This is a genomic window from Nonomuraea sp. CA-141351 (assembly GCF_050944675.1).
Taxonomy (GTDB): Bacteria; Actinomycetota; Actinomycetes; order Streptosporangiales; family Streptosporangiaceae; genus Nonomuraea.
The window spans coordinates 1,446,140-1,503,073 of record NZ_CP191982.1 but is presented as its reverse complement, the minus strand read 5'-3'; the positions used below and the strand labels follow the sequence as shown (position 1 = coordinate 1,503,073).

Annotated in this window: 50 protein-coding genes and 1 pseudogene (2 of these 51 only partly in view); 18 read left to right on the top strand and 33 right to left on the bottom strand. The window is 69.5% G+C overall.

The genetic code is table 11. The features are described 5' to 3' along the window. A protein-coding gene (locus ACQPWU_RS07650; protein WP_433437961.1) for a sugar ABC transporter ATP-binding protein crosses the window boundary here: on the bottom strand, window positions 1-688 show its 5' end (the start). Its footprint begins 809 nt before the window's first position; 688 of the gene's 1,497 nt are visible here — the first part of the coding sequence; it begins with the start codon at window positions 686-688; its stop codon lies beyond the left edge, outside the window. 119 nt (window positions 689-807) lie between these two features. Beyond that, the gene (locus ACQPWU_RS07645; protein ID WP_433437959.1) at window positions 808-1,761 is read right to left on the bottom strand and encodes an AraC family transcriptional regulator; all 954 of its coding nucleotides are present in this window, start codon (window positions 1,759-1,761) and stop codon (window positions 808-810) included. Between the two features lie 88 nt (window positions 1,762-1,849). Here ACQPWU_RS07645 and ACQPWU_RS07640 point away from each other — a divergent pair, with 88 nt between their 5' ends. Continuing rightward, window positions 1,850-3,511 (top strand): alcohol dehydrogenase catalytic domain-containing protein, encoded by a 1,662-nt coding sequence (locus ACQPWU_RS07640; protein WP_433437957.1) that lies wholly within the window; start codon window positions 1,850-1,852, stop codon window positions 3,509-3,511. Here the strand turns inward: ACQPWU_RS07640 and ACQPWU_RS07635 are convergent. Genes ACQPWU_RS07635 through ACQPWU_RS07625 form a run of 3 tightly spaced genes read right to left on the bottom strand, consistent with a single transcriptional unit; the run spans window position 3,501 to window position 7,298 of the window. Beyond that, window positions 3,501-5,468 (bottom strand): acetoacetate--CoA ligase, encoded by a 1,968-nt coding sequence (locus ACQPWU_RS07635; protein WP_433437956.1) that lies wholly within the window; start codon window positions 5,466-5,468, stop codon window positions 3,501-3,503. The genes ACQPWU_RS07640 and ACQPWU_RS07635 overlap by 11 nt on opposite strands. A gap of 58 nt (window positions 5,469-5,526) precedes the next feature. Then, complete coding sequence (locus ACQPWU_RS07630; protein ID WP_433437955.1) at window positions 5,527-6,384, bottom strand: serine hydrolase; 858 nt, start codon at window positions 6,382-6,384, stop codon at window positions 5,527-5,529. Continuing rightward, complete coding sequence (locus ACQPWU_RS07625; protein ID WP_433437954.1) at window positions 6,381-7,298, bottom strand: LysR family transcriptional regulator; 918 nt, start codon at window positions 7,296-7,298, stop codon at window positions 6,381-6,383. Before ACQPWU_RS07625 ends, ACQPWU_RS07630 begins: the two co-directional genes overlap by 4 nt. 180 nt (window positions 7,299-7,478) lie before the next feature. Between ACQPWU_RS07625 and ACQPWU_RS07620 the strand changes: the two genes are divergently transcribed. Continuing rightward, window positions 7,479-8,960: a penicillin-binding transpeptidase domain-containing protein gene (locus ACQPWU_RS07620; protein WP_433437952.1), complete on the top strand. Its 1,482-nt coding sequence runs from the start codon at window positions 7,479-7,481 to the stop codon at window positions 8,958-8,960. A gap of 470 nt (window positions 8,961-9,430) precedes the next feature. Here ACQPWU_RS07620 and ACQPWU_RS07615 read toward each other — a convergent pair whose 3' ends face one another. The 5 genes from ACQPWU_RS07615 to ACQPWU_RS07595 form a co-directional block, all read right to left on the bottom strand. Next, window positions 9,431-10,129 (bottom strand): HAD family hydrolase, encoded by a 699-nt coding sequence (locus tag ACQPWU_RS07615; protein WP_360691337.1) that lies wholly within the window; start codon window positions 10,127-10,129, stop codon window positions 9,431-9,433. 181 nt (window positions 10,130-10,310) lie between these two features. Beyond that, on the bottom strand, window positions 10,311-10,937 hold the full coding sequence (locus tag ACQPWU_RS07610) for an HAD family hydrolase (RefSeq protein ID WP_433437951.1): 627 nt from the start codon (window positions 10,935-10,937) through the stop codon (window positions 10,311-10,313). A gap of 90 nt (window positions 10,938-11,027) precedes the next feature. Next, the gene (locus ACQPWU_RS07605; protein ID WP_433437950.1) at window positions 11,028-11,477 is read right to left on the bottom strand and encodes a DUF2690 domain-containing protein; all 450 of its coding nucleotides are present in this window, start codon (window positions 11,475-11,477) and stop codon (window positions 11,028-11,030) included. A 104-nt stretch (window positions 11,478-11,581) separates the two neighbouring features. Further along, window positions 11,582-12,088: a DUF6912 family protein gene (locus ACQPWU_RS07600; RefSeq protein WP_433437949.1), complete on the bottom strand. Its 507-nt coding sequence runs from the start codon at window positions 12,086-12,088 to the stop codon at window positions 11,582-11,584. Window positions 12,089-12,132: 44 nt separating this feature from the next. Further along, window positions 12,133-12,780 (bottom strand): HAD family hydrolase, encoded by a 648-nt coding sequence (locus ACQPWU_RS07595; RefSeq protein WP_433437948.1) that lies wholly within the window; start codon window positions 12,778-12,780, stop codon window positions 12,133-12,135. A 142-nt stretch (window positions 12,781-12,922) separates the two neighbouring features. Here ACQPWU_RS07595 and ACQPWU_RS07590 point away from each other — a divergent pair. Next, a pseudogene (locus tag ACQPWU_RS07590) lies at window positions 12,923-13,717 on the top strand (F0F1 ATP synthase subunit A). Here the strand turns inward: ACQPWU_RS07590 and nagZ are convergent. From nagZ to ACQPWU_RS07560, 6 genes are all read right to left on the bottom strand, one after another. After that, a complete protein-coding gene (nagZ, locus tag ACQPWU_RS07585) occupies window positions 13,714-14,988 on the bottom strand; it encodes a beta-N-acetylhexosaminidase (protein WP_433437947.1) in 1,275 nt (424 codons plus the stop codon). The pseudogene ACQPWU_RS07590 and the gene nagZ overlap by 4 nt on opposite strands. A 115-nt stretch (window positions 14,989-15,103) precedes the next feature. Beyond that, window positions 15,104-16,771 carry a phosphoenolpyruvate--protein phosphotransferase gene (gene ptsP / locus ACQPWU_RS07580; RefSeq protein WP_433437946.1) on the bottom strand — a complete coding sequence of 556 codons (1,668 nt, stop codon included), beginning with the start codon at window positions 16,769-16,771 and terminating at the stop codon, window positions 15,104-15,106. Continuing rightward, window positions 16,768-17,028 (bottom strand): HPr family phosphocarrier protein, encoded by a 261-nt coding sequence (locus ACQPWU_RS07575; protein WP_360691312.1) that lies wholly within the window; start codon window positions 17,026-17,028, stop codon window positions 16,768-16,770. The genes ptsP and ACQPWU_RS07575 overlap by 4 nt, the downstream gene beginning before the upstream one ends. A gap of 83 nt (window positions 17,029-17,111) precedes the next feature. Continuing rightward, a complete protein-coding gene (locus ACQPWU_RS07570; RefSeq protein WP_433437945.1) occupies window positions 17,112-17,552 on the bottom strand; it encodes a PTS sugar transporter subunit IIA in 441 nt (146 codons plus the stop codon). A 10-nt stretch (window positions 17,553-17,562) separates the two neighbouring features. Next, window positions 17,563-17,826 carry a PTS glucose/sucrose transporter subunit IIB gene (locus ACQPWU_RS07565; RefSeq protein ID WP_360691366.1) on the bottom strand — a complete coding sequence of 88 codons (264 nt, stop codon included), beginning with the start codon at window positions 17,824-17,826 and terminating at the stop codon, window positions 17,563-17,565. A gap of 6 nt (window positions 17,827-17,832) precedes the next feature. Beyond that, window positions 17,833-18,867 (bottom strand): SIS domain-containing protein, encoded by a 1,035-nt coding sequence (locus ACQPWU_RS07560; protein WP_433437943.1) that lies wholly within the window; start codon window positions 18,865-18,867, stop codon window positions 17,833-17,835. Between the two features lie 125 nt (window positions 18,868-18,992). Between ACQPWU_RS07560 and ACQPWU_RS07555 the strand changes: the two genes are divergently transcribed. The 3 genes from ACQPWU_RS07555 (at window position 18,993) to ACQPWU_RS07545 (ending at window position 21,757) form a co-directional block, all read left to right on the top strand. Next, on the top strand, window positions 18,993-19,733 hold the full coding sequence (locus ACQPWU_RS07555) for a GntR family transcriptional regulator (protein ID WP_344996602.1): 741 nt from the start codon (window positions 18,993-18,995) through the stop codon (window positions 19,731-19,733). A 28-nt stretch (window positions 19,734-19,761) separates the two neighbouring features. Continuing rightward, window positions 19,762-21,075, top strand: coding sequence for a PTS transporter subunit EIIC (locus tag ACQPWU_RS07550; RefSeq protein WP_433437942.1), 1,314 nt, complete (start codon window positions 19,762-19,764; stop codon window positions 21,073-21,075). 229 nt (window positions 21,076-21,304) lie between these two features. Then, window positions 21,305-21,757 carry an Rv3235 family protein gene (locus ACQPWU_RS07545; protein WP_433437941.1) on the top strand — a complete coding sequence of 151 codons (453 nt, stop codon included), beginning with the start codon at window positions 21,305-21,307 and terminating at the stop codon, window positions 21,755-21,757. A gap of 46 nt (window positions 21,758-21,803) precedes the next feature. Here ACQPWU_RS07545 and secA read toward each other — a convergent pair whose 3' ends face one another. Next, window positions 21,804-24,593 carry a preprotein translocase subunit SecA gene (gene secA / locus ACQPWU_RS07540; protein WP_433437939.1) on the bottom strand — a complete coding sequence of 930 codons (2,790 nt, stop codon included), beginning with the start codon at window positions 24,591-24,593 and terminating at the stop codon, window positions 21,804-21,806. Window positions 24,594-24,816: 223 nt separating this feature from the next. Between secA and ACQPWU_RS07535 the strand changes: the two genes are divergently transcribed. The 3 genes from ACQPWU_RS07535 to ACQPWU_RS07525 all read left to right on the top strand — a co-directional run bounded on the left by ACQPWU_RS07535 (window position 24,817) and on the right by ACQPWU_RS07525 (window position 27,445). After that, on the top strand, window positions 24,817-25,074 hold the full coding sequence (locus ACQPWU_RS07535; protein ID WP_360691295.1) for an HGxxPAAW family protein: 258 nt from the start codon (window positions 24,817-24,819) through the stop codon (window positions 25,072-25,074). Window positions 25,075-25,609: 535 nt separating this feature from the next. Beyond that, on the top strand, window positions 25,610-26,803 hold the full coding sequence (locus ACQPWU_RS07530; protein WP_433437937.1) for a winged helix-turn-helix domain-containing protein: 1,194 nt from the start codon (window positions 25,610-25,612) through the stop codon (window positions 26,801-26,803). Between the two features lie 33 nt (window positions 26,804-26,836). Next, entirely contained in the window at window positions 26,837-27,445 is a 609-nt protein-coding gene (locus ACQPWU_RS07525) for a Uma2 family endonuclease (protein WP_433437935.1), read from the top strand. Between the two features lie 5 nt (window positions 27,446-27,450). Here the strand turns inward: ACQPWU_RS07525 and ACQPWU_RS07520 are convergent, their stop codons facing one another. The 6 genes from ACQPWU_RS07520 to mtrA form a co-directional block, all read right to left on the bottom strand. After that, window positions 27,451-28,149 (bottom strand): response regulator transcription factor, encoded by a 699-nt coding sequence (locus tag ACQPWU_RS07520; RefSeq protein WP_360691289.1) that lies wholly within the window; start codon window positions 28,147-28,149, stop codon window positions 27,451-27,453. 171 nt (window positions 28,150-28,320) lie between these two features. Continuing rightward, window positions 28,321-28,989: a ribosome hibernation-promoting factor, HPF/YfiA family gene (gene hpf, locus ACQPWU_RS07515; RefSeq protein WP_433437933.1), complete on the bottom strand. Its 669-nt coding sequence runs from the start codon at window positions 28,987-28,989 to the stop codon at window positions 28,321-28,323. A 627-nt stretch (window positions 28,990-29,616) separates the two neighbouring features. After that, a complete protein-coding gene (locus ACQPWU_RS07510; protein ID WP_433437932.1) occupies window positions 29,617-30,441 on the bottom strand; it encodes a ComF family protein in 825 nt (274 codons plus the stop codon). A gap of 356 nt (window positions 30,442-30,797) precedes the next feature. Beyond that, window positions 30,798-32,576: an LpqB family beta-propeller domain-containing protein gene (locus ACQPWU_RS07505; RefSeq protein ID WP_433437931.1), complete on the bottom strand. Its 1,779-nt coding sequence runs from the start codon at window positions 32,574-32,576 to the stop codon at window positions 30,798-30,800. Next, a complete protein-coding gene (mtrB, locus tag ACQPWU_RS07500; RefSeq protein WP_433437929.1) occupies window positions 32,563-34,299 on the bottom strand; it encodes an MtrAB system histidine kinase MtrB in 1,737 nt (578 codons plus the stop codon). Before mtrB ends, ACQPWU_RS07505 begins: the two co-directional genes overlap by 14 nt. 17 nt (window positions 34,300-34,316) lie before the next feature. Next, a complete protein-coding gene (mtrA, locus tag ACQPWU_RS07495; protein ID WP_043620615.1) occupies window positions 34,317-34,994 on the bottom strand; it encodes an MtrAB system response regulator MtrA in 678 nt (225 codons plus the stop codon). A gap of 271 nt (window positions 34,995-35,265) precedes the next feature. Between mtrA and ACQPWU_RS07490 the strand changes: the two genes are divergently transcribed. From ACQPWU_RS07490 to ACQPWU_RS07470, 5 genes are read left to right on the top strand one after another with little or no spacing between them, the layout of a single operon-like run. After that, complete coding sequence (locus ACQPWU_RS07490) at window positions 35,266-36,528, top strand: glycerophosphoryl diester phosphodiesterase membrane domain-containing protein (RefSeq protein ID WP_433437928.1); 1,263 nt, start codon at window positions 35,266-35,268, stop codon at window positions 36,526-36,528. Between the two features lie 8 nt (window positions 36,529-36,536). Further along, complete coding sequence (locus tag ACQPWU_RS07485; RefSeq protein ID WP_433437926.1) at window positions 36,537-37,553, top strand: DUF4129 domain-containing protein; 1,017 nt, start codon at window positions 36,537-36,539, stop codon at window positions 37,551-37,553. Further along, window positions 37,550-38,746: a DUF4350 domain-containing protein gene (locus ACQPWU_RS07480; RefSeq protein WP_433437925.1), complete on the top strand. Its 1,197-nt coding sequence runs from the start codon at window positions 37,550-37,552 to the stop codon at window positions 38,744-38,746. Before ACQPWU_RS07485 ends, ACQPWU_RS07480 begins: the two co-directional genes overlap by 4 nt. Further along, a complete protein-coding gene (locus ACQPWU_RS07475) occupies window positions 38,736-39,716 on the top strand; it encodes an AAA family ATPase (RefSeq protein WP_433437923.1) in 981 nt (326 codons plus the stop codon). The genes ACQPWU_RS07480 and ACQPWU_RS07475 overlap by 11 nt, the downstream gene beginning before the upstream one ends. Window positions 39,717-39,741: 25 nt before the next feature. Further along, window positions 39,742-41,115, top strand: coding sequence for a DUF58 domain-containing protein (locus tag ACQPWU_RS07470; RefSeq protein WP_433437922.1), 1,374 nt, complete (start codon window positions 39,742-39,744; stop codon window positions 41,113-41,115). A gap of 161 nt (window positions 41,116-41,276) precedes the next feature. Here the strand turns inward: ACQPWU_RS07470 and ACQPWU_RS07465 are convergent, their stop codons facing one another. Beyond that, complete coding sequence (locus ACQPWU_RS07465) at window positions 41,277-42,269, bottom strand: stage II sporulation protein M (RefSeq protein WP_433437920.1); 993 nt, start codon at window positions 42,267-42,269, stop codon at window positions 41,277-41,279. 51 nt (window positions 42,270-42,320) lie between these two features. On the opposite strand from ACQPWU_RS07465, the gene ACQPWU_RS07460 reads away from it, so the two are divergent. Then, a complete protein-coding gene (locus ACQPWU_RS07460; protein WP_433437918.1) occupies window positions 42,321-43,298 on the top strand; it encodes an RDD family protein in 978 nt (325 codons plus the stop codon). A gap of 37 nt (window positions 43,299-43,335) precedes the next feature. On the opposite strand, the gene ACQPWU_RS07455 is transcribed toward ACQPWU_RS07460, so the two are convergent. Next, window positions 43,336-44,655, bottom strand: a complete 1,320-nt coding sequence (locus ACQPWU_RS07455; RefSeq protein ID WP_433445173.1) for an LVIVD repeat-containing protein — start codon at window positions 44,653-44,655, stop codon at window positions 43,336-43,338. A 140-nt stretch (window positions 44,656-44,795) separates the two neighbouring features. After that, a complete protein-coding gene (locus tag ACQPWU_RS07450; protein WP_433437916.1) occupies window positions 44,796-46,184 on the bottom strand; it encodes an LVIVD repeat-containing protein in 1,389 nt (462 codons plus the stop codon). Window positions 46,185-46,351: 167 nt separating this feature from the next. Here ACQPWU_RS07450 and ACQPWU_RS07445 point away from each other — a divergent pair, with 167 nt between their 5' ends. Continuing rightward, window positions 46,352-46,984: a DUF305 domain-containing protein gene (locus ACQPWU_RS07445; protein ID WP_433437914.1), complete on the top strand. Its 633-nt coding sequence runs from the start codon at window positions 46,352-46,354 to the stop codon at window positions 46,982-46,984. A gap of 367 nt (window positions 46,985-47,351) precedes the next feature. Here ACQPWU_RS07445 and ACQPWU_RS07440 read toward each other — a convergent pair whose 3' ends face one another. Further along, window positions 47,352-48,587, bottom strand: coding sequence for an adenosylhomocysteinase (locus ACQPWU_RS07440; protein WP_433437912.1), 1,236 nt, complete (start codon window positions 48,585-48,587; stop codon window positions 47,352-47,354). 360 nt (window positions 48,588-48,947) lie between these two features. Then, the gene (ahcY, locus tag ACQPWU_RS07435) at window positions 48,948-50,375 is read right to left on the bottom strand and encodes an adenosylhomocysteinase (RefSeq protein WP_433437911.1); all 1,428 of its coding nucleotides are present in this window, start codon (window positions 50,373-50,375) and stop codon (window positions 48,948-48,950) included. Between the two features lie 104 nt (window positions 50,376-50,479). Between ahcY and ACQPWU_RS07430 the strand changes: the two genes are divergently transcribed. Then, window positions 50,480-50,818, top strand: coding sequence for a MerR family transcriptional regulator (locus ACQPWU_RS07430; RefSeq protein ID WP_433437909.1), 339 nt, complete (start codon window positions 50,480-50,482; stop codon window positions 50,816-50,818). A gap of 139 nt (window positions 50,819-50,957) precedes the next feature. On the opposite strand, the gene ACQPWU_RS07425 is transcribed toward ACQPWU_RS07430, so the two are convergent. Continuing rightward, entirely contained in the window at window positions 50,958-52,034 is a 1,077-nt protein-coding gene (locus ACQPWU_RS07425) for an alpha/beta hydrolase (protein WP_433437907.1), read from the bottom strand. Between the two features lie 76 nt (window positions 52,035-52,110). On the opposite strand from ACQPWU_RS07425, the gene ACQPWU_RS07420 reads away from it, so the two are divergent. Then, entirely contained in the window at window positions 52,111-53,817 is a 1,707-nt protein-coding gene (locus tag ACQPWU_RS07420) for a phosphatidylglycerol lysyltransferase domain-containing protein (protein ID WP_433437906.1), read from the top strand. A 40-nt stretch (window positions 53,818-53,857) separates the two neighbouring features. On the opposite strand, the gene ACQPWU_RS07415 is transcribed toward ACQPWU_RS07420, so the two are convergent. The 4 genes in view from ACQPWU_RS07415 to ACQPWU_RS07400 are tightly spaced (at most 49 nt apart) and all read right to left on the bottom strand, a layout consistent with a single transcriptional unit that may run on beyond the window. After that, entirely contained in the window at window positions 53,858-54,811 is a 954-nt protein-coding gene (locus tag ACQPWU_RS07415) for a cation diffusion facilitator family transporter (RefSeq protein WP_433437904.1), read from the bottom strand. Between the two features lie 49 nt (window positions 54,812-54,860). Then, window positions 54,861-55,970, bottom strand: coding sequence for an SIS domain-containing protein (locus ACQPWU_RS07410; protein ID WP_433437902.1), 1,110 nt, complete (start codon window positions 55,968-55,970; stop codon window positions 54,861-54,863). Continuing rightward, window positions 55,967-56,134, bottom strand: a complete 168-nt coding sequence (locus ACQPWU_RS07405) for a Trm112 family protein (protein WP_360690208.1) — start codon at window positions 56,132-56,134, stop codon at window positions 55,967-55,969. The genes ACQPWU_RS07410 and ACQPWU_RS07405 overlap by 4 nt, the downstream gene beginning before the upstream one ends. After that, window positions 56,131-56,934, bottom strand: the 3' portion of a protein-coding gene (locus tag ACQPWU_RS07400) for a phosphomannomutase/phosphoglucomutase (protein WP_433437898.1). It continues 546 nt past the right edge of the window; the window shows 804 of its 1,350 coding nt (coding positions 547-1,350); the start codon falls outside the window, past its right edge; it ends in the stop codon at window positions 56,131-56,133. The genes ACQPWU_RS07405 and ACQPWU_RS07400 overlap by 4 nt, the downstream gene beginning before the upstream one ends.

Genomic DNA, 56,934 nt, shown 5'->3' with positions numbered 1-56,934 from the left:
TGATCTCGGCGATCAGGTCCTCGGCGACGTACGCGCCGTCGCGCAGGGTGGTGACCCGCCGGCACAGCTCGAAGATCTCCTCCAGCCGGTGCGAGATGAACAGCAGCGCGCACCCCTGCGAGCGCAGCGTCCTCGCGACGCCGAACAGCCGGGCGACCTCCGTGCCCGACAGGGCGGCGGTCGGCTCGTCCATGATGAGCACCCGCGCCTGCCGCGACAGCGCCTTGGCGATCTCCACGAGCTGCTGGTCGGCGATCGACAGACCGCGGGCCGGCTGGTCGGGGTCGAGGTGCACGCCCAGCCTGGCGAACAGCTCGGCGGCGCTCGCCCGCATGGCCCGCCGGTCGATGCCGAGGCGGCCGCGGGGCTGGCGGCCCATGAAGATGTTCTCCATGACCGACAAATCGGGGAAGAGGGTCGGCTCCTGGTAGATGACCGCTACCCCGGCCCGCTGCGCGTCCGCGGGCCCGCCGAACTCCACCGGCTCGCCGTCCAGCAGGATCCGCCCCGAGTCCGGCCGGTGCACGCCGGAGAGGATCTTCACGAGCGTCGACTTGCCCGCGCCGTTCTCCCCGGCGAGCGCGTGCACCTCGCCGGGGAAGAGCTCCAGAGAGACCTCGCGTACGGCGCGCACCGCGCCGAACGCCTTGCTGACCTGTGAGAGGGACAGAACGGGAGTCTCATCCATTTCCGCTACTCTCGGCAAAATCGTTTTAAGCCGTGGCAGGAACGTAATTCAGCGAGTGCTGGAGCGTCAATGGCTGCTTAATAGGAGATTCTTGGCATTCGAAGTCCCCGTAAGAATTGTTACGTTTTAAGAAGTTCTCCCGTGGGCAAGGGGCAGACCTCGCGGCGGTACTTGCCCGGCGCCACGGTGTACTCCCGCTTGAAGGCGTTGGCGAAGGCGAACTCCGAGGTGTAACCGACCTTGGCGGCGATCTGGCCCAGCGGGGCGTCGGACTCCCGCATGAGGCGGGCCGCCGTCGCCAGGCGCCACCAGGTGATGTACGTGAGCGGCGGCCGGCCGACCAGCGCGCCGAAGCGACGGGAGAAGGCCGCCCTCGACAGCCCCGCCCGCGCGCCCAGCTCCTCGACCGTCCACGGGTGGGCCGGATCCCTGTGGATGGCGTCCAGCGCCGCGCTGATGCCGGGATCCGCCAACGCGTCGGTCCACCCGCCGACCGAGCAGTGGCCGTGCTCCCCCTGGAACCAGGCCCGCAGGATGTAAAGCAGGAGCAGATCGAGCAGGGACGACACCACCGTGTCGGCGCCCAGCCGAGGACGCTGGATCTCGGCCCCCAGAGCCTCGACGGCGGCACGCAGCTCGCTGTGCAGACCGAGCCGGGCGGGCAGGTGGATCATGTCGGGCAGCTCGCGCAGGATCGGATGGGCCCGGCTCGGGTCGAGCCGGTAGCCGCCGCACAGCAGGACCGCGGACACGGGGCCGTCGACCGGCGCGTCGGCGAACAGGCCGTGCCCCTCGTCCAGCGGGTCGCAGTCGGGCTCGGCCAGCGGGGTGGACGGCGAGTCGGCCATGGCGTAGCCGTGACCATGAGGGAAGAAGACCACGTCGCCCATCGACAGCGCGATCGGATCGCCGTCCGGCGGGATCAGCCAGCCCGCTCCTCGCAGGATCACCTGGAATCCGGCGGAGCCGGGCACGGAGGGGAAGCGCTGCCCCCAGGGCGCACGCCACTCCACACGGGCCGAGCGGGGGCTGCCGGTGCGCATGAGGGCGATCACGTCGCTGAGCACATCCATGGTGAAAGCCTAGAGGAAGACGATCGCGTATGAAATAAGCGCCGATGACGCATTGGTTGTCTCGTTGCCGACATCTACGGTGGCCTGCATGAGAACAGTACTGGTCACGGGCGCGACCGGGACGGTCGGCAGGCAGGTGGCGGCGCAGTTGAGGCAGGCGGGGACCGAGGTCAGGCCCTTCAGCAGGGCCGTGGGCGACCTGGCGGACCCCGGGTCGCTGCCGCTCGACGGGGTGGAGTCGGTGTTCCTGGTGTGGCCGTTCGCCACGGCAGAAGGGGCGCGGGCGCTGGTCGACGCGATCGCCGGCCGGGCGCGCCGCGTGGTCTACCTCTCCTCCGCCGCCGTGCGCGACCACGAACGCGAGGTCGAGCGGCTGATCGAGGAGTCGGGGCTGGAGTGGACGTTCCTGCGCCCGCACGCCTTCGCGGCCAACGCGCTGCGCTGGGCCGCGCAGGTGCGGGCGGGGGTGGTGCGCGGCTCGTACGGCCTGGCCGCCATGCCCGTGGTGCACGAGGCGGACGTGGCGGCGGTCGCCGTGCGGGCCCTGCTGGACGGCGGGCACCACGGCGCCGTCCACGAGCTGACCGGCCCGGAGCCGATCACCCAGGCCGACCAGGTACGCGTCATTTCCGAAATCGTGAAATTTCCGGCCAGCTGGGAGGAGGTCCCCCCGCATCACACCCGTGAGGAGCTGCTGGCCAGGGGCTGGCCCCCGCAGGCGGTGGACGGCGTCCTCCGGGCCCAGGCAGACCTGGCCGCCCGCCCGGCCACCGCCACCTCGACGGTGAAGGAGGTCACCAAGGCCCCGCCTCGCACGTTCGCCACCTGGGTGGCGGAGCACGCGGCGGCGTTCAGCACCGCCCCCAAGCCCGAGACCATGCCGGCCGCCCGCATCCACGAATACGGCGACACGATCCGCTACGACCGGATCCCGACGCCGCGGCCGGGCCCCGGGGAGGTGCTCATCGAGGTGGCCGCCACCTCCTTCAACCCGTCGGAGGTCGGCCTGCGCGCGGGCCTGCTGCGCGAGGTGCTCCAGGTGAGCCTGCCGCACACGCTCGGCTGGGACGTCTCGGGCACGGTCGCCGAGCTCGGCGAGGGCGTGACGGACCTGGCCCCGGGCGACCGCGTGTTCGGCCTGGTGGAAGGCGCCGCCGCCGGATACACGGCCGCGCCCGCGAGCATGCTGGCCAGGGCGCCGGAGAGCATCCCGCTCGCCCACGCGGCCGCCATCCCGGTGGCCGGGCTCACCGCCTGGCAGTCGGTCCACGAGCACGCCCGCATCACGAGGGGGCAGCGCGTGCTGATCAACGGGGCAGGCGGCGGGGTCGGCATGTTCGCCGTCCAGTTCGCCAAGCTGACGGGGGCGACCGTGTTCGCCACGGCGAGCCCGCGCAGCGCGGCCGCGGTCAAGCGGTACGGCGCCGACGAGGTGATCGACTACACGACCACGCCGCTCCCCGGCGGCATGGACGTGGTGCTGAACTTGGCCGCGGTCCGCGAGGAAGACGCCGCCGCCCTGGCCGGACTCGGGCGCACGGTGATCACGATCGCCGCCCCGATCGAGGGCGGCACTCACTTCGTGGCCCGCAACGACCCGGCTCAGCTGACCGGGTTCGCCGCCCTGATCGACCGGGGCGAGCTCGCGGTCGAGATCGCCGAGTCCCACCCGCTGACCGAGCTGCACGAGGTGCACCGCCGGGCCGAGGAAGGCCGCACCCGGGGCAAGATCATCCTGCTCACGGCGTGAAGTGGCGCAGCACCTCCGGGTTGGCCATGGCGTCGGGGTTGGCCGCCTCCTCGACGGGCGTGCCCAGCAGGATCTTGCGTACGGGCACCTCCAGCTTCTTCCCTGACAAGGTGCGGGGAATGCCGGGGACGGCGTGGATCTCGTTGGGCACGTGACGCGGCGACAACTCCTTGCGGAGGGCGTCACAGAGGGCGCGTTCGAGCGGCTCCGTGAGCGTCGCGCCCTCGGCGAGCGTCACGTACAGCAGCAGCCGCCCCTCCTGCCCGAGTTGCCCGGTGTCGATCACGAGGCTGTCGGCGATCTCGTCGAACCGTTCGACCACCCGGTAGAACTCGCTGGTGCCCATCCGGACGCCACCCCGGTTGAGCGTCGAGTCGGAGCGGCCGTAGATCACGCAGCTGCCGTCCTCGTTGATCTTGATCCAGTCGCCGTGCCGCCACACGCCCGGGTAGACGTCGAAGTAGCTCTCGAAGTAGCGCCGGCCGTCGGGGTCGTTCCAGAACTTCACCGGCATCGACGGCATCGGCGCGGTCAGCACCAGCTCGCCCACCTCGCCGACGACCGGCTTTCCGGCGGTGTCGTACGACTCCACCTTCGCCCCCAGCGACCGGCACGGGATGATCCCCGCACTGATCGGGTGGAGCACGCTCGCCCCGACGAACCCCGTGCACACGTCCGTGCCCCCGGAGAAGGACCCCAGCGGGATCCCCGGCAGCTCGGCGGCCACCCACTCGAACCCCTCCGGCGGCAGCGGCGACCCGGTCGAGCCGAGGCCGCGCAGCCGCTCCAGCCCATCGGGGTGGATCCCGGCCTTCAGCGAGGCCATGATGTACGGCGCCCCGACCCCGAAGTAGGTCACCTCCTCCGTGGCGGCGATCCGCCACAGCGCGGCCGGCGACGGATAGGTGGCCGCGCCGTCGTACAGCACCGGCGTGGCCCCCACCAGCAGAGCGCCGATGAGGTAGTTCCACATCATCCAGCCCGTGGTGGTGTACCAGAAGAACACATCGCCCTCGCCCACGTCCTGGTGGAAGGCGAGCGACTTGAGATGCTCCAGCACGATGCCGCCGTGGCCGTGCGCGATCGGCTTGGGCAGCCCGGTAGTCCCGCTGGAGTAGAGGATCCACAGCGGGTGGTCGAACGGCACCCGCTCGAACTCCAGCGGCCCCTCCTCGGCCCGCAGCCCCTCCCAGCCGATCACCCCGCCGTGCGGCACCTCCCGGGTGTGCGCCTCGGCAGGCCCGGCCTGCTGGGGCGCACGGCCCTCGTCGAGCGCCGCGAGGTACGGGATCCACACGGTCGCGCGCAGCGTGGGCAGCTGGGCGGCGATCTCGTTGACGGCGTCGGAGCGGTCGTACGTCTTGCCGTTGTAGTGGTAACCGTCGACCGCGATGAGCACCTTGGGCTCGATCTGCTTGAACCTGTCGACGATGCTCGGCACCCCGAAGTCGGGCGAGCCGGCCGACCAGATCGCGCCCAGCGAGGCGGTCGCCAGGAAGGCGATCAGGGCTTGCGGGATGCTCGGCAGGTAGGCCGCCACCCGGTCGCCGCGCCGCACGCCGAGCCGGACCAGCCCCGCCCGGACGCGGGCCACCTCCTCGCGCAGCTCGTCCCGGGTCAACTCCTGGCGGGCGCCGTCCTCGGACACGAACACCACTGCGGTGCCCTCGGAGCGCGAGCTCCGGCGCAGCGCGTTTTCCGCGTAGTTGAGCGAGCTCCCCTCGAACCACCTGGCGCCCGGCATGGTCCCTGAGACGACGGGGCCGTCGCCACGCTCCCCGATCACGTCGAAGTAGTCCCAGACCGACGTCCAGAACTCCTCGGGGTGCTCGACGGACCACCGCCACACGTCCTCATAGGGTCCCGACCGCCCCAGCCACTCCAGGTAGTGGGTCAGCCTGGCCTTCGCGACCACCTCTTCGCTCGGCTCCCAGAGAAGCGCGCCCTCAGCAACCATGTGCCCCATCCTGTCGCCCGTTCGAGGGAAAGTCACACCCGGCCTTACACATAACTTGCTATTTCCGTAGGTGGTCCACCGCCATACGCGCCGCCGTGCCGATCACCGCGTCGGCACGCGGCTGGTTGAGCGCGGTACTGAAGGACCGGGTGACCACGGCCACCGCGTAGCGCCGGCCGTCGGGGTATTCGACGACGCCCGACTCGCTGCGCAGCGTGGGCAGCGTGCCGGTCTTGCCGCTGACCGCGACGTCGTCGTACGGGAAGCCGGAGGCCAGCCGGTGCGGCCACACCTGCATGTTGAGCACGCCGCGCATCCAGGCGCACGACTCCTCCGAGGCCGCCTCGTCCCGCCAGATCAGCCCGAACAGCCTGGCCAGCTCGCGAGGGGTGGACCGGTTCGTCCGCGCGGGGTCGAGCACGCTCAGCCGCGCGAGGTCCTCGGGATCCACGTACGGCCACCCGTGCCCAGTGTCGAGGCCCATGCTGTCGTTGAGCTCCCGGCAACTCTGCGTCACCCGCGTCCCGTGGAGCCCGAACCCCGCCAGCACGGCGTTGACCGCGTCGAACCCCACCAGCTCCAGCAGCACGTCGGCCGAGGTGTTGTCGCTCACCGTGATCATCAGATACGCCAGGTCGCGCAGCGAGATCGTCACGTCGTCGAGCATCGCCGAGATCCCCGTCGGCCCCGGCACCCGGTCACCGGCCGTCACGGTCACCCGTTCGGAGAGATCCAGCAACCCGGCGTCGGCCTGCCGGCACAGCGCCACCAGCAGCGGCACCTTGAACATCGACGCCGAGGGCAACGGCTCGTCCGGCCCGTGCCCCACCTCTCGCCCCGAATCGATGTCGGCGGCATACAGCCAGCCGGTCACGCCCGCCGTGCGGAACAGCGCGTCGAAGTCGGGGGGGCTCATGCCAGCATCCCCGGCCGGCGACTGACCCGCCGCACGGACACCGCGCCCTCGTCCGTCATCCCGGCGCTCTCCTTCAACGTACGTACGGCCACGGCCGAGAAGTCGTTGACCGTGTTCGCCGCCACGCGCCAGGCGGTGGAGACCCGGCACGTGATCGGCGAGCCTAGCAGCGGCCGCCAGACCAGCCCCGGGAGCTCCACCTTCGGACCGAACGCCACCGCCGCCCCCGCCAGCACCAGACCGAGCCCGGCGCCCTCGTGCACCTGCACGGGCACGTAGCCGTGGCGGCGGCACTCCACGAGCATCTCCGAGTGCAGTCCCGGCTCGCCCTCCTTGGGTGGCATCAGCAGCTCGCGGCCTGCCAGATCGGCCAGGTGCACCTCGCCGACGCCGGTGAGCGGATCCCCCTCGGCCAGCAGCACGCCCTGCGCCTGCACCAGGACCTGGCCGAACCGCAGGCCGGGCGCGGAGACCGGATGGCGGACGAGGCCGACGTCGATGCTCCCTTCCGCCAGCGCCGTCACCTGGTCGGCGGTCCAGATCTCGGCGGGCGCGAGGCGTACCTCGGGATTGGTCTCGCGGAAACCCGCGACCAGGGCGGCGATCACGGCGGCGGCCAGGTCGGGCGGGACGCCGACCTTGAGCACCGCTCCCTCGCCCTGTCTGGCCAGCTCGTGCAGCCGATCCACCCTGGCCACGATCTCGCGGGCCTCGCCCAGGAGCAGCCTGCCTGCCTCGGTGAGCCGTACCTGGCGGGCGGAGCGGTCGAACAGCCGGACGCCGAGCTCCTCCTCCAGGCGCTTGATGCGCTGGCTGAGCGGCGGCTGCGCCATGCCGAGGCGGATGGCGGCGTTGCCGAAGTGGAGTTCCTCCGCGACCACGGCGAAGTAGCGGAGATGCCGAACGAGGTCCACGACCAGCCACTATATCCACATTTATATCTTTAAGGCGCTCATATCAGTATTGGACACCCCTGCCACTGCTCTGGTGTCCTCTGCCTCATGGCACCACAAAGGGGGACAATGTACGCACGGCGCCGCCGATGGCCGTGGATCTTTCCGGCATTCCTGGTTCCGGTCGTAGCGGCAGGGGGCGTGATCTGGGCACTCCGCACGGAGGGCTCGCCTGTGGAGACGGCCGACAAGTATCTGGCGGCGTGGTCGGCCCAGGACTATGCGGGGATGCGCGCCCTCGTGGCCGACCCGCCCGCCGACTTCGAGACCTGGCACCGCCGCTTCCGCACCGACCTCAAGGTCACCGGAGCGGATTTCTACCGCCCCAGGCCGACGGGGGTCTTCGCCTCCTACGGAGAAGAGATCGACTTCCACGCCAAGCTGACCGGCCGGCACAACTGGGACTACAGCGGCGAGCTCAAGCTCGTCGAACGCGACCGCACCTGGAAGGTGGCCTGGACGCCGGCGACCATCCACCCGCTGCTCAAGCAGGGCCGCTCGCTACGCGTCATCACGCAGCAGGGCGACCCCCTGCAGGTCCTGGCCGCCGACGGCACCCCGATCAACACCCCGTCCGCGCCCGGCTCGGTGCAGCAGCTCGTGGAGGGCATCAAGCAGACGTTCCCCGACCGCTTCAAGTCGCCGGCCCGCACCCGGATCGACCTCTACGAGGGGGACAAGCCCATCCAAACGGTCGTCCGTGCGGGCGGATACCGCCCGCTCCAGACCACCATCGATCTGAAGGTCCACCGGGCGGGAGCCAAGGCCCTGGAGGGCGTCTCCCAACCCGCGTCCCTGGTGGCCCTCCGGGCCTCGACCGGCGAGATCCTCGCCGTGGTGAACAAACCGGGTGGCTTCAACCGGGCGCTGCTCGGCAAGTATCCGCCCGGCTCGACGTTCAAGGTCGTGACGGCCTCCGCGCTGGTCGCGGACGGGACCGAGCCGTCCCGCCAGGTCACGTGCCCCGCCGAGAAGAACATCGGCGGCTTCCCGTTCCACAACGCGGACTTCGAGGACTTCGGCACGCTGTCGTTCGAGGAGGCGTTCGCGCATTCGTGCAACACGACGTTCGGGGAGATGAGCGTGGCCCGGCTGAACGGCGGCCGCCTGGCGCAGGTCGCCCGCAGCTTCGGCTTCGGCACCCCGATCACGCCCGGCGTCCCCGCCGTCCGCGCCGAGTTCCCCGACCCGAAGGACGACACGGACCTGGCCTCCGCCTCGATCGGCCAGGGCCGCGTCCTGGCCAGCCCGCTCAACATGGCCTCGGTCGCGGCCGCCATCGCCTCGGGCGCGTGGATCGCGCCCAGCCTCGTCAAGGAGGAGCTGATCCCAGACGCCCAGCCGACCAACCCGCACCCGCTGGAGGAGGGCGTGGTGGCCGCCCTGCGCAAACTCATGCCCGCCGTCGTCACCGAAGGCACCGCCCACGCGGTCCACTTCCCCAAGGGCACGGCAGGCAAGACGGGCACCGCGGAGTACGGCTCAGGCAAGGAGCCCCCGACCCACTCGTGGTTCATCGGCTACCGAGGCGACCTGGCCTTCGCCGTCATCGCCGAGGGCGCCGGCCCAGGCGCCACCGTAGCCGCCCCAGCCGCCGCCCGCTTCCTCACCGCCCTCTCCTGACCCACCCGACTACCTCCCGGCGCGAGCGGGGACACGGCTGGGCAACACGAACACACGACGCGAAGACGCAGCCGCCCAGGCGCGAGGCGCAGAGGCACAGGCAGGGGCAGGCGCGGGCCCCGGTGGGCGCAGGGACGTAGGCGCGGGGTCGGGGCGCGCTGCGGGCGGGCGCTGCAACACGTAGCCTCGGGGCGAAGGGAAGCTGTGCGGAGGCGAAGGGCGTCACCCACCGCAATGCGCATCCCGGCCGCGCCGCGTCGGCGGGACGTGGTGCGGTGGGGGCCGGCGCAATACGGTCGGCGCCCATGCCGGGCCACGGTGCCAGTCCAACGTCTCGCTCGTCACGGCGAGCAGCCCGTGAGCCTTCACGACCGGCCATGACAGACGGAAACCAGCGGCGGCGCGTGCGGTTACCTTGGCCCAGCCGTAACGGATGGGCTTGAAACGGCCGCACAGCGGAAGGGGAAGGTTCAGAGGGCGCGCGCAGAGGAGAGGCTCGCCACGGCGGCGACGACTTCGGAGGCGTTGGAGAGGTCGGGCAGGACCAAGTCGGCGCCGGCGTCGCGTAGTTCGGCGGCCATGGAGCGCCCGGAGGCGACCCCGATCATCGCGGCCCCGCCGATCTTGGCGGCCTGCACGTCGCGCGTGGAGTCCCCGATCACCACGGTGTTGGCCGCGGTGAACGGCGTGCCGAGGCGCTGTTTGGCGCGCGACTGGGCCACCTGCAGCAGCGTCGCCTTGGGGTAGACCTCCTCGCCGTATCCCCCCAGCGCGAAGTCGATGTGCTTGTCCAGCCCGAACGCCTTGAGCTTGTGCACGGCGTTGCTCTTGATGGTGCCGGTCAGCACCGTCTGGATCACGCCGTCGAGCCGGGAGACCGCCTTCAGCGCGTCCTTGGCCCCCGGCATCATCCGCCCCTCCTTGGCCAGCCGCCCGCGCCGGTCGGCGAAGGCCATGGCGAGCGCCGACAGGAACTTGGGCAGGTGATCGTCCTCGGCCTGGATGCCGTTGACGGCGAGCGTCTCGAAGACGATCTCGGAGTCCGGGCGGCCCATCGGGGGCACGAGCTTGACCAGCGGTCGCCCGGTCACGAAGCGGAACGCCTCGGCGTAGGCATCTCTGGTCACGATGGCGACGTCGACCAGCGTCAGGTCGATGTTCCAGAGCACAAGGCGGTTGATGGCAGCCTCCAGGGGGGTGACGCCGCATAGCGTACGACGGGCCGCTGCTCGAGTCCGGGCCTTGAGCGATAAGGGTACGGCCAACGCCCGGCTCGGGTTCGGGCCTGAGCGATTAAAGCATGGGGCAATGCGAGCCCTGATAAAAGCACAGGCTGACGAACCGAAGGCCTTACGCGTAGCCGAGCGCGTCGGAGAGGGTGTCGACCACGGGGAGGCCGGTGCCCTCCAGGTCGGCCCTGGTGGTCATCCCGCCCGTGTAGAGCACCGCCTTGGCCCCCACATGCTTGGCGGCGAGCCCGTCGTCCACGCTGTCGCCGATCACCAGGATCTCGCCGGGGTCCACCCCGATGGCCGCGATGTGCGCCATCATGTGCACGGCCTTCTCGCCGCCCGTGGTCCCCAGCAGCCCGTCGATCCTCTTGAAGTGCCCCGTGATGCCGAACGACTCGACCTTGGGCACCAGGTGTGCGTGCGGCGCCATCGAGCAGAGCGACTGGCTGCCCGTCCAGTTCGTCAGGACGAACTCGGCGTCATCGGCCAGCCCGCAGGCCTCGCTCAGCCGGAAGTAGTGCTCGTGGAACCCGTCGTCCAGCAGCTCCCACTCGCCCTCGGCCAGGGGACGGCCGAGCATCCGCTCGTAGGCGACCCAGATGGGCCGGGTGTAGACCGCGCGGAAGCCGTCCGCGGTCATCACAGGAAGCGCGTACGGCTTGAATACTTCGTTGGTGGCCCCTACCACGGCGTCGATGTCGTGGAAGAGCGTGCCGTTCCAATCCCAGATGATGTGCTTCGTCATGTTGCGACAAGCTTAGACGGCACGCGTGACATTTCGATGAACGCCCAGGGCAGGGGCCGCGGCCATCCGGCCACGGCCCCCGGCGAAAAGCTAGCCGCAGGCCTTGGTGGTGCTGCCGGAGGCGTTCTGGCCGCCGCGGCCGCCGTTCCACTGGAGCGAGACGGTGCCGTAGGCGCACATGTTGTTGGCCTCGACCATGTTGCCCCAGTGCCGGCCCTTGTTGCCCGCCTTGAACCGGAACTGGTCATACCGCTTGTCTGCGGCGTAGACGCTGATGGTGCCGGTCGCCGAGGAGGACGATCTGATCTCCACCCAGTTGGTCTTGCACTTGAAGGACCACCACAGCTTGATCGTCCCGACCGTTTCCACGCGGCTCTTGATGTTGGCCGTCCGCACCACCTTGGCCGAGTTCCAGCAGCCCGACTTGGCCGGGTCCTGGTGGTCGTACGGGTGCGGCTTGGCCTGCGCGTTCGCGGGGGCGACCGCCAGCAGGGCCGCCGCCACGGCTCCCACGGCGGTGGCCGCGACTCGAAGCTTCACTTGGGACCGACTCCTTGCGTCCGACGAACATTGCTGCGTCGCGACCCTAGCGAGGCCCGGCTCCAGGTGTTCAAGGAAGCGTGATCGATGTGACACCACCGTTATCAGCGCAGGAGATCGGGGATCTCCTGCGTGGCGTACCACATGAGCTCGTGCGCTTCGGCCCCGTCCACGGTGAATCTCGCGTCGTCGTCGCCCTCGTCGGCGGCCGGCAGCGCGGCGACGGCGGCCTCGATGTCGGGGGTGGCCTCGTGGTCGTCGATGTGCACCGCGGCCACCTTGGCCAGCGGGATCGAGTCGGCGAGGCGTACTCGCGCCCGTTCCTCCAGATCGACGCCCGCGGAGACCGAGCGGTCGGGCACCTCGGCGGCGACCACCACGCGCCGCGGCGCTGCCTCGACGCCGTCGGCGAGGTCGGCGGCCAGCATCCGCAGCGAGGCGCGGGCCGCCTCGGTGAGCGCCACGTATTCGAGCTCCTCGGTGTCGCCCGAGGCATACCACTCGGTCAGCGCGGGGGTCACCGCGTAGCCGGTCAGTGGGGCCGGGCCCAACTCTCCTACCTCGACCGCTGTGGCCAGGGCCGGGAGAGTGCACGGCAGATAGACGCGCATGACGAACCTTTCGTGCTTTCTGGCCGAGCTCCGCTCGGCGTGCTCTATCTTGCCGGTCGCAACGTCAGACGGAGGAGAGTCTCGAGTTCCACGATGGTCGAGTCCGCGTCTCTGTGGTGAATGCCGGCGATGCCGAGCGCGCGGGCGGCCAGGATGTTGGCCTCGATGTCATCGACGAACACGCATTCCTCGCCGCCGAGCCCGATCAGGTCGAGCGCGTGGTGGAAGATGCGGGGCTCGGGTTTGCGCATGCCGACCTCGCCGGAGATCACGACCGCGTCGAAGACCTCGTCCCAGTCGTCACGGGGATACTCATTCGACCAGGAGTTAGAGAGCAAACACGTTTTGACACCATTTTTCCGTACGTCGCGGAGCATGTCGTACATTGCGTCAACTCGTTCGAATCCCGCGAACATCCGGGTGAGCAGCCCTTCTGCCACGGGCGGCACGCCGTCCAGAGTCAGCAGCCTGGCGGCGAGGTCACGCTCGAAAGCGGCGCCGTCGATCTCGCCCCTCTCCAGCGCGTGGACGACACTCTCGCCGTCGCCGTGGTAGGCGTGGTCGACCATCTCCCGCATCACCTCGCGGTAGTGGTCGCCGTCGATCCTGTCGGCCACGATCCAGCGCGTGATGGCGTCGGAAAGGCCGGTCGTCAGCACCCCGCCCCAGTCGATGAGCACACCCGTAAGCACCGTTCCAGGGTAGAGCAGCCCCGGATGTCTCCTTTACACCGACCGAGCGTTTGTTAGTCGGCGAAACCCCACAAAAGGAATGTCCGAAATATCCCGTTAAGGTGATCCTCCAGCGACAGGTCGCTACCCAGAAAGGACCGCCGTGCGGACGACGATCCTGATCACCTCCCCTGACCGATGGACCGCCCCAGGACTGGAACTCTTCGAGTTCCCGCCGATCTTCCCCGGCGGTCCGGAATGGCTCACCAAACCGGTGCTCATCGCCCTGCTCAGCTCGGCTGTCGCCATCGCCGTGTGCTGGGCCGCGTTCGCCAAGCCGAAGATCATCCCACGTGGCTGGCAGAGCATCGGCGAGTACGCGTACGTGTTCGTGCGCGAGCAGATCGCGAGGCCCAGCCTCGGCAAGGACTCCGACCGCTGGATGGGCCTCCTCCTCACGGTCTTCCTGACCGTGCTCATCTGAAACCTGATGGGCATCATCCCGCTCATCCAGTTCCCCCTGGCCGCGCACATCGCCTTCCCCCTGGTGCTGGCGCTCACCGTGTACGGCATCAAGATCTACCTGGGCGTCCGCCACCACGGCGTGCGCGGCTACCTGAGGGGCATCGTCCACCTGCCCGGCCTGCCCGGCTGGGCGTACGGGCTCTACGCCCCGATGATCCTGGCCGAGGTGTTCCTCACGTCGCTGTTCACCCACTTCATGCGGCTGTTCGCGAACATGTTCGCCGGACACGTCCTCGTGGCCTTCTTCAGCTCGGTGGGCTTCTGGTTCCTGTTCGAGCGGCTCACCCCGCTGGGCGCGGGCCTCGGCGTCGTCGGCGTGCTGATGACGATCGTGATGACCGCGTTCGAGATGTTCATCCAGTTCCTGCAGGCGTTCCTGTTCGCCATGCTGGCCGGGATGTTCATCGCCAGCGGGCTGCGCGGCGAGCACTAACGCGTGACGCGGGCGGCCAGCCTGCGGTGCTCCGCGGAGCGCAGCACGCCGGCCGCCTCATCCGCGTCGGCCACGGGGGCCTTGACCAGGAATCCCCTGTTCTGCCTGAGCGTGAGCAGCCGGGTGACCGACTGGTCGAGCCGCTGCTGGGAAATCCGGCCCGACTTCACCGCCGCCACCACCGCCTGATACGCCTTGGGCAGGTCGTTCGGCATGAGCAGCAGGTCGGCCCCGGCCAGGACAGCCCGCACCGCGATCTCCCCGTCGTTGTACTTCTTGCGCACACCCGCCATGTTGAGCGCGTCGGTGGAGATCACGCCCTTGAAGCCGAGCTTCTGCCTGAGCAGGCCGGTCAGGATGGGCTTGGACAGCGTGGCCGGGTCTCCCGACGGGTCCAGCTTGGGGAAGACGATGTGGGCGCTCATCACGGCGTCCACCCCCGCACCGATCGCGGCCTTGAACGGCGGCGCGTCGATCCGCTCCCACTCGGCCTTCGTGTGCTTGATCACGGGCAGCCCGGTGTGGCTGTCGACGTCGGTGTCGCCGTGGCCGGGGAAGTGCTTGGCGGTGGCGGCCACCTTCGCCTCGCCGAACCCCTTGACCGCCGCCGCCACCATCTTCGCCACCCGCGCCGGGTCGTCGCCGTAGGCCCGGCGGCCGATGACCGGGTTGTTCGGGTTCACGTTCACGTCGGCGACCGGGGCGAAGTCGAGGTTGACGCCGAGCGCGCGCAGCTCCTCTCCGGTGGCCTCGGCCACGGCCCGCGCCCGGTCGGGGTCCTTGGTCGCGCCGATCTCGGCGGCGCCGGGGAAGTCGGTCATCAGTGCGGACATCCGGGCCACCAGGCCGTTCTCCTGGTCGGTGCCGATCAGGAGCGGGACGTCCTTGGACGCCTTCTGCAGGCCGTTGGTGAGGCCGACGACCTGGCCGACGCCCTTGATGTTGTGCGGGAAGAGGATCACGCCGCCGAGGTGGTACCTGGCGATGACCTTGGCCGGGGTGCCGGCGCCGTACCTGGCCTGGTTCTCGCCTGACACCGTGTCGGCCGCGGTGCCGTACAGGACGGGCATGAAGAGCTGGCCGACCTTCTCCTCGACGTTCATCTTCGACAGGGCGCGCTCGACGGAGTCCGCCTGGGCCTGCGGCGGGCTCTGCGGGGTCGTGGTCTGCGCGGGCGGCGCGGCCTTGCCTCCGGTGGGAGTCGCGCCCGCCGAGTCGCAGGCGGTGAGAGCGATCGCGAGGAGGCCTGCCGTACCGATCCGTCGAAGCATGCCTCCAAAGGTATCCATGCGATGACCCGGGTGAGACCGCCCTTTTACCAAACCCCGGCGTGCTCCGGCGTGGGCCCATCGCGAGCTGAGGCGGACTGGGGCCGGGCTGGGCGGATCACAGGCCCAGCCGGTCGAGGCCGGGCAGGTGCGCGCGGGCCGCCGCACGCGCGTAGCCCGCCGTCGGCTGCGCCCGCGCGGCCTCGGCGGCACGGCGGCACTGGTCCAGCGTGTGCGCGGCCAGTACGGCGCGTACGGCGGGCAGCGCGGCGGACGCCATCGACAGCGTGGAGACCCCGAGCCCGACGAGCACGCACGCCAGCGCCGGGTCGGCGGCCGACTCGCCGCAGACGCCGCACGGCTTGCCGGTTTTCGATGCGGCGGCCGCGGTCATGGCGACCAGGTCGAGCAGCGCGGGCAGCCACGGGTCGTGCAGCGCGCTCACGGCGGCGAGCTGGCGGTCGGCGGCGAAGGCGTACTGGGCGAGGTCGTTGGTCCCGATCGAGACGAAATCAACCCGGGCGAGCAGCTCCCGGGCCCTCAGCGCGGCCGACGGGATCTCGATCATCACGCCCACGTCGCCAAGGCCCCTGGCCCGGCACTCCTGCGCGAACCAGCCCGCCTCCTCGGCCGTGGCCACCATCGGCGCCATGACCTGGAGCCCCGGGGACGCGACGGCCGCCAGTGCACCGAGCTGCGCCTCCATGACGTCGGGGAACCTCCTGAACCTGCGCAATCCCCGCTCCCCCAGCGCCGGGTTCGGCTCGGGAGGCGCGGGCAGGAACGCCAGCGGCTTGTCGGCGCCGCCGTCCAGCGTGCGCACGATCACCTTGCCGCCGGGGAACGCCTCCAGCGCCGCCCGGTAGGCACGCCGCTGCTCCTCGGCGGAGGGCGGCTCGGTCCTGTCGAGGAAGAGGAACTCGGTCCGGTAGAGCCCGATGCCCTCGGCCCCCGCGCTGATGGCGTCGTCGAGTTCGGACGGGCCGCCGATGTTCGCGTGCAGCGGAACGCCGTGCCCGTCTGCGGTCCTGCCGGGACCCTTCACCGAGGCGAACGCGGCGTGCCTGGCGGTGTCCGCGCCGACCGCCTCGGCCACGTCGGACTCGGCCGGCTCCACGCGCACGTCTCCCGAGGTGCCGTCGGCCATCACCCGGACGCCAGGGCGGATGGTGGTCGCACCCGGGCAGGCCACGACGGCGGGCACGCCCATGGCCCTGGCGATGATCGCGGTGTGGCTGGTGGGGCCGCCCTCCTCGGTGACGAACGCGGCGACGTCCTGCTTACGCAGCAGCGCCGTGTCGGCGGGGGCGAGGTCCCTGGCGACCAGCACGTACGGCTCCTCGGGAGCGATCGGGAGCCCCTGCATGGCGCGCCCGTAGAGCAGCGCGATCACGCGGTCCCTGATGTCGTCGAGGTCGGCGGCCCGTTCGCCCAGGTAACCGCCGGATCCGGCCAGCACGTTCCGATATTTCGTGAAAGCTTCAAAGATCGCCCTGGGAGCGGCGAGGCCGCGGTCGATCAGCGTTCGCACCTTGACGACCAGCCCGGGGTCCTCCACCATCAGCGCCTGGGCCTTGAGTATCTCCTCGGCCTCGCCGCCCGCGCGGTTGCCGCGGGCCTCGAGCTCGCCCGCGACCTGCGTGAGCGCGACCATCGCGCGCTCCTTCTCCTGATCCGCCTCGCCTGTGTAGGTGGCGCCCTCGGGGGGTTCGGGCACTGAGACGGTCAGCACGTAAGCGGGGCCGTGCCCGATACCCGGGCTGACCCCGACCCCCCGCAGGTTCATGGCGTGCCGGCGATCTCGGCCAACTCGTCGAGGACCTCTTCCGCGCCCTCGCCGTCCGCGCTGATCACGACGGTCTCACCCTGCCTGACGTCCAGCGCCATGATCGCGAGGATGCTCTTGCCGTTGACCTTCTCCCCGCCGTGGGACTTCGTCACCGTGATGTCCATGGGGGCCTTCTTGGCCCGCTGGACGAAAGTCGCGGCGGGCCGGGCGTGCAGCCCCACCTCCGCGGCCACGGTGACCTTGCGCTCACCCATTACTCCTCCTTCTGTGCCGGTCCAGACCAGCCGGACCCTCTGTCTGATAGCGCCCGTTCATTGTGACGCCTCGGCCGCCGTGGCTAGTCCCATCGGAAAAGCTCGTCTCCCACATGCACTGCCCCCTCAGCGACCGCGCTCACGGAGTCGGCATCGAGCGCCACGACCGGGCAGACGGGCGAGCGCCCGCCCGCCTCGATGACCGCCGGGTCCCACGCCACAATGGGCTGCCCGGCGCTGACCCTGTCACCCTCGGCGGCAAGGAGCCGGAACCCCGTGCCTTTGAGCTGGACAGTGTCGATTCCCAGGTGCACCAGCACGCCTTTGCCGTCGTCGCCCACGATCACGTACGCGTGCGGATGTAGTTTCATGATTTTTCCAGCTATGGGGGCTACGGCCTTCCCCGGCCCCCTCAGTGGATCGATCGCCGCTCCAGGCCCGACGAGCCCAGCGGAGAACACCGGATCGGGCACGGCGGCCAGCCTCACAGCCTCCCCCTCGACCGGGGCGAGAACAGTCGTCATGATCTCGCCCTTAGCCGATGATGTCCTCGATGTCGCTGGCGATGGTGTCCGCCTCCGGCCCCACGACGACCTGGACCACGTTTCCCGCGGCCATCACGCCGTGCGCCCCCGCCGCCCTGAGTGCGGCCTGGTCGACTTTGGACGCGTCATGCACCTCCGTGCGCAACCGGGTGATACAGGGCTCGATCTCGATGATGTTGTCGGCCCCGCCGAGCCCGGCGATGATCGCGTTCGCATCCGCCGCCATCCGGCCCTCCCTAGCTTTTGTGACCAGGTTAGATCAGTCGGTCTGGGTGACCTTGTTCAGCCCGCGCGGCGCGTCAGGGTCGATGCCGAGCCTGCGGGCCAGGGCCTCGGTGAGCAGCTGGCCCGGCACGATCAGGCCCATGGGCGCCACCCATTCGGGCAGGTCGGGGCCGTTCAGCGCGGCCGTGCCCGCCCGTGCCAGCGCCTCGCCGCCCCCGACCGTGTAGGCCGCCGCGCCCGCGGCCACCACGCGCTCCGCCAGCGCGATCGTGCCGGGCAGCGTGGGACTGTTCTGGGCGGCGACCAGCAGCGCGGGGGTGTCGGCGTCGACCACGGCGATGGGGCCGTGCAGCAGGTCCGCGTACGACAGGCCCATGGCGTGCAGGTAGCAGGCCTCCTTGAGCTTCAGCGCCGTCTCCAGCGCCGTCGAGAACGCCAGCCCGCGCCCGGACACGACGACACCCGGCTTGTCGAACAGCCCCTCGACCACGGCGTCCAGATCGCCCGGCTCGGCGATCAGCTTCTCCACCGCCTCGGGCACCCGCCGCAGGTCGTCCGCGTCCACGTCGGCGCCCAGCCCCAGCGCGAGCACGGCCAGCGCGGCGAGCTGCGTGGTGTACGTCTTCGTCGCGGGAACGGCCTTCTCCTCCCCGGCGACCGTACACAGGGCCACGTCGGCGGCCTGCGCGAGGGGGCTGTCCTCTCCCCCGTTCGTGATGCCGACGGTCCTGGCCCCGCAGTCCTTGGCCCAGGCCAGCGTCTCGACGATCTCCTCAGTGCGCCCCGACTGCGAGATCGCGACGGCCAGAACCCCGTCAAGGTCGAGCCGGCGCTTGTACGTCGTCGCGATCGAGGGCGCGGCCAGCGCGGCCAGGCGGCCGGCGTGCGATTCGACCAGGTAACGGCCGTACACTGCTGCGTTGTCGGAGGTGCCCCGCGCGATGAACAGCAGCTGGCGAGTCTGCTCGCCCACCGCCCTCACCTCGCCGGCCCTAGGCAGCAGGGCGTCCAGCGTGGCCCGGAGCGCGGCCGGCTGCTCGGCGATCTCGCTGCGCATCTTCGTGGTCATCTCGGACTCGTTCCTTAAATGGTTCCGGTGCGGGCTTGACCGCATTTCGCGACATGTGGTCTAGTCCGGACTAGACCAGTACGAACCATAACCCATTGCCCAGGTCACGTTCGAGGGGAGGATCCGTGGCGCACATCGATCCGGACAGCCCGGTGCCCAAGTACTTCCAGCTTCGCGAGATCCTGCTGGACCTCATCGACAGCGACGAGCTCAGCATCGGGGCGGCCATCCCGTCCGAGCGCGAGCTCTGCCAGCGCTTCGGCCTGTCCAGGATGACCGTACGACAGGCCGTCGACCACCTCGTGTCCGAGGGCCGCCTGCACCGCGTGCCCGGCAAGGGAACGTTCGTCGCCCGGCCCAAGATCGAGCTGGCGCTCCAGCTGACGTCGTTCACCGACGACATGAGAGCGCGAGGCATGATCCCGGGCTCGCGTGACCTCGACCGCCGCATCGTGCGGGCCAGCGCCCACCTGGCCAAGGAACTGGGGATCCAGCCGGGCGAGGAGGTGCACTTCATCGAGCGGCTGCGGACGGCCGACGGGGAGCCGCTGTCCATCGAACGGGCCCACATCCCGGTCAAGCTCGCACCCGACCTAGGTTCCCTGGATCTGTCAGACAAATCGTTGTATGAGCTGTTGGAGAGCCGCTACGGCCTGGTCATGGACGCGGGCGAGCTCACCATCGACGGCGGCATCGCCGACCCGAGCGACGCCGACCTGCTGAAGCTGCCCCGCGGCGGCGCCGTACTGTTGCTGCAGCGCAGGTCGTTCGCCGGCGGCGTCTGTGCGGAGCTGGGCGTGTCCACGTACCGCGCGGACCGCTACCAGCTGCGTACGATCCTGGAAATGCCCGTAAGACGGGGCTGAGGCCTCACCCGGCTCGGAGGAACGCCCGGTGAACGAGACCACCGCCGCCCGGCCTTCGCCGTTCGCTCGCGTGATGACCGTGCTCCAGCGGCTGGGCCGCTCCTTGATGCTGCCCATCGCCGCCCTGCCCGCGGCCGCTCTGCTGCTGCGCTTCGGGCAGCCCGACATGCTGGGCTCCAACGGCGCCGAGCCGGGGGGACTGGCGGACGTGGCCGGGTTCGCCTGGATGAACCAGGTCGCCGAGGTGCTGGCCGCGGCCGGCGCTGCGCTGCTCGAGAACCTGCCGCTGCTGTTCGCCGTGGGGGTGGCGATCGGCTTCGCCCGCAAGGCCGACGGCTCCACCGCGCTGGCCGCGGTGGTCGGTTACCTGGTCTTCGACCGCGTGTCCAAGGTGATGTTCTTCGGCTCGGACATCAGGGACACCGTCCTCATCAAGGAGGTCCAGGCCCAGGGCGTCAAGGAGGTCATCGACTACGGCATGCAGAACCCGACCAAGGTCCTCGGCGGCATCGTCATGGGCCTGGTCACCGCCCTGCTCTGGCAGCGCTTCTACCGCATCAAGCTGCCGTCCTGGCTGGCCTTCTTCGGCGGGCGCAGGTTCGTACCGATCATCACCTCCATCGCGGCGCTGGTCCTCGGCGTGCTCTTCGGCTGGCTCTGGCCGGTGATCGGCGAGTGGATCCGCCACGCGGGCGAGGCCCTGGCCTCGATCGGGCCGATCGGGACCGGCATCTATGGCCTGATCAACCGCCTCCTGATCCCCTTCGGCCTGCACCACTTCGTCAACTCGGTGGTCTGGTACGTGGTGCCGCAGTGCGATGTCGGCGGCCGCGTGCTGGGCGGGGACTGGAACTGCTACTTCGGCGGCGCCCCGCACTCCGGCCAGTTCATGGCAGGCTTCTTCCCGATCATGATGTTCGCTCTGCCCGCAGCGGCCCTGGCCATGTGGCGCGCGGCCCCGCCGCACCGCCGGGCCACGGTGGGCGGCATCATGCTGTCGGCCGCCCTGGCGTCGTTCGTCACGGGGATCACGGAGCCGATCGAGTTCGCCTTCATTTTCGTGGCGCCCCTGCTGCTGGTGGTGCACGCCGTACTGACCGGCCTGGCCATGGCCTTGACCACCTTGATCGGCGGCCAGCTGGGGTTCGGCTTCTCCGCGGGCCTGCTGGACATGCTCCTGAACGCCAGCAAGTCGAATACCCAGAACTTGCCCGGAATCCTGATATTGGGCGTCGTTTATGGGGTGATTTATTACGTGGTCTTCACGTTCCTCATCCGCAAGCTCAACATCATGACCCCGGGGCGCGAGCCCGAGCCGGACGTCGATTCGGGCGAAACCTAACTACCTCTGGGCTCGACCAGAACGGTTTGGGGCGTCCCTCAAGCAACCTGATCACGCCCGAAACTGCCCTGCGACCCCCACATCGGGGGATCCAACTTCCAGCAACCTTCTCCACCAAACCCGGACAAGCTAAATCGACGCTCGGAGAAGTTGGCGGCATTTGTATTCCTCAGCCAGACCGAAAACTCCTTAAAAGCGATTGTTTCTTCGCCAAGAGTTTGGAGGATGCGTGTCACCAGCCCCCCGCGTCGGCATCACCCCCGCCCCCGAGCCCCCGTACGACGAAGAGCAGCCGACGGCGCAACTCGGGACTCCGGAAATCCACGGCGCGCTGGCCCTGGACCCGCGCCCCCTGGTATGGGGCCCGCCAGGGGCCATTCCCGACGAGCGCAAGCTGCGCCACCTGGGACAGGCCCTGGCCGAGGTCCTGGCGGGCCGACGCCCTCCGGAAACCGTGGCGGACAAGCTCACGGCCCGCGCCTACCGGGAGCTCATCCAGGCCGGGCAGATGATCCAGACGGCCCGCCCGCCGTTCGCCGGAAGCGTGCACGTGAAGGAGCCCCGGGAGGGCGCGGTGGAGATGTGCCTCCTCATACATTGCGGAGAGCGCAACCACGTACTCGCCATCCGCCTCGAACGGAGAGGCGTCCAATGGCTCTGCACGGACTTCGAGACGGCGTAGGAAAAAGAAGAGACCCCCACACGAAGTGGGGGTCTCCGAAGAGCTGTCAGGCGGCGTTCTTGGGATCGCCGTGGCAGCGCTTGTACTTCTTGCCGGACCCGCACGGGCAAGGCGCGTTACGCTCCACATTCCCGTACGCGGCCCGCTCCTCCGAGGTGGTGCGGACCCGGGTGTGCTCGACGTCGCCCTGCTCGCCAGGCGCCGAGTATTCGAGCTCGGCGGGCCGCTCGGGCCCGCGCAGCCCGCGCGCGATGATCGAGCGGGTTTCCGCGATCACCGCGTCCTCTTCCTCGACGATCGGGTTTTCCTGGACCTCCACCTCGAGGTTGAACAGGAACCCGACGGAGTCCTCCTTGATGCCCTCGAGCATCGCGGCGAACATCTCGAAGCCCTCGCGCGCGTATTCGATCTTGGGGTCCTTCTGCGCGTAGGCCCGCATGCCGATGCCCTCGCGCAGGTAGTCCATCTCGTAGAGGTGCTCGCGCCACTTCCTGTCGAGAACCGAGAGGATCACGCGGCGCTCCAGGTCGCGCATGGTCTCGGGGCCGAACTCGGCCTCGCGCCTGGCGTAGGCCTCGAGCGCGTCCGCCTTGACCTTCTCGCTGATGAGCTCGGCGGACAGCTCCTCGCGCCCGCCGGCCTCCTCGATGACGTCGTCGATCCTGAGGGAGATCGGGTAGAGCTCCCCGAACGCCTTCCACAGCTTGTCGAGGTCCCACTCCTCGGCGAAGCCCTCGGACGTGGCGCCCTGCACGTAGCCGTCGATCACTTCGCCGACGAAGCCGCGCACCTGCTCGTGCAGGTCGGCGCCCTCCAGGACGCGGTGGCGCTCGGCGTAGATGACCTTGCGCTGGCGGTCCATCACCTCGTCGTACTTGAGAACTTCCTTGCGGATCTCGAAGTTCTGCTGCTCGACCTGGTGCTGGGCGGAGGCGATCGCCTTGGAGACGATGCCGGACTCGATCGGCTGGTCGTCGGGGATGTTGAGCCTGGTCATGATCATCTCGACCCTGGCCGAGTTGAACAGGCGCATGAGGTCGTCGCCGAGCGACAGGTAGAACCGCGACTCGCCGGGGTCGCCCTGACGGCCGGAGCGGCCGCGGAGCTGGTTGTCGATGCGGCGCGACTCGTGCCGCTCGGTGCCGAGGACGTAGAGGCCGCCGAGCTCGGTGACCTCGTCGTGCTCGGCCTTGACCGCCGCCCTGGCCTTCTCCAGCGCCTCGGGGTAGGCCTTCTCGTACTCCTCCGGCGTCTCGACCGGGTCGAGCCCGCGCTGGCGCAGCTCGAGGTCGGCGCGGAACTCGGAGTTGCCGCCGAGCATGATGTCGGTGCCTCGACCGGCCATGTTGGTGGCGACGGTGACCGCGCCCTTGCGCCCGGCCTCGGCGATGATCGCCGCCTCGCGGGCGTGGTTCTTCGCGTTGAGCACCTCGTGCGGCACACCGCGGCGCTTGAGCGCCTTGGAGAGCCGCTCGGACTTCTCCACCGAGGTCGTGCCGACGAGGACCGGCTGGCCGGCCTCGTAGCGCTCCTTGATGTCGTCGACCACCGCGTCGAACTTGGCGTCCTCGGTCTTGTAGACCACATCGGCCTGGTCCTTGCGGATCATCGGCCGGTTGGTGGGGATCGGGACGACGCCCAGTTTGTACGTCTGGTGGAACTCGTTGGCCTCGGTGACGGCCGTGCCGGTCATGCCGGACAGCTTCTCGTAGAGGCGGAAGTAGTTCTGCAGGGTGACCGTGGCGAGGGTCTGGTTCTCGTCCTTGACCTTCACGCTCTCCTTGGCCTCGATGGCCTGGTGCATGCCCTCGTTGTAGCGGCGGCCGTGCAGGATGCGGCCGGTGAACTCGTCGACGATCAGGACCTCGCCGTCGGAGACGATGTAGTCCTTGTCCTTCTTGAACAGCTCCTTGGCCTTGAGCGCGTTGTTCAGGAAGCCGACGAGGTGGGTGTGCTCGGGCTTGTAGAGGTTGTCGATGCCGAGCCAGTCCTCGACCTTTTCGACACCCGCCTCCAGAATGCCGACCGTGCGCTTCTTCTCGTCGACGATGTAGTCGCCGGTGCTCTCCTCGCCGGGATTCTTCGCCTCGACGCCCCTGCGCAGGCGGGGCACGATCTTGGCGAACTCCTGGTACCACTTGCCCGACTGCTCGCCGGGGCCGGAGATGATCAGCGGCGTGCGGGCCTCGTCGATCAGGATCGAGTCGACCTCGTCGACGATCGCGTAGTTGTGGCCGCGCTGCACGCACTCTTCGAGCGACCACGCCATGTTGTCGCGCAGGTAGTCGAAGCCGAACTCGTTGTTGGTGCCGTACGTGATGTCCGCCTGGTACTGCTTGCGGCGCTCGTCGGGCTGCTGGCCGGCCAGGATCATGCCGACTTCGAGGCCGAGGAACCGGTAGATGCGGCCCATGTTCTCGGCGCCGACCTTGACCAGGTAGTCGTTGACGGTGATGACGTGGACGCCCTTGCCCGCGAGCGCGTTGAGATAGGCGGGCAACGTACAGGTCAGGGTCTTGCCCTCACCGGTCTTCATCTCCGAGATGTTGCCCATGTGAAGGTTGGCGCCACCCATGATCTGCACGTCGAAGGGCCGCTGGCCGAGCACGCGGCGGGCCGCCTCGCGCACGGTCGCGAACGCTTCGGGAAGCAGATCGTCGAGGGTTTCGCCGTCCGCATAGCGCTGCTTGAATTCGTCCGTCAGCGCACGCAACTCCGCGTCGGACAGGCTCGTGAAGTCGTCCTCGATGGAGTTGACCTGGTCTGCGATCCGCTTGAGCTTGCGCAGGGTCTTACCTTCGCCGGCACGTAGGATCTTGTCGAGAATGGCTGCCACTTTATGTAAAGCTCCTCGCAGGTCTACCCCGGCGGCGCCGCCAGGAGGAGAGGCCGAGACAAACTTCCCCGTTGCCATCGTAGGCGGTTCCGCAACCAGACACAGCCACCGTGACGACGAGGGCGCCTGACCTGTCTGGGAGAATGGGGCAAGGCAGAGGGTATGCCGGTTGAGAGCCGGCTCGCACCAATAAGCGCGATAACCGGCAAAGGAAGGATTAGTCATGGTTGAGGCGAAGTCGGAGCATGCGGAGAATCTCGGCAGCCACGGCGGGCGCGCGTCTTCGTGGCTGGCGGTGACCGTGATGCTGGTGGGCACCGTGGTGGCCGGCTTCGGCCTGACTGCCGCCAACTGGACGATGGTGTGGGTCGGCGCCGGCGTGTTCGTCGTGGGCGGCATCCTGGCCCTCGTCTTCGACATCTTCACCGACGTCGTGATCGACGCGCCGCGCGTGGGCATGCACGCCGAGGATCACCGCTGACGCAGGCCGCACCAAGCGGGCACCCGCCCCAACGGGTGCCCCGCCACCGCCCTCATCCCCGACCCCGGATCCCGGGCGTGTCCTCAGCGCTCATGCTCCCCGCACCGCGGCCGATGCGCGACACGGCACGGCCCCGATGACGCCTCCGTACCACCGGACTGGCGCCCGGCATCCGGCACGGCTGTGATGGCGGTCTTCCGGCGTGCGCGTGGTGGACCGGCCCTCCGGCCGTCCACATGCTCATGACCGGGCCCGACGGCGGCCACGAATCAGCACAAGCAGCCCGCGGAAACACCGGCGGCGGGGCGAATGCGCGCGCCGCGATGCCGGGTGGCGGCGACGCGTGGACGAGCACCACACGGCACGGCCGAGCACGGCGCGATGCGGTGACGGGCGATGCGGTGACAGGCTCAGCGCGAGGCAGGACCGGCGGCCCGAAGCCGGGACCAGCAGTTCGGGCCGGCCGGACGAGCGCCGTTTTTGTCGGTCGTCGCCGCTAGATTGCTCGCATGCATCGCCGTACGGACTCTCAACCATGACCGGTGCCACCGACCTCACCCCCGACGAGGCGCGCCGGATCATCCTCCGTTCGCAGGGCCTGATCGGCGCCGATGCCCGCAGGGCCGGCGCGCACGCCATGCTGCGCAGGCTGGGCGCCGTGCAGCTCGACACGATCTCGGTCCTGGCCCGCTCCCACGAGCTGGTCGCGTACGCCCGCCTGGGCGCGGTGGGCAGGCCCAAGATCGAGCGGGCCTACTGGCACAATCCCGCCCAGAGCTTCGAATACTGGTGCCACGCCGCCTGCATCCTGCCCATCGAGCACTGGCCGCTCTATTCGTTCAGGCGCCGGGCATACCTCAAGCGGCGCTACCGCTGGCACGAGGTCCCCGACGGCGTCGACAAGCTGCTCACGCAGGTCCGCGAGCAGGGCCCGCTCACGACCTCCGAGGTCGGCGGCGCCAAGAACGGCGGCCCGTGGTGGGACTGGTCGGAATCCAAGATCGGGCTGGAGTGGCTGCTCGACATCGGCGAGCTGGTCTGCAGCCGCCGCGTCGGCTGGCGGCGCGTCTACGACCTGGCCGAGCGCGTGGTCCCCGCCGGACTGCTGGCCGAGGACCTCTCCGACGAGGAGTGCATCGCACGCCTGGCCGCCGTGGCTGGCCGCTCTCTGGGCGTGGCCAACCGGACCGACCTGCTCGACTTCCTCCGCCTCAGGGGCGAGCACGCGGCCATGCTCGACGAGCTGCTCCTCAGCGGCGCCGCAGGCCTGGTGCCCGTGACGGTCACGGGCTGGCCGGGCAAGAAGGGCCGGCCCAACGCCTGGGCGGACCCGGCGGCCCTGGAGTCCGCGCCGCGCGGCCGTCACCGCACGACGTTGCTGTCGCCGTTCGACTCCCTCATCTGGCACCGCGGCCGCACCGAGCGCGTCTTCGGCTTCCAGTACACGCTCGAGCTCTACGTCCCCAAGCACAAGCGCGTCCACGGCTACTTCACGATGCCGGTGCTGGCGGGCGGCCGCCTGATCGGCCGCGTCGACCCGGCCCGCGAGGGCACCACCCTGGTCATCAAGCAACTCCACCTGGAGCCGGGCCTCTCGACCGCCAAGTGGGCCGACGCCTTGAGCGACGCTCTGTGGTCGGCGGCCGAGTGGGTGGGCTGCGACGCCGTACGCGTCGAACGCGCCGACCCCCCGGAGCTGGTCCCATACTTGGCTCAGTCAGTACGGTGACCTGAGTTCGGTCCCGAATCCCGGAGGGGCGCCATGTCCGAGATCTTCGACTGGGTGCACAAGGCGGGAGTTCAGCCGGAGCCCATCACGATGGACATCTGGGAGCGGCTTCCAGAGGAGTTCTGCCGACAGGTCGAGGTCGTGGACGGCCAAGCGATTCGTTGCGAATCGCCTACCAGGCTGCACCAGACAGTGGTTCGACGCCTGACCGACATGCTGGAACGTGCCGCCGAGCGACACGGCAAAAGGCAGCAGGAATGCCTCGAAGCCAACATGCGCTTCGATGTGATCCTTTGGGAGCTGCCACGGGTGCAGATCCGACGGCCCGATGCCGCCCTGTTCCGATGCGCGCCGTCAGAGCAGAAGCCGCTTCCGGCGCACATGGTGCTGCTGGCCGTCGAGGTCATCTCCGGCACAGGCAGGGTTGAGACGATCGAGAAGCGAGCCGAATACGCCGCCGCCGGCATCCCCTGGTACTGGATCGTCGAGCTGGACGACGAAGGCGTTTCCAACATCGAGGTGCTCGCGTTGGACCACGGGATCGGTGGCTACCGGCTCGTCTCCGTACTTGAGCCCGGCTCGGAAACGCTGGGCAGCGGGCCGATCCGCATCCGGCTCGAATGGGATCGGCTTCGCTTGTAACGCCGCTAGGTGATCTCCAGCATGCGCTCCCGCACCGCGTACACCACAGCCTCCATGCGCGAATGCAGCTGGAGTTTGTCGAGGATGTTGCGCACGTGGTTCTTCACCGTGTTCTCGGAGATGAACAGCTGCTTGGCGATCTCGCGGTTGTTCAGCCCCTTGGCCACCAGCCGCAGGACCTCCATCTCGCGGTCGGTCAGCCGGGGCACGGGGAGCTGGGGCGGGCGCTCGGCCTCCTTGCGGCTCATGTTCGCGAACTCGCTGATGAGCTTGGCGGCCATCGCCGGGTTGATTAACGACTGGCCCTCGTGCACGCCCCGCACCGCGGCCGGCACATCGTTGATCTGGACGTCCTTGAGCAGGTAGCCGGTGGCTCCCGCCTTGATCGCCTCGAAGAGATCTTCTTCCTCGTCGCTCACCGTCAGCATGATGATGCGGGTGCTCGGGACGGAGGCCTTGATGCCCTTCGTCGCCTCGATCCCGTCCTGCCGCGGCATGCGGACATCCATGAGGGCGACGTCAGGCATGAGGCGATCGGCTAGTTCGACCGCCTCCTGCCCGTCGCTCGCCTCACCGACCACCTCGATGTCGGGCTCAGCGGCCAGAGCAAGCGCCAGGCTCCTCCGGATCAGCTCGTGATCGTCAACGATCAGCACGCGGATCGGCTCGCTCACTGACGGGCGAGCCTCGCCGGACTCGGTCACGAGGCCTCCTCGGGGTGCCTCGCGACTGCCTTTCCCTCGCTTCGCTCGCTCACCTGAACCTGACTGAGCTCGCTCACGTCTCCTCCTCGTCGGGGGGCCAGAGCCGTTGAACCGCCATGATGGCACGTGGCCGCGGTTCTCGGGTGGTCGAGAAGATCTTTTAGCGCGCGATCAGGGCTCTACGAGCCGCAACACGCCGTAGTTGTAACCACGTCTGCTGTAAACGACGCACGGCTGGCCGCTCTCCTTGTCACGGAACAGGTAGAAATCGTGTCCGACCAGCTCCATCTCGAGGAGGGCCTGGTCGATGGTCATGGGCTCCGCCCTGTGGAACTTCTCCCGTACGATGAGCGGCCCTTCGCCGTCCATCTCTATCGGGACGATGTCGTCGTAGCGCTGGTCGCTCTGGGCCAGCTCGTCCTCGTCGGGCTCGGCCTGCCGCTCGGGGACGGTGGGCTCCGTCCGCGGGGCCAGGTCGGCGACGTCAGGGAGCGTCGCGGTGATCTCCGCCACCGAAGGCGGGCAGTGGTTGCCGTGATGGACCTTGCGCCGGTCGGCCAGTCGCCTGAGACGGCCTTCCAGCTTGTCGAGAGCCATGTCGAGGGCTGCGAATCGGTCGTCGGCCGAGGCCTCGGCGCGGATGGCCGGTCCTCGGGAGTGAATGGTGAGCTCGACGCGCTCGCGCTGGTCGGCGAGGCGCGGGTTGCGTTCCTTCGACACCTCCACATCGACTCGGATGAGTTTGTTGTCCAGACGTTCGATCCTGGCCAGCTTGGTCGTCACTTGGTCGCGGAACCGATCACTCACTCCTGTGTGCCGGCCCTTGACGATGATGTCCATGCAACAGCCCCCCTTCGGTCTAACGACTGAGCAAGAGCGTCCGACGACGTGCGTGTCGGACGAGGTCTGTTGTCTGCCTTTCTCTCACCGTTACCCTCTTCCGACTCTGTGTCCTCGGAAACTCAGGTGGCACCCGCCCGGCCGACCTGGTCTTCGACCCCACATCCGCCTGCTGAGGGTCTCGCGGCTCTGTCGCCACTACTGCCCTTCTCTTCTTGCGAGGGTCATCTGGGCCCTCGGGAAGGCAGGACTTACCCCTAAGCCGCACCGTGATCGGTCGACAAAGAGTCGCCTTACGTGGACCGTTTTGCCTGCGGCTGGCATCGGCTAGCAGAGCCGGGAACCCCGGCCCTGCGCAACCACGGACCCGAACGGGTGCCATGTCAGAACGCTATCCGTATCCAGCACGAATGTCAGCCGGAGGATCGGCCAAAGGATCACGTACCGTGACTTTCCCGAGGTCTTCGGGGGCCTTATATGCCCTATTTAACCGATCGGCAACCCTTATGAGTGCGGGGCTCCCGTCCATTGAGCAGCCCCACCGCGGCCCTGGGGGAAGCGACATGTAACCTCCGGGTGAGGGTCATGATTTGGATCTTTCTTTACGGACTGTGATCGCAATCCTTTTCAAGATCTTCGGCGTGTCGCGGCCACGGTCACCGCCAGCGGCACCCGTACCCCTGCCGACCGCAGCGCCCGGGTGGCCTCGACGAGGGTGGCGCCGGTCGTGACGATGTCGTCCAGGAGCAGCGCACAGGCCGCTGGAGGGACTTTCGCGGCTTCAGGCACCTGGAGTGACCCCGCGAGATTGGAACTCCTCTCAGCGGAGCTCAGCCCCGCCTGGTCCGCGACCCGCCTCGACTGGCTCAGGCCGGTCCAGGTCTCGGCCCGCATGCCGTACGCCCGCAGCTGACCCGTGACCAGCACCGCCAACCGCCCGACCGGATCGTGCCCCCGGTGCCGCCGCGTCCGCCGCGCGCTGGGCACCGGCACCACCGCGAACGGCCTGTCCGCCCAGGACGTCGCCCCGATGCCGGTGATCGCCCTCACGACGGTGAACGCCGCGGCCTCCGCCAGCACCCCCGCCAACGCCACCGCGCCGTGCTCCTTGTACGCCACGATCGCCTTGCGCACCGCGCCGTCGTACGGTGCCGCCGACCAGCAGTCGGGCATGCCGCTCGGCACGGGCTCGGGCAGCCGCCGCGCCGGGGCGCCGACCAGTTCGGCCAGGCAGCCGGGGCAACACCGCGCCCCTTTGGCCCCGCACCCGGCGCAGGCTTGGGGCAGGACGAGATCGAGTACGGCGCTCAGCACGCGGACCAGGATGCCGCCCGCGACCGACAATTTCTCGCGGCGCGCCCACCACTCCTTGCGGCGCCACCACCGGCTTCTCGCGCTGCCGCCACCGAGGGCTTCTCCTGGTGCGTCGCCGACGACTTCTCGTGGTGCCACCACCTTCTCGTGATGCCCCATCGACGGCCGCCGTACCGCGCCCGCTGAGAGGCGTCCGGCCCACCCGGCACCCAGCCCGCCCGGCATCCGGCCCGCCCGGCACGCAGGGCGTCCGAAGCCCCGACTAAGACCTGGGACAGGCAAGCACGGGAGCGGACGCCTCTGAGCGAGGGGCGGGTGTGGGACCGGCCGCGTGGCAGTGCGGCGGGGGCCTGCGGGGCTGGGGGCCTGTTGGGCTGGGGGCCTGTTGGGCGCGACGTGGCAGGCGTGACTGTGCGAGCGCGCGTGGGACGTCGCCGTGCGAACGCGCGCAGGGCGTCACCGTGTGCGGGTGGGCTGAGGTCGTGGGCGGTGGGTCAGCCGAGGGGGAAGAGGGGGGAGCTGGCGTCGGACTCGATCTTGACGGTCCAGCTCTGGCGGTCCTGGTTGAGCTCGAGGATCTTGGTGCGCTGGTCCACCGTGGCCGCCGCCAGTACGCGATCGTCCAGCGCCGCCACCGACTCGAGCCGATCCTTCAACGGCACCGCCACGACCTCCCCGTCCCCCACGTTGATCTCGTTGAGTATCTGCCCGGCCTTGCTCTCCACCAGCTCCACCAGCACGAGCAGATGCTCGTCATCGCTCCAGGCGACGTCGAGGATCTTGGTCCCCACCTCGGTGGTGGTCAGGACGTGGAAGTTGCCCAGCATCGTCCCCGCCGCCTCGCCCGTCAGCGCGCCGATCTGGACGGTGTTCTCGCCGGTCATCACGGCCACCCGCACCCCGTCCCTGGCGATCCTGAGCTGGGTGACGTCCAGCCCGGCCAGCTTGGGGGCGGCCACCCGTTCGGGGCCTCTCCCGCTGGACGGGTCGTACCGCAGCAGGACGGCATTCCGCTGGTCATAGGTCCATAGGGACCCATCCCGGTGCCACGTCGGCGGGGTCAGCTTCGTGCCCTGGATGACCTCCTGCCAGCGCCCGTTCTGCGTCGCCCCCGCCACCGAGATGCCGGTCGAGGTCTTGGCGGCGATGAGCTGGCCGTCCTTGGACAGGGCGAAGTCCGAGTAGCCTTCGCGCGGCTCCCCCGCAGGACCCGGGACGGCGGCCGCCGGCCCGTCCTTGCCCATGTAGTGGACGGCGCCCTTGCCTACGTAGTAGGCGGTGTCGCTGCTGTCGTCCAGCCACTGGTCGTCGGAGTTGGGCTGGTCGATGGAGTACGGCTCCCCGTCCACCTGGATCTCGATGACGCGGCCCTTGGCGATCTCGTTCTTGTTGAGGCTGTACCTGATCTGGGCCTTGAGGGATGCCTCGGTGCTCAGGTCCAGGAGATCGATGGGGCCGGAGAGGTTGATCACCACGCGTTCGTCCGCCCTGATCGACAGGATCTTGGTGCCGGGCGGGAAGCTCGTCGTCACCGCTCCCTGCAGGGCCGCGGTCGGGCTCTTGAGCAGGCGCTCCAGAATGGTCTGCGCGTAGGTCTCCGTCGGCTTCAGCCGTAGGCGCACACGGTCGACGACCAGCCTGTTCCCGGTTTTGCCGTTCAGGTAGTAGAGGTTCGTGGCCCGGTACGCCCGCGTCACGTCGGCGTTGGTGAGCAGCAGCCCGTTGGGCAGGTCCTTGACGCGGTAGCCGCCCCCTTGGACCTTCACGAGTTCGAACGGGAAGGGCGAGGAGCCGGCCGTGGGGACGTACGAGTCGTCCTCCTGGATCCCCGCCACCCACCGGCCCTTGAGCGTGACCTTCTGCACCGGGCTCGTCTCGTCGCGCGGAGCGGGCGGCGCGAACTCGAACCCGTCCTCGATCACCGTCACCGGGCCGGAGGCGCTCCACTTGGCCCGCGCCTCGGGGGTCAGGTACTGGGGCAGGATGGTCGGGTCGTCGGCGTAGGCGGCCATCGCGGCCTGCAGGCCCCTGACGGTCTGCTCCGGGCCCCAGCTCTTCTGGGGCGGGATGGCGATCATGCGCTGGAACGGCTTGCTCAGCGGATCGCTGCTGCCGGTCTCGTTGACGTTGAGCGGGCCGGTCACGGGGATCACGGTGCAGCCGGAATCCGCCAGCACCATGGCCGCCACGATCGCGACCAGCACGCCGAGCCGCCAGAGCCTCGCCCGCCGTCCCGTCACCCCGCCGGCGACGAGCCCTCTAGTCCTCGTCATAGCCGGTCCCGTCCGCGGACGCAGGCAGCAGCACCGGTGTCATGGCCGTGCGCCACGTACGACGCATCTCGATCTCGGGCGGCACCAGCGACAGCGGCGAGCCCTTCAGGTCGGCCCCGGCGGCCCTGGGCAGTGTCAGCCGGAACTGCGAGCCCTCCCCAGGCTGCCCCCACGCCTGCAGCCAGCCGCCGTGCAGCGTGGCGTCCTCGCGCGAGATGGCCAGCCCGAGCCCGGTGCCGCCGATCGTCCGCGCCCGCGACGGGTCTGCCCGCCAGAAGCGGTCGAACACCATAGTGTCCTCGCCGGCCTTCAGCCCGATCCCGTGGTCGCGCACGGCGACCGCGACCGCGTCCCGGTCGGCGCCGATGGTGACCACGATGTCCCTGCCCTCGCCGTGCTCGATGGCGTTGAACAGCAGGTTGCGCAGGATCCGCTCGACCCTGCGGTTGTCGATCTCGGCCATGCAGGGCTCGTTCGGCAGCCGGAGCTCGAAGCGGGTCGTGTGCCGCTCGGCCAGCGCCTCGGAGTCGGCGATGGCCCGCAGCACCACGTCGCGCACGTCCACGGAGTCGAGGTCGAGCGTGGCGGCGCCGGCGTCGTAGCGGCTGATCTCCAGCAGGTCGGCCAGCATCGACTCGAACCGTTCGAGCTGGGCCTGCATGAGCTCCGCCGAGCGGGCGGCCATCGGGTCGAAGTCCTCGCGGGCGTCGTACAGCAGGTCGGCGGCCATGCGCACGGTCGTCAGCGGCGTGCGCAGCTCGTGGGAGACGTCGGAGACGAACTGCCGCTGGACCTGTGAGAGCTCCTCAAGCTGGTGGATCTTCAGCGCCAAATTCGCCGCCATCTCGTTGAACGAGTTCGCCAGGCGGGCCAGGTCGTCCTCGCCGCGTACTTTGAGCCGTTCGTCCAGCTTGCCGGAGGCGAGGCGTTCCGCGGCCTGGCGCGCCAGCCGTACGGGGGTGACGACCTGGCGGGCGACCAGGTACGCGATGGCGGCGAGCAGCAGCACCAGCCCGAGGCCCACCACGACGATGGCGAGCCGGACGTTGGACAGCAGCTCCTCTTCGTCCGTGAACGGGAAGAAGTGGTAGACCTCGTAGCTCTCGCCGGTGGACGGCACGTGCACGATGCCGCCGACCACGTACGTGAGCCTGGGCTGGCTCCCCCCGGCGAACTTGATCCGCTCTATCGAGCCGACGGCCTTGCCGTACTCGGCCTTCTGCACGTTGCGCTGCAGGCCCAGCGGCACGTTCAGCGGCACGACGCCCCCGGACGCCCGCGACTGGCCGGGGGCGGTCTGGTTGAGAATCAGCACGTCGTAGCGCTTCTTGGAGCCGTTCTCGCCCGACCCGGTGACGATGTCCATGACGTCGTCGAGCGGGTTGGCCGAGCCCTTCTTGCCACTGTCGGCGGGCTTGGTCTGGTCGTCGGCCTCAGGGGTCAGCGCGTCGGCGATCTGCAGGCGGTCGGCGGACGCCTCGCTGGCGGACGAGCGCTGGCTGCTCGACACGACCTGCCTGTTGATCTGCTCGGAGAGGAACGTGCCCAGCACGACCACCACGATCACGGAGATCACCAGCGTGCTGGTGACCACCTGGAGCTGGAGCGAGCGCCGCCACACGCTCCGTGTCCTGCCCGCCGCACGGCGCACCCGCCGGCGAACGCCGCCGAGAATCTGGCGGAGTGTCCGTCGGCGGGACCTCGTCTTCTTCGCCGGGGGCATGACAGGGGAGTGGAAGATCAGGCGGGGCCGGCTTTGTAGCCGACGCCGCGGACCGTCACCACGATCTCGGGGTGCTCGGGGTCCTTCTCGATCTTGGCCCTGAGCCGCTGTACGTGCACGTTGACCAGCCGCGTGTCCGCCGCGTGGCGATAGCCCCAGACCTGCTCCAGCAGGACCTCGCGGGTGAACACCTGGCGCGGCTTGCGAGCCAGCGCGACCAGGAGGTCGAACTCCAGCGGCGTGAGGTTGATCGTCTCCTCGCCGCGCTTGACCGAGTGACCGGCCACGTCGATGGTGATGTCGCCGATCTGGAGGATCTCGGGGGTCGGCTCGTCGGTACGGCGAAGCCGCGCGCGCACGCGCGCGACGAGCTCCTTGGGCTTGAACGGCTTGACGATGTAGTCGTCGGCGCCTGACTCGAGCCCGAGAACGACGTCGATCGTGTCGCTCTTGGCCGTGAGCATGACGATGGGAACCCCCGACTCCGCCCTGATCCTGCGCGCGACGTCGATGCCGTCGGCCCCCGGCAGCATCAGGTCGAGCAGGACCAGATCCGGGCGTGTATCCCGGAACGCGTCGAGGGCCTTGTCGCCGTCGGAGACAAATGACGGCTCGAAGCCTTCCCCTCGCAGCACGATCCCCAGCATCTCGGCGAGAGCGGCGTCGTCATCGACGACCAGCACGCGACCTTTCATGGCCCCTCATTCGTTCTACGCATTGTGGGACATACCCGCACGACCGCTGAAGGTTACCCTTGGTAGGCCCATGAGTGTGACATGAGCCATGCAATAGGCGAATTTTAGGTCCGCCCCCCGCGACCGCTATCTCAGTCTGCGGTAACAGTGCAACTTTCTGCCATCCCTGGACGCGAACCTTGACCGGATTCGCCGTGGAATGCGGGCAAGATGAGCCGGCGAATCCGTTCGGTGACACCAATGCCCCGTTCAGCGTGCCAGGATTGGGGATATGTCAGACGGTCACGGTCCCCCGCCCGAGACGCCATCAGGCTGGTCGGCCGAACAGCCCCCGCCGTACAGCGCCCCGCCAGCCTCCCCGTGGACCGCGCCGGGCTCGCCGCAGCAGGTGCCCCACGGGCAGCCGTACGGCCGGCCCCCTCAGCAACAGCAGCCACTCGGACCGGGGCCCCAAACACCATATCCGTCCTATCCGCATCCTCAGCCCGGTTACGGCTACGCGCCTCACCCGTCGGCGCTCAGGCCGGGCATCATCCCGCTGCGCCCGCTGGGGCTCGGCGACATACTCGACGGCACGATCAAGCTGATCCGGTCCAACCCTAAGGCCGTGCTCGGCCTGTCGGCCGTCGCCGCGCTGCTCACCGCCGTGCCGGTGGCCGTGGGTCAGGCGTTCGTGCTCGACTCCATGGGTAGCGCCTTCGCCGACCCCGAGAGCGCGACCACGTCCGGCACCGAACTCACCACCGCGTCCGGTCTGGTCAGTCAGTACGGCGGCTCCCTGGTCTCCTTCGCGGTCGAGTTCCTGGTGGTCACGCTGCTGACCGGCGTACTGACCCGGATACTCGGCCGGGCGGTCTTCGGCGGCAACCTCAGCGCGGGCGAGGCGTGGCAGCTCGTCAAGGGCCGGGTGCCCGCGTTGTTCGGCGTCGTGGGGCTGATGGCCGCCATCATGGTGGTGCCGTTGATCGTGTTCGCGCTGCTCTTCGTGGCGATCGCGATGAACGCCTCCTCCGACAGCTTCGGCGCGCTGGTCGGGCTGATCCTCTTGTTCATCGTCGTGTACGTCCCGTACTACCTGTTCTTCACGACCCGCTTCGCGTTCGCCGCACCCGTCGCGGTGCTGGAGGGCAGGGGCCCGATCGACTCCATGCGCCGCTCGTGGCACCTGGTGACCGGCGACTTCTGGCGGGTGCTCGGCATCCTGCTGCTCACGTCCCTGCTGGTCGGGCTGGTCTCCGGCATCTTGTCGGTGCCCTTCACGCTGGCGGGCACGATGTTCGGCATGTTCGGCGCGGGCTCGGCGGCCACGGCCATCGTGTCGGCCGTGCTGATCGCGATCGGCGGCACGCTCGGCGCCATGATCACCTATCCGTTCCAGGCCGGGGTCGCCGGCCTGCTCTACGCCGACCGGCGCATGCGTAGCGAGGCGTTCGACCTCGTGCTGCAGACGGCGGCCATCGAGCAGCAGCGTCAAGGATGGGTGCACGCATCCGCGGACGAGCTCTGGCACCCGTCCAACTCCGCCAGGCGGTGACTGTGCTGATGGTCGCGCTTCCCGCGGCCTCCGTTGGCTCGTTCCTCGCTCTCTCCGGCCTATGGCGCCGCTCCGGGCTGATGGTCGCGCTTCCCGCGGCCTCCGTTGGCTCGTTCATGGCGGTGCTCCCCGCGGCCGCCGCCGGGCTGCGGCTCGACACCCCGATCGACCGGGACGAGGCCGCGCGGAGGGCCGCGGAGGAGCTGCTCAAGCCCGCCTACGAGAAGGAGTCGCTGGTCGACCAGATCTACCGGCGGGTCATGCAGTTCCTCGGCGACCTGATGGACGCGGCCACGGGCGGGGGCTCCGCCGGCGGGATCATCGCCGCCGTGGTGATCGTGCTGATCATTCTCGGCGTGATCGTGCTCATCTCGTGGCAGCTCCGCAAGACCGCGCGCAAGAACGCGCTCGCCATGGGCGGGCTGTTCGGTGAGCGGGCGATGACCGCGGCCGAGCACCGGGCGGCCTCCGCGGGGCTGGCCGCCGAGGGGCGCTGGACCGAGGCCATCCAGGAACGGCTCCGGGCCATCGCGCGTGACCTGGAGGAGCGCGCGCTGGTGGACGGCATGCCCGGGCGCACCGCTGACGAACTGGCCGCCGAGGCGGCCGTCTCTCTGCCGGGATTCGCGACGAGGCTCGCGGCCGCGGCGCGGTCGTTCGACGACGTGACGTACGGCGGGGTGCCGGGGACGCGGGAGGCGTACGAGGTGATGTCCACCCTGGACGACCAGCTCCGCCAGGCCCGCCCCGTCCCGCTCGCGGTACCGGTCCCGGCGGGTGTGGGCGCGACGGCTCCGGTCGGCGCCTCGGCCGCCCCCGTACCGGGAGGCCCGGTCGCGGGCCCGCCGGCCGGGGTCGCGCCCGAGGCGCCGGTTGCGGGGCCGCCGGTAGGACCGCCGGCCGCACCACCGATGGGGCCGCCGATGGGGCCGGCGCCGGGTGGAGGACAGCCGGGCGGCCCGGTGGAAGGGCCGTCGTCAGGAGCGCCCGGCCGGCCCGGTGACGGGGCGGGTGGGGCGGCATGAGCGTGCTCACGGGACCCCCGGCCGGCAGCGCGCCGGCCCAGACCGGCGGGTCCTACTCGACCTCCCCCACCGCCCGCTCCGCCTGGCGCGGCAGCCGGATCATCGTGCTGCTCGGCCTGATCATCGTCCTCGCCGCGATCGCCGGCGTGCTGCTCAGCCCCCAGCGGGGCCCGTCGCGCCTCCTGGACCCCGACGACACCTCCCTGGCGGGCTCCAAGGCGCTGGCCGAGGTGCTGAGGTCCCGGGGCGTACCAGTGGACCGGGTCGACTCCGTACAGGCGGCCGTGGACAAGGCGGCGACGGGCAACCGGCTGCTTCTGATCACGGACATGTCGTACTTCGACGAGTACACCCTGTCCAGGATCCCGGGTGACCGGCTGATCGTCGGCGACCAGCCCGGCCTCGCCGCTCTGGCACCGGGCGTGCACAGGGAGCTGAACACGGCACGCACGCGCTCGCGCGAGCCCGAGTGCGAACTTCCCGCCGCCAAGGCCGCGGGCAGCGCCTACATGGGCGGCGCCGTCTTCACCGGCCCGGCGGGGGCCAGTGGCTGCTACCCCGGCGGCGAGGGTTACACGCTGGTCAGCTTCTCGAACGGGGGCGGCGTCACCACGGTCGTCGGCGACGGCAGCTTCATGACCAACCAGCGCCTGGCCGAGGACGGCAACGCCGCGCTCGCGCTCAACCTGATCGGCACCGGCAAGCCCGTGACCTGGCTCGTGCGCCCTGAGACCCCGCCCATCACGGAGCTGCCGGGCGAGCGGGGCGAGTCGATGTACGACCTGATGCCCGACAGCATCCGCTGGACGATCTACATGTCGCTCGTCGCCCTGGCCATCACCGCGTTCTGGCGCGGCAGGCGGCTGGGCCCTGTGGTGACGGAGAAGCTGCCCGTCGTCGTACGCGCGGCGGAGACGGTCGAGGGCCGTGGCAGGCTCTACCGGGCCAGGCGGGCCAGGCAGCGGGCGGCCGACTCGTTGCGCGCGGGCACGATCGACCGGCTCACGCCCAGGCTGGGGCTCGGGTCGGGGGCTGGGCCGCAGGAGGTCGTCGCGGCACTCGCCGCCCGCACGGGCCAGGACGCCCACCAGGTCGGCGCGGCACTGTACGGGCCGCCGCCGGTGGACGACGCCGGGCTCGTCGGGTTGGCCGGATACTTGGACTTCATCGAAAGGCAGGTCAGTGAACTCTGAGGAGACTTTCCGCGTCACGAGCTTGGGCGACTCGGCCAGGGAGGCGCTGGGCGCGCTGCGTGCCGAGGTGTCCAAGGCCGTGGTCGGCCAGGACGCGGTGGTGACGGGGCTGGTCATCGCGCTGCTGTGCAAGGGGCACGTGCTGCTCGAAGGCGTGCCCGGCGTGGCCAAGACGTTGATGGTACGCACGTTGTCGGCGGCCCTGGCCCTGGACTTCAAGCGGGTGCAGTTCACGCCGGACCTGATGCCCGGTGACGTGACCGGGTCGTTGATCTATGACGCGAAGACCGCGGAGTTCGAGTTCCGCGAGGGGCCCGTGTTCACGAACCTGCTGCTCGCCGACGAGATCAACCGCACCCCGCCGAAGACCCAGGCGGCGCTGCTCGAGGCGATGGAGGAACGCCAGGTCAGCGTGGAGGGCTCGGCGCGGCGGCTGCCCGACCCGTTCGTGGTGTGCGCGACGCAGAACCCCGTCGAGTACGAGGGCACGTACCAGCTGCCCGAGGCGCAGCTCGACCGGTTCCTGCTCAAGCTGACCGTGCCGCTGCCGCCGCGCGATCAGGAGATCTCGGTGCTCGAACGGCACGCCCGCGGCTTCGACCCACGTGACCTGAGCGAGGTGAAGACCGTCGCCACGGCCGACGACCTCGCCCTCGGGCGGGAGGCGGTCTCCAAGGTGCACGTGGCGCCCGAGGTGCTCGGCTACATCGTGGACGTGGCCCGCGCTACCAGGAACTCGCCGTCGTTGCAGCTCGGCGTCTCGCCGCGTGGGGCCACGGCGCTGCTGGCGGCCTCGCGGGCGTGGGCGTGGCTGTCCGGGCGCCCGTACGTGACGCCTGACGACGTGAAGGCGCTGGCCAGGCCCGCCCTGCGGCACCGGATCCAGCTCAGGCCCGAGGCCGAGCTGGAGGGCGCGACCGCCGACGGCCTGCTCGACGGCATCCTGGCCTCGGTCCCGGTCCCGCGCTGATGGCACATACGGTGGTGGTGCGCTGATGGCTCTCACGGGACGCGCCGGGCTGATCGCGGCGATCGGGATCGTGGTGGTGCTGCTGGCGCCCCAGCCCGGGGCCGCGCTGGCCGGGGTCTGCCTGCTGCTGGCCGCCGCGATCGTGGTGGACCTGGTGTTCGCCGGCGCCGTGCGCCCGCTGAGGTTCCACCGTTCCGGCGACACGCTCATACGGCTCGGCCAGCGGGCCACGGTCGAGCTGATCGTCGAGAACCCCGGCTCCAGGCGCGTACGCGGCGCGCTCAGGGACGCCTGGCCGCCGTCGGCGGGAGCCACCCCGCGCGTCGCCGAGCTGGACGTGCCCAAAGGTGAGCGCCGCAAGATCGTCGTGACGCTCGCTCCGACCAGGCGGGGCGACCGGTCGTCCGTGGCGGTGACCGTGCGCTCGGTCGGGCCGCTGGGCCTGGCCGCCCGCCAGGGCAGCCACCAGGCGCCGTGGTCGGTACGCGTGCTGCCGCCGTTCCTGTCGCGCAAGCACCTGCCGTCCAGGCTGGCCAGGCTCCGCGAGCTGGACGGCCAGCACCCGGCGCTGGTGCGCGGTCAGGGGACGGAGTTCGACTCGCTGCGGGAGTACGTGGTGGGCGACGACGTGCGTTCCATCGACTGGCGGGCCACGGCACGCCGCCACGACGTCGTGGTACGCACCTGGCGCCCGGAACGCGACCGCCGCGTACTGATCGTGATCGACACCGGCCGCACGTCGGCGGGCCGTGTGGGCGACGCGCCGATCCCCATGACGGGGGCCGCGCCGAGTGGCGGCGGGCTGCTGGTGAGGCCGGATCCGCGCCCGGCGCCCGGCTGGCCGCGGCTCGACTGGTCGATGGACGCGGCGCTGCTGCTGGCCGCGTTGGCCGCCCGGGCCGGTGACCAGGTCGACTTCCTCGCCTACGACCGGGCCGTGCGCGCCTGGGTGAGCGGAGCCTCCCGGACTGAGCTGCTGTCGTCGCTGGTCAACGTGATGGCGCCGATCGAGGCCGAGCTGATCGAGGCCGACTCGCAGGGCATGGTGGCGGCCATCCTGGCGCGGGCCAAACGGCGCTGCCTGGTCGTGCTGCTCACCGACCTCAACTCGGCGGCGCTGGACGAGGGGCTCATGCCGGTGCTTCCCCAGCTGTCCTCGCGTCACCTGGTGCTGGTGGCCGGGGTGTCGGATCCCCGGGTGGCGGCCATGGCGGGCCGCCGGGGGTCTGCCGAGGAGGTGTACGACGCGGCGGCGGCCGAGCACACCCAGCTCGAACGCCGCCGGATCACGGCGCGGCTGCGGCGGCACGGGGTGGAGGTCGTGGACGCGCCCCCGGAGGACATCGCCCCCGCGCTGGCGGACGCGTACCTGGCCCTGAAGGCGGCAGGCCGGCTCTAGGACCGTACTTCGCCTCCCACCATAGGCAACTCTCCCGCCGCCATCGGTGACCGTCCTTCGGGGTGAAGGGCGGGGTCGGTGGTGGCCGTCCCTTGGGGGAGGACCAGGGCCGGTCCTTGGGGGCGAAGGGGCGTTGGTGGCCGTCCACTTGGTGGGCGGGATCAGGCCGTGGGGGCGACGTCTGGGGCGCGTTCGATGTCGCCGGTCTCGTTCTGGCGGAGGGCGCGGCGGCCGAAGGCGATCACATACGTCAGGAACGCCACCTCGGCGAGCACGCCGATCCCGACGCGCGCCCACGTGGGCAGCCCGGACGGCGTGACGAACGCCTCGATCAGCCCCGACACGAACAGCACCACGACGAGCCCCAGCGCCACGCTCATCACCGCCCGCCCCTGCTCGGCCAGCGCCTCCGCGCGGCGGCGCGGCCCGGGATCGATGACCGTCCAGCCCAGGCGCATGCCCGCGGCCGCCGCCAGGAACACGGCGGTCAGCTCCAGCAGCCCGTGCGGCATGATCAGGCCGAAGAAGATGTCCAGCTTGTCGCGGGAGGCCATGAGACCACCCGAGACGCCGACGTTCGCGGCGTTCGCGTAGAGCATGTACGGGATCGGCAGACCGAGCAGCACCGAAGAGATGATCACCTGCGCGGAGACCCACGCGTTGTTCACCCATACGCGGCTGGCGAAGGAGGAGGCCGGGTTCTCGGAGTAGTAGTCGGCGAAGTCGTGGTTGACGAGCTGGGTGATCTGTTCCGGCGAGGCGATCGACGACTGCACCTCGGGATTGGCGGCCACCCAAGCGCCCATCACCCACGCCACCACCGTGAACGCCACCGCGCTCGCCAGCCACCACCACCGCGCACGGTAGGCCACCACGGGGAACGACACCGTGAAGAACCGCACCAGCTCCCGCCAGGCAGGCGTGTGCGCGCCGGTCACGGCCGACCTGGCCCTGGCCACCAGCGCCGACAGCCGCCCGGTCAGCATCGCGTCCCTGGACGAGGAGCGGACGATGGACAGGTGCGTCGACACCCGCTGATAGAGGTCCACCAGCTCGTCCACCTCGGCGCCGCTCAACGACGAGCGGTGCTTGACCAGGTAGTCGAGCCGGTCCCACACGGGGCGGTGTGCTGTGATGAACGCATCGATGTCCACCCGAACATTCTGGCCGCTCAGTCAGGGCGACATAGCCGTTAGGCTCCATATATGTCAGAGGTTGTGACCGGCGACGCGGTCGTCGTCGAAGTGCGGGTCGCCCAGATGCCCTCGCGTGCGCTGGCGATCATCATCGACATGGCCGTCCAGTTCACCGTGCTGATCGCCGCCTATGCGATCTTGGGGGCGTTCGCGGTCATCTCGGACTCCGCGATGTTCGGGGCCGTGATGATCGTGCTCATGGTGCTGGTGCTGGTCGGCTACCCCGTGATCTTCGAATCCCTCTCCAGGGGGCGCAGCCTCGGCAAGCTGGCTCTCGGTCTTCGGGTCGTCGGCGACGACGGCAGTCCCGAGCGCTTCAGGCAGGCGCTGTTCAGGGGCCTGGCCGGGGTCGTGGAGTTCTGGATGCTCTCCGGGGCGCCCGCGCTGATCGCGTCGCTGGTCTCGCAGCGCGGCAAGCGGCTGGGCGACGTCTTCGCGGGCACCATCGTGATCTCCGAGCGGGCGCCACGCGACTCCGGGCAGTTCATCGTGATGCCGCCGCCGCTGGCGGCCTGGGCGGCCACGCTGGAGCTGTCCCAGCTCCCCGACGAGGTGGCACAGGCCGCCAGGCAGTACCTGTCGCGCTGGCACGACCTGTCACCGCATGTTCAGCACGAGATGGGGGTGCGGATCGCGACCCAGGTGGCGGCGTTCGTCTCGCCCGCGGCACCGGCCGGAGTGCCGCCGCACGCATACTTGAGCGCCGTCCTGGCCGAGCGCCGCAGGAGGGATCAGGTACGCCTCGCGCAACGCGCCGGCAACGGCCTCCCGCCCCAAGGCTTCCAGCCTCAGTACCAGCAGCCGGGGCCGTACCAGCAGCCGATCTCAGGCCCATACCAGCAGCCGGTCCCAGGGCCGTACCAGCAGCCGGGGCCTTACGCGCAGCCCCAGCCGAACTCCCAGGTCGGCGCGCCCCACAGGCCTCCGGCCGCACCCGCGCCGGAGCCGCCGAAGGCGACTCCGGGCGGGTTCGCGCCGCCTCAGTGAGCACGGCGCCGGCCGTGTTACCCGGCGGCCGGATCCGTCAGTCGTGCCACCCGTTCCGGTACGACCCCTGGGTCTGCACGTTCAGCCGGTCGGTGCGGACACCCCTGGCGCTGTCCGTGAGCGGATCGCTGATCTTGATGACGTCGAGGCCCTCGTGGAAGTCGGCCCCGTAGATGTAGCCGTTGTAGTAGTAGGCGGACCAGATGCCGCCGCCACCGCCCGCCGAGCGGGGACCGCGCTCGAAGTAGCCGATCTCCCTCGGGTGGGCCGCGTCGGTGAAGTCCCAGACCGACAACCCACCCATGTACCAGGCCTGGACCATGATGTCCCGGCCCTTGACGGGGATGAGCGAGCCGTTGTGCGCGACGCAGTTCTCGCTGTCGGCCTGGTAGCGCGGGATCTTGAAGTAGCTCTTGAACGTGAACTGCCCGTTCGAGATGTCATAGATCGCGTCCGCGCCGCGGTTCGGCCCGGTCGCCTCGTTGCAGGTGGCCGCGCCGCCGCCGCCGAGCTCGTCGGTGAAGATGACCTTCTTGGCGTCGTTGCTGAAGGTCGCCGAGTGCCAGAACGCGAAGTTCGGATCGGTGGTCCTGGCGGTCACCTTCGGGTTCAGCCGGTCCGAGATGTCGAACAGCACGCCGTCACCCATGCACGCGCCCGCCGCGATGTCCTTCTCGGCGTAGGCGGTGATGTCGTGGCAGCCGCTGGTGGGCAGCAGCAGGCCGGGCTGGGTCTCGTTGCCGCCGTCGGGGAAGATCACCGGGGTGGCCGCGACCGCCGCGGACGCCGGGTCCTTGAGCGGCACCTTGATGATCGAGATCTTGTCGTGCGGTGGCTGGCAGTCGGGGAACGTGGCGCTCGGGTTGTAGGACGAGACGTAGATGTAGACGTTCTTGTCCCGATCGCGGCCCTTACCCGGCACCAGGGTCAGGGTGTGGGAGCCGCAGTTGGTCTCGACCGACTTGATGTACTTCGGGCTGGCCTTGTCGGAGACGTCGAAGATCCTGACGCCTTCCCAGGCCTCCTTGTGGTCGGCGGTCAGCGCCGTGCTGTTGCACGAGTCGTCGCTGCGCGAGGAGTCGACCGCGGTGAACAGCAGGTTGCCGTAGACGGTGACGTCCATCTGGGAGCCCGGGCAGACGACCGAGCTGACAGGCTTGGCCTTCTTCGGGTTGCTGATGTCGTAGATCGAGAAGCCGCCGTAGTTGCCGACATATGCGTAGTCGCCCTGGAAGGCGATGTCGGTGTTGATCGTCGAGGCGATCGGGGCGGGTTTGGGGATGTTCAGTACGTGGGTCACGTTGGGGCTGGTGACCACGGTGTCGGGCGGTGGGATGTCGGCGGCCATGGCGGGCATGCCGGTCAGCGCTAACGCGACGGCTGCCGCGACCGCCACGAGGGCACGGCGCGGATTGAACACTCCGGAGTCTCCTTGATCGTGTGTCCGGACAGAGCGAAAGCGGCGAGGACCCGCCGGGGGACCTCGCCGCTTGACGGTCAGTGGCCGTGTTCGGGATACGACCCCTGGGTCTGCGCGTTCAGCGAGCGCATCTTGACGCTGTTCGCCTCGTTGGTACGCCAGTCGTTGATCTTCAGGACGTCCAGGCCCAGGTTGAAGTCGGACCCGTAGATGTAGCCGTTGTAGTAGTACGCCGACCAGAAGCCGCCGTCGAGCGGCGGCGCGGTGTTGTCGGGGCCGCGCTCGAAGAACGCGATCTCCTGCGGGTGCGCCGAGTCGGTGAAGTCGACCACCGAGATCCCGCCCTGGTACCACGCCTGGACCATGATGTCGCGGCCCTTGACCGGGATCAGCGAGCCGTTGTGCGCCACGCAGTTCTCCGTGTCGGCCTGGTGGCGCGGGATCTTGAAGTAGCTCCTGAACTGGAGCTGCCCGTTCACGATGTCGTAGTACGCGTTGGCGCCCCGGTTCGGGCCGATGGCCTCGTTGCAGGTGGCCCTGGTGCCACCGCCGAGCTCGTCGGTGAAGATGACCTTCGTGCCGTCGTTGTTGAAGGTGGCCGAGTGCCAGAAGGCGAAGTTCGCCTCGTCGCGGACCCTCGCGGTGACCTTGGGCTGCTCGGGGTCGCGGATGTCGAGCAGGATGCCGTCACCCATGCACGCGCCTGCGGCGATGCCCTTCTCCGGGTAGGCGGTGATGTCGTGGCAGCCCGTGGTGGCGGACTTGCTGTTGGGGTACGTTCCCGGAACGCCGGGGTTGCCGCCGTCGGGGAAGAGGTTCGGCGTCGCAATCACCGTGGCGGCCGTCGGGTCATTCAGCGGCACCTTGATGATCGAGATCAGGTCGTGGGGCGGCTGGCAGTCCGGGAACGACGCGTTCGGCGCGTAGGAGGAGATGTAGAGGTAGACGTTCTCGCCCTTGCGGTCGGGCACCAGCGTGTGCGTGTGGGAGCCGCAGTTCGTCTCGACCGACTTGATGTACTTCGGGTTGGTCTTGTCGGAGACGTCGAAGATGCGGATGCCCTCCCAAGACTCCTTGACCGAGGCGGGCTGGGAGGCGCTGTTGCACGAATCGTTGTTGCGCGAGGAGTCGACGGAGCCGAACAGCAGGTTGCCGTAGATGGACATGTCCATCTGGCCGCCCGGGCAGACCACCGAGCTGACCAGCGACGTCTTCTTCGGGTTCTTGATGTCGTAGATCGAGAAGCCGTAGTAGTTGCCGACGTAGGCGTAGTCGCCCTGGAAGGCCATGTCCGTGTGGATGTCGGCCAGGGCTTCGGGCTTCGGCACGTTGGTGACGTGCTTGATGTTGGGGCTCATGACGATCTCGCCGGGAGCCGGGATGTCCGCGGCCTGGACCGGTAAGGTCACGCTGCCCAGCAGCGCGACCGTCGCCACCAGGGTGAGGGCCCTGCGGAGGGTGAACACTCGGGATCCTCCTATAAAGGGGGCATAAATCTAGGTCATCCTCGCCTTAACCGGCCTCCACAAGCCAGCACACAACTTGTCAATTTTTGTTCCGGTTCGTCGTCTTCAAATTTGTCCGGTTATGGCCTAGAGTGCGCATTCTCGACCAAGTCAGTCAGGGAGGTTGGGTGCGCGCTGCGCTCATTGTCGTCATGGGCACGGTCGTTGCCCTCTCAGGCTGCAGCAGCTCCCCGCCGCAGGCCCCGCGCGCCGACTCGACCGCGCCGGTGATCGCTCCCGGCCGTCCCGGCGACCAGGCCAAGACGCTGTCGCCGAGCGAGGCCGCCACCGCCGTCCCCTCGCCCACCGCCAACGCGGCCGACATCAAGTACGTCCAGGACATGATCATCCATCACCGGCAGGCCCTGGACATGGCCCTCCTCGCCCCCAGCAGGGCGGACTCGGCCAAGCTGAAGAGCCTGGCCGGCCGGATCAAGGACGCCCAGGGGCCGGAGATCCAGTTCATGACGACCTGGCTGCGGGAGCAGGAGCAGTCGGTGCCCGACCATCACGCCGCGCACGACGGCATGCCGGGCATGGCCACGCCCGAGCAGCTCGAGGCGCTGAAGGCGGCCAAGGGCAAGGACTTCGACCGGACGTTCCTGCAGCTCATGATCAACCACCACCTCGGCGCGATCAAGATGTCGGAGCAGGTCCTGACCACCGGCTCCCACATCCGCGTCGAGGAACTGGCCACCGACGTCAGCGTGACCCAGGCGGCCGAGATCCGCCGCATGCAGGAGATGCAGTCCGCCCTCTAGCCACCTTCCGGCCCCGGTTCCACGCCGTCCGACCGGCTTCCACTCTCCACACCCGTTTCCCGGGACTTGGGGACGCACCTCCAGCACCCCACTTCCAAGCTCCTGACAGGCGCGTCGGACGTCCCGCCTCCATGCCTCCGGCCCGGCAAGGGCCTGGCAGACGCGTCGGACGTCCCGCCTCCATGCCTCCGGCGGGTGCATCCGGCGCGCGACGGCCGGGATAGCGGCGGGGTCGTGGGGGGGCGTGTCGACCCAGGGGGCGAGGGGCGCTGGGGGCCCGGCGGTCTGGAGTGCGGGTGGGCGCTGGGGCGCATCGGCGGGGAACCGGTGGCCACGGAGCCTCGCGTGCCGTCCGTCGCCGGGCCGGTCAGGAGCCGACGCGCCAGGAGTGCAGGTAGTCCTCCTGCTCAGGGGTGAGCACGTCGATGCCGATGCCGGCGGCGGCCAGTTTGAGCCTGGCCACCTCGTGGTCGATCTCCTCGGGAACGTCGTAGACGCCGGGGTCGAGCCGGGAGCGCTCGCCCGCCAGCCAGGCCACGGCGAGGGCCTGCGCGGAGAACGACATGTCCATGACGGCCGCGGGATGGCCCTCGGCGGCGGTGAGGTTGACCAGCCGCCCCTCGGCGAGCAGCAGCAGCCGCCGGCCGTCGGGCATGACGTACTCGTCGGTGTTGGGCCGCACCCCGCGGTGCACCTCGGCGGCTATCTCGTCCAGCGCCCGCACGTCGATCTCCACGTCGAAGTGCCCGGCGTTGGCCAGGATCGCGCCGTCCTTCATGACCGACAGGTGCTCGGCCCTGATCACGTCGCGATTGCCCGTCACGGTGACGAACAGGTCGCCGACCATCGCCGCCTGCGCCATCGACCGCACTTCGTAGCCCTGCAGGGTCGCGTCGAGCGCCTTCACGGCGTCGATCTCGGTCACGATCACCCGCGCCCCGAACCCCTTGGCCCGCTCGGCCACGCCCCGCCCGCAGAACCCGAACCCGGCCACGACGACCGTGCGGCCGGCGAGCATGGTGTTGGTGGCGCGCATGATGCCGTCGAGCGTGGACTGACCGGTGCCGTAACGGTTGTCGAACATGCGCTTGGTACGCGTGTCGTTCACGGCCACCATGGGGAACCGCAACGCGCCCTCCGCGGCCATCTGCCGGAGCCTGATGATCCCGGTGGTGGTCTCCTCACAGCCGCCGCTGACAATTTCGAGCAGGTCAGTACGCTCGGTGTGGAGAATGTTCACCAGATCGCACCCGTCGTCGAGCACGAGATCGGGCTCGATGTCGAGCGCCTGGTGAATGTGCCGGTAGTAGGTGGCCCGATCGACCCCCGCGCGCGCGTGCACACCGATCCCGTACATCCGCAGCGCCTCACCCACGTCGTCCTGAGTGGACAGGGGGTTGGACGCGGCCAGCGCGATCTCGGCCCCTCCGGCCTTCAACGCCCCCATCAAGACGGCGGTCTCGGCGGTGACGTGCAGGCAGGCGGCGATCTTCAACCCGTCAAGCGGACGCTCGAGCCCGAACCGCTCGCCGATCGCGGTCAAAACCGGCATCGAACGAGCAGCCCAGGAGATCTGCCGCTCGCCACTTTCCCAGAGATCCATGCCAGCCCTTTGTACGAAAAGATGGCCAAGAATACGCGTCGTCACGGCGAGCAACCCGCGAGCCTTCACGACCGGCCATGACGGACGGAGGTGACGTCGGCGCGTGCGGCCCAGCGTGCGCAGCCGTAACGGATGGGGTTGATGGGCGCGCGGCCCACGCAGCCGCACAAGATGCGGGTTTGATGGGCACGTGGCCCACGCAGCCGCACAAGATGCGGGTTTGATGGACGCGGCCCACCGTCGCAACCGTAACGGATGGGTGGGCAGGGCCCACCGTACACGGCTGTACAAGGTGCGGGTGATGGGCCTCGAAAAGGGAGAGCTCCGGGAGGCGAGAAACCCCCCGGAGCTCATGAGAATTCAGTACCGGTAGTGGTCGGACTTGTAGGGGCCCTCGACGTGGACGCCGATGTAGGAGGCCTGTTCCTTGGTGAGCTCGGTCAGCTTGACGCCCAGGGCGTCGAGGTGCAGGCGGGCGACCTTCTCGTCCAGGTGCTTGGGCAGGGTGTAGACGCCGATCGGGTACTCGGACGTCTTCGCGAACAGCTCGATCTGCGCGATCACCTGGTTGGTGAACGAGTTGGACATGACGAAGCTCGGGTGGCCGGTCGCGCAGCCGAGGTTCATCAGCCGGCCCTCGGCCAGGACGATGATCGAGTGCCCGTCGGCGAAGACCCACTCGTCGACCTGCGGCTTGATGTTGTTCCTGACGATGCCGGGCAGCTTGGCCAGGCCGGCCATGTCGATCTCGTTGTCGAAGTGGCCGATGTTGGAGACGATCGCCTGGTGCTTCATCTTCGCCATGTGGGCGGCGGTGATGATGTTGAAGTTGCCGGTGGCGGTCACGAAGATGTCGGCGATGCCGACGACCTCGTCCAGCGTCGTCACCTGGAAGCCGTCCATGGCCGCCTGGAGCGCGCAGATCGGGTCGATCTCGGTCACGATGACCCGGGCGCCCTGGCCGCGCAGCGCGTCGGCGCAGCCCTTGCCGACGTCGCCGTAGCCGCAGACCACGGCCACCTTGCCGCCGATCAGCACGTCAGTGGCGCGGTTGAGGCCGTCGATGACGGAGTGGCGGCAGCCGTACTTGTTGTCGAACTTCGACTTGGTGACCGAGTCGTTGACGTTGATGGCCGGGAAGAGGAGCTGGCCGTTCTTGTGCATCTCGTAGAGACGGTGCACGCCGGTCGTGGTCTCCTCGGTGACGCCCTTGATGCTCTCGGCGATCGCGGTCCACTTCTTGTCGGTGCCGACCGTGCGGGTGAGCAGGTCGATGATGACGTGCCACTCCTCGGGGTCCTCCGCGGTGGCCGGCGGCACGGCGCCCGCCTTCTCGTACTCGGCGCCCTTGTGCACCAGCAGCGTGGCGTCGCCGCCGTCGTCGAGGATCATGTTGGGGGTGCTGCCGTCAGGCCACGTTAGGGCCTGCTCGGTGCACCACCAGTACTCCTCCAGCGTCTCGCCCTTCCAGGCGAACACCGGCACGCCCTGCGGGTCGTCAACGGTGCCGTTGGGGCCGACGACCACCGCGGCGGCGGCGTGGTCCTGCGTGGAGAAGATGTTGCAGCTGACCCAGCGGACCTCGGCGCCGAGGGCGACCAGCGTCTCAATGAGGACGGCAGTCTGGATCGTCATGTGCAGGGAGCCCATGATCCTCGCACCGCGAAGGGGCTGGGAGGCCGCGTACTCCTTTCGGACCGCCATGAGGCCGGGCATCTCGTGCTCGGCGAGCCGGATCTCCTTGCGACCGAAGTCGGCCAGTGAAAGGTCTGCGACCTTGAAGTCCATCGGGGTTCCCCTCGCGACGCGGATGGTTTGTCGGCAACGAGTTTAGGCGGCCCTTTGGTGGGGTCGCATCTTCAGGCGTGCAAAGCTGACGCAAGAATGTAAGGATGCGCATCACTGAGGCCGCCAAGCGGCTCGGCATGTCCCCGCGAATGCTCCGATACCGGGAGGCACTCGGCCTGCTGCCACCGGTGCGGGAGCAGGGGGCGCACCGGCGGTTCGGTCCAGAGGAGCTGGCCGCGGTGGCGCAGGGGGTGGAGCTGGAGAAGCGGTTCGACGTCTCGCCGGCCGAGCTGGCGTTCGCGCTGCGGGTGCTGACCGAGCCTACGGTGGCGGCGGCCGTGCGCGACCTCGGGGTTCGGATCGGGCGCATCCAGGTGCCCCGCCGTGCCCTGGACTTCGAGAAGGAGAAGGCGCTCCGCCTGCTCCGCCCGCCCGGCCGCTGACGCCTCAGCCCCTTACGGGCGGCGGCCCTCGCTCCCCTCGAGCGGCTTGATCCCACGTCCACCAGCGTGCCCCCACCCCCCATGCGCGGCCACCCGTAGAGGACCCCACTCCGCGCGGGAAACCCTCTGCCGACCCCGCTCAGGCGGCCGGGGTGGCGAGCTGCTGGGCCAGCCAGGGCAGGGCCTGCGGGAGCTCCCGGTTCCAGGTGTTGAAGTTGTGGCCGCCGCTGGGCAGGAACAGCGACGACGCCCGCATCGGCGGCTTCACCGCGCCCAGGAACCGCACTGTCGCGGGGTAGTCGCTCTCGCCCTTCTTGCTGCTGGTGACGAGCACGTTCACGGGAGGCGCGGGCAGGTTCGCCAGCCGCCACATGAGGTCGTTGCGCTGCTCGACCGACTTGTCCCGCTGGAACAGGTCACCAGTGGTGTGGTCGATGATCGTCTTGAAGTAACCCGACAGCGAGACGGCCGCGGAGAACTGCTCGGGATGGCTCATGACGATCTTGAGTGCGCAGTAGCCGCCGGTCGAGCCGCCCAGGATCCCCCACGAGTCCCGTCCCGAGGCCACCCGATAGTGAGCGATCACGTCCTGTTTGACATCGTTCGCGAAGTACGACTGCACCTGCGGCCCTTGTGGCACGTCCACGCACTCGGTGTCGCGCGGCAGCACCACGCTGGGCCGCATCATGACCAGGATCGTGGGCTTGACCTGGCCCTCGGCGATCGCCTTCGCCATCCGCCCCGGCAGGTCGAGCCGGGTCATGAGGTTGCGTGGGTCGCCCGGATAGCCGGTGAGGGCGATGATCGCCGGGAAGTGCTCCGTCTTGTGCTCCAGATACGCCGACGGCAGGAACACGTACGCCTCCTCACTCAACCGCGTGGACTGGCCCGGCATGATCACCTGCTCGATCCGCCCGCCCGGCACCGGGCGGCTGCTGAGCACCTGCAGCCCCGTGGCGGCGATCGTGATCGGCGCCGTCGCCGTGTCGGTGCCCAGCAGGTCGCTCCAGGAGCTGTAGAAGCCGAAGTACGAGTTCGTCGCCAGCCCCAGGGCGGCCAGCGTGAGCACCTGGCAGGCCGCCAGCACACCCACCCGGCCCAGCACGGCCCGCCAGCTCCTCGCGCTCAGCCGCGGCCAGAGCCACACCGTCGTCACCAGCGCCGCCACCGCGAGCACCGCCGTCGTGACCAGCAACCCGATTGAGGTGAGTCCCATGAGGTATGGAATACATGCCTGCGCGTAAGCACAGAGTTAACACGCTGATTACCACGCGTGGTCTTCAATCCGAGTTGTGAAGCGTTCCTGGATCCCCGCCGTCGCCGGTTACGCGTCCTTGGCGATCGGCCTTCTGGACATCGGCAAGGCCGTGTTCCCCCATTTCGAGCACACCAGGATGGGCGAATGGTCCGACCTCCTGCCGGGCATCGTCTCGACAGTCGCCAGGGCATCCTCACTGGTCATCGGCATCATGCTGGTGATGATCGCGCACGCGCTGCGCCGGGGGAAGGTGCGGGCCTGGCGCGCGGTCGTGGTGCTGCTGCCGGTGAGCGCCATCATGAGCTTCGTCCACCTGCGACCCGCCTCGGCCGTGATCAGCCTCGCCCTGCTGGCCGTGCTGGTGGTGGGCAGGCGCGAGTTCTCCGCGCTCTCGGACCCGCGCTCGCGCTGGCGGGCCCTGGGCAACCTGCTCGTGCTCGGCGCCATCGACACCGGCCTCGGCTATGCGATCATCAGTGCCCGTCCCCGTGTGCTCGCGGGCCATCCGAGCGTGCTCGACCGCCTCGAACACGTCTACCTGGGCCTGGTGGGAATCGAGGGACCCATCACGTTCACCGTCGAGCGGGTCTCCGACCTGGTCTACTTCTCCCTGCTCGCGCTCGGCACGCTCACCGCCGTCACCACGCTCTACCTGGCCCTGCGCCCTGAACGCCCGATCGCGGAGCTCACCGAGGACGACGAGCGGCGCCTGCGCGACCTGCTCGCCCAGCACGGCGAACGCGACTCGCTCGGCTACTTCGCGCTGCGGCGGGACAAGAGCGTGCTGTTCTCCCCCTCGGGGAAGGCCGCCATCGCCTACCGGGTGGTGTCCGGGGTCATGCTGGCCAGCGGCGACCCCATCGGCGACCGCGAGGCCTGGCCCGCGGCGATCAAGGTGTTCATGAACGAGGCCAGGCGGCACGCCTGGGTGCCCGCCGTCATCGGCTGCGGCGAGACCGGCGGTGAGGTGTGGACCCGTGAGGCCAGGATGTCCGCACTGGAGATCGGCGACGAGGCCGTGATCGACGTCGCCGACTTCACGCTGGAGGGCCGCGCGATGCGTAATGTCCGGCAGATGGTCAACAGGACCGAGCGGGCCGGCTACACCTGCCGCGTACGCCGCACCGCCGACCTGACCGGGGAGGAGAGGGAGCGCATCCGGCAGGCCGCCGACTCCTGGCGCGGCACCCAGACCGAACGCGGCTACTCCATGGCGCTCGGCCGCTTCGGCGACCCCGTGGACGGCGACTGCCTGGTGTGCACCGCCCACAAGGACGGCGAGCTCAGCGCCCTGCTGCACTTCGTGCCGTGGGGACCGCACGGCATCTCACTCGACCTCATGCGGCGCGACCGCGACGCCGAGCCCGGGCTCAACGAGCTCCTGATCGCCAAGACCCTCCAGGCCGCGCCCGCCCTGGGCATCAGGCAGGTCTCGCTGAACTTCGCCATGTTCCGCGCGGTCCTGGCCCGCGGCGAGCGCCTCGGCGCCGGCCCGGTGCTGCGCGCGTGGCGGGCGCTGCTGATCTTTCTGTCGCACTGGTTCCAGATCGAGTCGCTCTATCGGTTCAACGCCAAGTTCCGGCCGATCTGGGAGCCCCGCTTCGTGGTCTATCCGAACGCCCGCGACCTGCCGCGCATCGGGGTCTCGGCGCTGCAGGCCGAGGCGTTCATCAGCCTGGGCGGCCCCCATTGGCTTCGTCTGCGCCTTCCCTGGCTGCGTCCGGCCCGGCTCACCTCATGACCCCGCCCCGTACTTCGGCCGGGGTCCTTGAGCGAACGGCTCAGCTCGAGGTGGCCTCGGAGGGCGAGCCGGACGGGGTGGCGCGGAGACGGTCCAGGTCGGGCTCCAGGTAGATGACGCGGGCGATCGGCACGGCGTCGCGGATGCGACGCTCGGCCTCGTCGATGCCATGTGCGACCTCGGCGGCCGTGTCGTCGCGAGCCACCGCGATCTTCGCCGCCACCAGCAGTTCCTCCGGCCCCAGGTGCAGCGTGCGCATGTGGATGATCCTGGCCACCTCGGGCGTGCTCTCCAGGGCGGTCCGGATCCGCGCCTCCATCTCGGGCGTGGCGCCCTCGCCGACGAGCAGCGACTTGGTCTCCATGGCCAGCACGATCGCGATCACGGCCAGCAGCACACCGATCATCAGGGTGCCGATGCCGTCCCAGACGCCGTCGCCGGTGATGACCGCCATCGCCACGCCGAAGAGCGCGAAGACCAGACCGAGCAGCGCGCCGAGGTCCTCGAGCAGGATGACCGGCAGCTCGGGCGACTTGGACCGGCGGACGAAGGCCACCCACGACTGCTTGCCGCGTAGCCCGTTCGACTCCTTGATCGCCGTACGGAACGAGAACCCCTCGGCGATGATCGCGAAGATCAGCACCGCGAACGCCCAGATCGGCGACTCCACCGCCTGCGGTTCGGAGATCTTGTGGACACCCTCGTAAATCGAGAACGCCGCGCCGATCGTGAACAGCACCACGGCCACCACGAAGGCGTAGAAGTAACGTTCGCGGCCGTAGCCGAAGGGATGCTCCTTGGTGCTGGCCCTGGCCGCCCGCTTGCCACCGATCAGCAGCAGCACCTGGTTGCCCGAGTCGGCCACCGAGTGGATGCCCTCCGCCAGCATCGAGGAGGACCCCGTGAAGAAGGCGGCCACGAATTTGCACACGGCGATTGCCAGGTTCGCGGACAATGCCGCAATGATCGCTTTCGTTCCGCCGCTCGCGCTCACCGATCTTCTCCAGTCATAAAGATCACGTACAAAGGCCTGAAAAGGGATCCTATTGCGAAATTCTGGCCTTCAGCTCAGTGATCGCCGACACAGGGGTCGGGTCGATGGCGTATCCCAACGCCAGATACGTGCTCGCGTAGTCGCCGAGCGCGATCAGCGTGGCCACCCGTTCCAGCGGGTGCACGCCCTCTGCCGTGAGCTCCGTCACCGGCACGTCGCGGTCGTTCGCGACCCGTATCGACGCCTCGCGGCGCCGCGCCACCTGGGGGTGTTCATCGACGTCGCGCAGCACGACGAGCCTGAGCGTGCGCCCGGCCGTGTCGGCGAAGATGTCTCGCTCGGCCAGCGGCCCCTCGAAGACCGAGATCTGGTTGTGGTCGGCCTCGGGCAGCTCGCCGTAGATGGCGGGATATTTCGCGTTCGTGTTGAGCTGGCAGGCCAGCCGGTACGCCGCCACCGCCGCCGCGGCCGACGACCCCCAGATCATCGGCACGCTCTCGGCCAGATCCATGGCCAGCGACTTGCCCGGGTTGATGAACGACTCGCTGGACGGCCTGCACCGGTGTGCCATGTCCTCCAGCGTCTTGGCCACCCGTTCGAACAGCTCGGCGTCGGCCTGGACGAGCCGCAGTCCTGCCGCGGCAACGATGAGGGGCATGGCAAGCAGCCAGAGGTTGGCCCTGGACTGGCCGCTGATCGGCACCGGCACGTACGTCGCCGACGCCTGGGTGGCGATGGCCTCAAGCGGGGAGCCCGGAGCGCCCACGCCGAGCAGCGTGCAGCCGCGCCGCACGGCCTGGGTGGCGACGGACAGCGTCTCCTCGGCCGCACCGGAGCCGGAGACGGCGATGACCAGGTCGGTGGCGCCCACCCAGCCGGGGAGCTGGTAGGAGCGCAGCGGCACGATCGGCAGCGGCGCGCCGTTGCCGACGACCGCCGCGAGGATGTCGCCCGCGATGGCCGAGCCGCCCACGCCCACGACCACGATGGCACGAGGGCGCCCGTGGCCGGTCAGGCGGCCGACGACCTCGGCCTCGACGGCGGTGCGGTAGCCGGTGCGTACGTGGGCCGCCGACGCGGCGACCGCCGGCAGCATCCCGCCAGGATCGGCCTCGCTGAGGTGACGCTGATCGTCGAGCCGCTCGGGCTCCCAGGTCACGGCTTCCTGGCCTCGTCGACGAGCAGGACGGGAATGTCATCCCGTACCGGATAGATCAGGCCGCAGCCCGTGCAGGCCAGTTCCTCGGTCTCGGTCTCGGCACGCAGAGGAGCCTTGCACGCCGGACAGGCCAGGATCTCCAGCAGCCAGTCGTCGATCTTCACTCTGACACCCTTCCCACGATGGCGAGGACCTCGTCCCTGATCGCCTTCATCTCGGTCTCGTCGGCCGCCTCGGCGTTCAGCCTGAGCAGCGGCTCGGTGTTGGAGGCCCGGAGGTTGAACCACCAGCCGGACCCGGTCACGGTCAACCCGTCGAGCTCGTCGAACTCTCCCCGTCCGGTGAACGCCTCCCGCACTCGGCGCAACGCGTCGCCCTGGTCCGCCACGGCGCTGTTGAGCTCGCCCGAGGCGTGATAGCGGGAGTAGACCTCCAGCACCTCCGACAGCGGCCGCTCCTGCTCGCCGAGCGCGGCCAGCACATGCAGCGCCGCCAGCATGCCGGAGTCCGCGAACCAGAAGTCACGGAAGTAGTAGTGGGCCGAGTGCTCGCCGCCGAAGACGGCTCCCGTCCGGGCCATCTCGGCCTTGATGAACGAGTGCCCGACCCGCGTACGCACGGGCACGCCGCCGTGCTCGCGCACGATCTCGGGAACCCCGAGCGACGTGATCAGGTTGTGAATGATCGTCGCCCCCGGATATTTGGCCAGCTCCCGCGCCGCGACCAGTGCCGTGACGGCCGACGGGGAAACCGATTCTCCACGCTCGTCGATCACCCAGCACCGGTCGGCGTCGCCGTCGAACGCCAGCCCGATGTCGGCCCCGCTCTCGACCACGGCCCGCTGGAGGTCGACGAGGTTCTGTGGCTCGATGGGGTTGGCCTCGTGGTTGGGGAAGTCGCCGTCCAGCTCGAAGTAGAGCGGGGTCAGCTCGATCGGCAGGCCCGCGAACACGGCCGGCACAGT

Bases quoted from the DNA above. Each gene is read 5' to 3' on its own strand.
- ACQPWU_RS07645 (WP_433437959.1), bottom strand. From the start codon at position 1,761: ATGGATGTGCTCAGCGACGTGATCGCCCTCATGCGCACCGGCAGCCCC.
- ACQPWU_RS07640 (WP_433437957.1), top strand. From the start codon at position 1,850: ATGAGAACAGTACTGGTCACGGGCGCGACCGGGACGGTCGGCAGGCAG.
- ACQPWU_RS07635 (WP_433437956.1), bottom strand. From the start codon at position 5,468: ATGGTTGCTGAGGGCGCGCTTCTCTGGGAGCCGAGCGAAGAGGTGGTC.
- ACQPWU_RS07630 (WP_433437955.1), bottom strand. From the start codon at position 6,384: ATGAGCCCCCCCGACTTCGACGCGCTGTTCCGCACGGCGGGCGTGACC.
- ACQPWU_RS07610 (WP_433437951.1), bottom strand. From the start codon at position 10,937: ATGACGAAGCACATCATCTGGGATTGGAACGGCACGCTCTTCCACGAC.
- ACQPWU_RS07600 (WP_433437949.1), bottom strand. From the start codon at position 12,088: ATGCGCGTCTATCTGCCGTGCACTCTCCCGGCCCTGGCCACAGCGGTC.
- nagZ (WP_433437947.1), bottom strand. From the start codon at position 14,988: ATGCTTCGACGGATCGGTACGGCAGGCCTCCTCGCGATCGCTCTCACC.
- ptsP (WP_433437946.1), bottom strand. From the start codon at position 16,771: ATGAACCTGCGGGGGGTCGGGGTCAGCCCGGGTATCGGGCACGGCCCC.
- ACQPWU_RS07575 (WP_360691312.1), bottom strand. From the start codon at position 17,028: ATGGGTGAGCGCAAGGTCACCGTGGCCGCGGAGGTGGGGCTGCACGCC.
- ACQPWU_RS07570 (WP_433437945.1), bottom strand. From the start codon at position 17,552: ATGACGACTGTTCTCGCCCCGGTCGAGGGGGAGGCTGTGAGGCTGGCC.
- ACQPWU_RS07560 (WP_433437943.1), bottom strand. From the start codon at position 18,867: ATGACCACGAAGATGCGCAGCGAGATCGCCGAGCAGCCGGCCGCGCTC.
- ACQPWU_RS07535 (WP_360691295.1), top strand. From the start codon at position 24,817: ATGGTTGAGGCGAAGTCGGAGCATGCGGAGAATCTCGGCAGCCACGGC.
- ACQPWU_RS07530 (WP_433437937.1), top strand. From the start codon at position 25,610: ATGACCGGTGCCACCGACCTCACCCCCGACGAGGCGCGCCGGATCATC.
- ACQPWU_RS07525 (WP_433437935.1), top strand. From the start codon at position 26,837: ATGTCCGAGATCTTCGACTGGGTGCACAAGGCGGGAGTTCAGCCGGAG.
- hpf (WP_433437933.1), bottom strand. From the start codon at position 28,989: ATGGACATCATCGTCAAGGGCCGGCACACAGGAGTGAGTGATCGGTTC.
- ACQPWU_RS07505 (WP_433437931.1), bottom strand. From the start codon at position 32,576: ATGACGAGGACTAGAGGGCTCGTCGCCGGCGGGGTGACGGGACGGCGG.
- mtrB (WP_433437929.1), bottom strand. From the start codon at position 34,299: ATGCCCCCGGCGAAGAAGACGAGGTCCCGCCGACGGACACTCCGCCAG.
- mtrA (WP_043620615.1), bottom strand. From the start codon at position 34,994: ATGAAAGGTCGCGTGCTGGTCGTCGATGACGACGCCGCTCTCGCCGAG.
- ACQPWU_RS07490 (WP_433437928.1), top strand. From the start codon at position 35,266: ATGTCAGACGGTCACGGTCCCCCGCCCGAGACGCCATCAGGCTGGTCG.
- ACQPWU_RS07485 (WP_433437926.1), top strand. From the start codon at position 36,537: ATGGTCGCGCTTCCCGCGGCCTCCGTTGGCTCGTTCCTCGCTCTCTCC.
- ACQPWU_RS07480 (WP_433437925.1), top strand. From the start codon at position 37,550: ATGAGCGTGCTCACGGGACCCCCGGCCGGCAGCGCGCCGGCCCAGACC.
- ACQPWU_RS07470 (WP_433437922.1), top strand. From the start codon at position 39,742: ATGGCTCTCACGGGACGCGCCGGGCTGATCGCGGCGATCGGGATCGTG.
- ACQPWU_RS07460 (WP_433437918.1), top strand. From the start codon at position 42,321: ATGTCAGAGGTTGTGACCGGCGACGCGGTCGTCGTCGAAGTGCGGGTC.
- ACQPWU_RS07455 (WP_433445173.1), bottom strand. From the start codon at position 44,655: ATGCCCGCCATGGCCGCCGACATCCCACCGCCCGACACCGTGGTCACC.
- ACQPWU_RS07440 (WP_433437912.1), bottom strand. From the start codon at position 48,587: ATGGATCTCTGGGAAAGTGGCGAGCGGCAGATCTCCTGGGCTGCTCGT.
- ahcY (WP_433437911.1), bottom strand. From the start codon at position 50,375: ATGGACTTCAAGGTCGCAGACCTTTCACTGGCCGACTTCGGTCGCAAG.
- ACQPWU_RS07430 (WP_433437909.1), top strand. From the start codon at position 50,480: ATGCGCATCACTGAGGCCGCCAAGCGGCTCGGCATGTCCCCGCGAATG.
- ACQPWU_RS07425 (WP_433437907.1), bottom strand. From the start codon at position 52,034: ATGGGACTCACCTCAATCGGGTTGCTGGTCACGACGGCGGTGCTCGCG.